Annotated in this window: 49 protein-coding genes (2 of these 49 cut by a window edge); 23 read left to right on the top strand and 26 right to left on the bottom strand. The window is 53.5% G+C overall.

Annotated features, from left to right (window positions below):
• Both malQ and malP read right to left on the bottom strand, forming a co-directional pair.
• A protein-coding gene (gene malQ / locus ACR8BF_RS20045; RefSeq protein WP_434746001.1) for a 4-alpha-glucanotransferase crosses the window boundary here: on the bottom strand, positions 1 to 1,659 show its 5' portion. It extends 417 nt beyond the left edge of the window; 1,659 of the gene's 2,076 nt are visible here — the first part of the coding sequence; its start codon is at positions 1,657 to 1,659; its stop codon lies beyond the left edge, outside the window.
• An 8-nt stretch (positions 1,660 to 1,667) separates the two neighbouring features.
• Positions 1,668 to 4,070 carry a maltodextrin phosphorylase gene (malP, locus tag ACR8BF_RS20040; protein ID WP_179897938.1) on the bottom strand — a complete coding sequence of 801 codons (2,403 nt, stop codon included), beginning with the start codon at positions 4,068 to 4,070 and terminating at the stop codon, positions 1,668 to 1,670.
• A gap of 282 nt (positions 4,071 to 4,352) precedes the next feature.
• On the opposite strand from malP, the gene malT reads away from it, so the two are divergent.
• Positions 4,353 to 7,055, top strand: a complete 2,703-nt coding sequence (gene malT / locus ACR8BF_RS20035) for an HTH-type transcriptional regulator MalT (protein WP_434746000.1) — start codon at positions 4,353 to 4,355, stop codon at positions 7,053 to 7,055.
• A gap of 204 nt (positions 7,056 to 7,259) precedes the next feature.
• On the opposite strand, the gene ACR8BF_RS20030 is transcribed toward malT, so the two are convergent.
• Together ACR8BF_RS20030 and ACR8BF_RS20025 are read right to left on the bottom strand one after the other, a co-directional pair.
• Positions 7,260 to 8,159 (bottom strand): alpha/beta hydrolase, encoded by a 900-nt coding sequence (locus ACR8BF_RS20030; protein ID WP_434745999.1) that lies wholly within the window; start codon positions 8,157 to 8,159, stop codon positions 7,260 to 7,262.
• Positions 8,160 to 8,499: 340 nt separating this feature from the next.
• The gene (locus ACR8BF_RS20025) at positions 8,500 to 9,309 is read right to left on the bottom strand and encodes an AraC family transcriptional regulator (RefSeq protein ID WP_218928191.1); all 810 of its coding nucleotides are present in this window, start codon (positions 9,307 to 9,309) and stop codon (positions 8,500 to 8,502) included.
• Positions 9,310 to 9,453: 144 nt separating this feature from the next.
• On the opposite strand from ACR8BF_RS20025, the gene ACR8BF_RS20020 reads away from it, so the two are divergent.
• Both ACR8BF_RS20020 and ACR8BF_RS20015 read left to right on the top strand, forming a co-directional pair.
• Positions 9,454 to 10,359, top strand: coding sequence for a DMT family transporter (locus tag ACR8BF_RS20020; protein ID WP_313535881.1), 906 nt, complete (start codon positions 9,454 to 9,456; stop codon positions 10,357 to 10,359).
• Positions 10,356 to 11,150 carry an NAD(P)H-dependent oxidoreductase gene (locus ACR8BF_RS20015; protein WP_434745998.1) on the top strand — a complete coding sequence of 265 codons (795 nt, stop codon included), beginning with the start codon at positions 10,356 to 10,358 and terminating at the stop codon, positions 11,148 to 11,150. The genes ACR8BF_RS20020 and ACR8BF_RS20015 overlap by 4 nt, the downstream gene beginning before the upstream one ends.
• A gap of 428 nt (positions 11,151 to 11,578) precedes the next feature.
• Here the strand turns inward: ACR8BF_RS20015 and ACR8BF_RS20010 are convergent, their stop codons facing one another.
• From ACR8BF_RS20010 to ACR8BF_RS20000, 3 genes are all read right to left on the bottom strand, one after another.
• The gene (locus ACR8BF_RS20010; protein WP_008924796.1) at positions 11,579 to 12,142 is read right to left on the bottom strand and encodes a TetR/AcrR family transcriptional regulator; all 564 of its coding nucleotides are present in this window, start codon (positions 12,140 to 12,142) and stop codon (positions 11,579 to 11,581) included.
• Between the two features lie 248 nt (positions 12,143 to 12,390).
• Positions 12,391 to 13,092, bottom strand: coding sequence for a glutathione S-transferase family protein (locus tag ACR8BF_RS20005; protein ID WP_313702011.1), 702 nt, complete (start codon positions 13,090 to 13,092; stop codon positions 12,391 to 12,393).
• Between the two features lie 378 nt (positions 13,093 to 13,470).
• On the bottom strand, positions 13,471 to 13,725 hold the full coding sequence (locus ACR8BF_RS20000) for a hypothetical protein (RefSeq protein WP_434745997.1): 255 nt from the start codon (positions 13,723 to 13,725) through the stop codon (positions 13,471 to 13,473).
• Positions 13,726 to 14,335: 610 nt separating this feature from the next.
• Here ACR8BF_RS20000 and hemH point away from each other — a divergent pair.
• Positions 14,336 to 15,307 (top strand): ferrochelatase, encoded by a 972-nt coding sequence (gene hemH, locus ACR8BF_RS19995; RefSeq protein ID WP_179897927.1) that lies wholly within the window; start codon positions 14,336 to 14,338, stop codon positions 15,305 to 15,307.
• 287 nt (positions 15,308 to 15,594) lie between these two features.
• On the opposite strand, the gene ACR8BF_RS19990 is transcribed toward hemH, so the two are convergent.
• The 3 genes from ACR8BF_RS19990 to uraH form a co-directional block, all read right to left on the bottom strand.
• The gene (locus ACR8BF_RS19990; protein WP_179897921.1) at positions 15,595 to 15,987 is read right to left on the bottom strand and encodes a VOC family protein; all 393 of its coding nucleotides are present in this window, start codon (positions 15,985 to 15,987) and stop codon (positions 15,595 to 15,597) included.
• 255 nt (positions 15,988 to 16,242) lie between these two features.
• Positions 16,243 to 16,734 carry a GlcG/HbpS family heme-binding protein gene (locus ACR8BF_RS19985; protein WP_179897919.1) on the bottom strand — a complete coding sequence of 164 codons (492 nt, stop codon included), beginning with the start codon at positions 16,732 to 16,734 and terminating at the stop codon, positions 16,243 to 16,245.
• A 5-nt stretch (positions 16,735 to 16,739) separates the two neighbouring features.
• Positions 16,740 to 17,150 (bottom strand): hydroxyisourate hydrolase, encoded by a 411-nt coding sequence (gene uraH / locus ACR8BF_RS19980; RefSeq protein ID WP_434745996.1) that lies wholly within the window; start codon positions 17,148 to 17,150, stop codon positions 16,740 to 16,742.
• Positions 17,151 to 17,286: 136 nt separating this feature from the next.
• Here uraH and hprR point away from each other — a divergent pair, with 136 nt between their 5' ends.
• Together hprR and ACR8BF_RS19970 are read left to right on the top strand one after the other, a co-directional pair.
• On the top strand, positions 17,287 to 17,967 hold the full coding sequence (gene hprR / locus ACR8BF_RS19975; RefSeq protein WP_434745995.1) for a response regulator transcription factor HprR: 681 nt from the start codon (positions 17,287 to 17,289) through the stop codon (positions 17,965 to 17,967).
• A complete protein-coding gene (locus ACR8BF_RS19970; protein WP_434745994.1) occupies positions 17,960 to 19,318 on the top strand; it encodes a heavy metal sensor histidine kinase in 1,359 nt (452 codons plus the stop codon). The genes hprR and ACR8BF_RS19970 overlap by 8 nt, the downstream gene beginning before the upstream one ends.
• A 264-nt stretch (positions 19,319 to 19,582) precedes the next feature.
• On the opposite strand, the gene ACR8BF_RS19965 is transcribed toward ACR8BF_RS19970, so the two are convergent.
• Positions 19,583 to 19,876 (bottom strand): DUF1330 domain-containing protein, encoded by a 294-nt coding sequence (locus ACR8BF_RS19965; RefSeq protein WP_434745993.1) that lies wholly within the window; start codon positions 19,874 to 19,876, stop codon positions 19,583 to 19,585.
• Positions 19,877 to 20,032: 156 nt separating this feature from the next.
• Here ACR8BF_RS19965 and ACR8BF_RS19960 point away from each other — a divergent pair, with 156 nt between their 5' ends.
• From ACR8BF_RS19960 to ACR8BF_RS19945, 4 genes are all read left to right on the top strand, one after another.
• Complete coding sequence (locus ACR8BF_RS19960) at positions 20,033 to 20,950, top strand: LysR family transcriptional regulator (RefSeq protein ID WP_313698838.1); 918 nt, start codon at positions 20,033 to 20,035, stop codon at positions 20,948 to 20,950.
• 252 nt (positions 20,951 to 21,202) lie between these two features.
• A complete protein-coding gene (locus ACR8BF_RS19955; RefSeq protein WP_313698836.1) occupies positions 21,203 to 21,757 on the top strand; it encodes a YfiR family protein in 555 nt (184 codons plus the stop codon).
• A gap of 1 nt (position 21,758) precedes the next feature.
• Entirely contained in the window at positions 21,759 to 22,967 is a 1,209-nt protein-coding gene (locus tag ACR8BF_RS19950) for a diguanylate cyclase domain-containing protein (protein WP_313698834.1), read from the top strand.
• A gap of 13 nt (positions 22,968 to 22,980) precedes the next feature.
• Complete coding sequence (locus ACR8BF_RS19945; protein ID WP_292985976.1) at positions 22,981 to 23,454, top strand: OmpA family protein; 474 nt, start codon at positions 22,981 to 22,983, stop codon at positions 23,452 to 23,454.
• 116 nt (positions 23,455 to 23,570) lie between these two features.
• Here the strand turns inward: ACR8BF_RS19945 and ACR8BF_RS19940 are convergent, their stop codons facing one another.
• From ACR8BF_RS19940 to ACR8BF_RS19925, 4 genes are all read right to left on the bottom strand, one after another.
• A complete protein-coding gene (locus ACR8BF_RS19940; protein ID WP_179897897.1) occupies positions 23,571 to 24,581 on the bottom strand; it encodes a Gfo/Idh/MocA family protein in 1,011 nt (336 codons plus the stop codon).
• 10 nt (positions 24,582 to 24,591) lie between these two features.
• On the bottom strand, positions 24,592 to 25,419 hold the full coding sequence (locus ACR8BF_RS19935) for a TIM barrel protein (RefSeq protein ID WP_313698831.1): 828 nt from the start codon (positions 25,417 to 25,419) through the stop codon (positions 24,592 to 24,594).
• Between the two features lie 96 nt (positions 25,420 to 25,515).
• Positions 25,516 to 26,958 (bottom strand): sugar porter family MFS transporter, encoded by a 1,443-nt coding sequence (locus ACR8BF_RS19930; RefSeq protein ID WP_313698829.1) that lies wholly within the window; start codon positions 26,956 to 26,958, stop codon positions 25,516 to 25,518.
• Between the two features lie 320 nt (positions 26,959 to 27,278).
• Positions 27,279 to 28,181: a LysR family transcriptional regulator gene (locus ACR8BF_RS19925; RefSeq protein WP_179897893.1), complete on the bottom strand. Its 903-nt coding sequence runs from the start codon at positions 28,179 to 28,181 to the stop codon at positions 27,279 to 27,281.
• A gap of 100 nt (positions 28,182 to 28,281) precedes the next feature.
• Between ACR8BF_RS19925 and ACR8BF_RS19920 the strand changes: the two genes are divergently transcribed.
• Both ACR8BF_RS19920 and ACR8BF_RS19915 read left to right on the top strand, forming a co-directional pair.
• Positions 28,282 to 29,349, top strand: a complete 1,068-nt coding sequence (locus ACR8BF_RS19920; protein ID WP_292985971.1) for an SDR family oxidoreductase — start codon at positions 28,282 to 28,284, stop codon at positions 29,347 to 29,349.
• 87 nt (positions 29,350 to 29,436) lie between these two features.
• Entirely contained in the window at positions 29,437 to 30,093 is a 657-nt protein-coding gene (locus ACR8BF_RS19915; protein ID WP_179897889.1) for an SDR family oxidoreductase, read from the top strand.
• Between the two features lie 46 nt (positions 30,094 to 30,139).
• On the opposite strand, the gene fumA is transcribed toward ACR8BF_RS19915, so the two are convergent.
• Complete coding sequence (gene fumA / locus ACR8BF_RS19910) at positions 30,140 to 31,786, bottom strand: class I fumarate hydratase FumA (RefSeq protein WP_292985970.1); 1,647 nt, start codon at positions 31,784 to 31,786, stop codon at positions 30,140 to 30,142.
• Positions 31,787 to 31,942: 156 nt separating this feature from the next.
• Entirely contained in the window at positions 31,943 to 33,451 is a 1,509-nt protein-coding gene (locus ACR8BF_RS19905) for a DASS family sodium-coupled anion symporter (protein ID WP_179897885.1), read from the bottom strand.
• A gap of 593 nt (positions 33,452 to 34,044) precedes the next feature.
• Here ACR8BF_RS19905 and ACR8BF_RS19900 point away from each other — a divergent pair.
• Both ACR8BF_RS19900 and ACR8BF_RS19895 read left to right on the top strand, forming a co-directional pair.
• On the top strand, positions 34,045 to 36,825 hold the full coding sequence (locus ACR8BF_RS19900; RefSeq protein ID WP_434745992.1) for a flavocytochrome c: 2,781 nt from the start codon (positions 34,045 to 34,047) through the stop codon (positions 36,823 to 36,825).
• 64 nt (positions 36,826 to 36,889) lie between these two features.
• Positions 36,890 to 37,852, top strand: a complete 963-nt coding sequence (locus ACR8BF_RS19895) for an FAD:protein FMN transferase (protein ID WP_434745991.1) — start codon at positions 36,890 to 36,892, stop codon at positions 37,850 to 37,852.
• Here ACR8BF_RS19895 and dcuR read toward each other — a convergent pair.
• On the bottom strand, positions 37,846 to 38,565 hold the full coding sequence (dcuR, locus tag ACR8BF_RS19890) for a two-component system response regulator DcuR (protein WP_179897879.1): 720 nt from the start codon (positions 38,563 to 38,565) through the stop codon (positions 37,846 to 37,848). The two genes, ACR8BF_RS19895 and dcuR, sit on opposite strands and share 7 nt — an antisense overlap.
• Entirely contained in the window at positions 38,562 to 40,196 is a 1,635-nt protein-coding gene (locus ACR8BF_RS19885; RefSeq protein WP_434745990.1) for a sensor histidine kinase, read from the bottom strand. Before ACR8BF_RS19885 ends, dcuR begins: the two co-directional genes overlap by 4 nt.
• Before the next feature lie 305 nt (positions 40,197 to 40,501).
• Between ACR8BF_RS19885 and mqo the strand changes: the two genes are divergently transcribed.
• Entirely contained in the window at positions 40,502 to 42,151 is a 1,650-nt protein-coding gene (mqo, locus tag ACR8BF_RS19880) for a malate dehydrogenase (quinone) (protein ID WP_179897875.1), read from the top strand.
• 73 nt (positions 42,152 to 42,224) lie between these two features.
• On the opposite strand, the gene ACR8BF_RS19875 is transcribed toward mqo, so the two are convergent.
• Positions 42,225 to 42,533, bottom strand: a complete 309-nt coding sequence (locus ACR8BF_RS19875; RefSeq protein ID WP_434746208.1) for a VF530 family DNA-binding protein — start codon at positions 42,531 to 42,533, stop codon at positions 42,225 to 42,227.
• 207 nt (positions 42,534 to 42,740) lie between these two features.
• Here ACR8BF_RS19875 and ACR8BF_RS19870 point away from each other — a divergent pair, with 207 nt between their 5' ends.
• Positions 42,741 to 44,054 carry an MFS transporter gene (locus ACR8BF_RS19870; RefSeq protein WP_434745989.1) on the top strand — a complete coding sequence of 438 codons (1,314 nt, stop codon included), beginning with the start codon at positions 42,741 to 42,743 and terminating at the stop codon, positions 44,052 to 44,054.
• 170 nt (positions 44,055 to 44,224) lie between these two features.
• On the opposite strand, the gene eco is transcribed toward ACR8BF_RS19870, so the two are convergent.
• From eco to ACR8BF_RS19850, 4 genes are all read right to left on the bottom strand, one after another.
• A complete protein-coding gene (gene eco / locus ACR8BF_RS19865) occupies positions 44,225 to 44,728 on the bottom strand; it encodes a serine protease inhibitor ecotin (RefSeq protein ID WP_434745988.1) in 504 nt (167 codons plus the stop codon).
• Positions 44,729 to 45,000: 272 nt separating this feature from the next.
• Positions 45,001 to 46,467: a pyridoxal phosphate-dependent decarboxylase family protein gene (locus ACR8BF_RS19860; protein WP_434745987.1), complete on the bottom strand. Its 1,467-nt coding sequence runs from the start codon at positions 46,465 to 46,467 to the stop codon at positions 45,001 to 45,003.
• 14 nt (positions 46,468 to 46,481) lie between these two features.
• A complete protein-coding gene (locus ACR8BF_RS19855; protein WP_179897869.1) occupies positions 46,482 to 47,867 on the bottom strand; it encodes a diaminobutyrate--2-oxoglutarate transaminase in 1,386 nt (461 codons plus the stop codon).
• 473 nt (positions 47,868 to 48,340) lie between these two features.
• A complete protein-coding gene (locus ACR8BF_RS19850) occupies positions 48,341 to 48,916 on the bottom strand; it encodes a TetR/AcrR family transcriptional regulator (RefSeq protein WP_434745986.1) in 576 nt (191 codons plus the stop codon).
• Between the two features lie 104 nt (positions 48,917 to 49,020).
• On the opposite strand from ACR8BF_RS19850, the gene ACR8BF_RS19845 reads away from it, so the two are divergent.
• Complete coding sequence (locus ACR8BF_RS19845; RefSeq protein ID WP_434745985.1) at positions 49,021 to 49,914, top strand: ABC transporter six-transmembrane domain-containing protein; 894 nt, start codon at positions 49,021 to 49,023, stop codon at positions 49,912 to 49,914.
• Between the two features lie 123 nt (positions 49,915 to 50,037).
• Here ACR8BF_RS19845 and ACR8BF_RS19840 read toward each other — a convergent pair whose 3' ends face one another.
• On the bottom strand, positions 50,038 to 50,787 hold the full coding sequence (locus ACR8BF_RS19840) for an NAD-dependent epimerase/dehydratase family protein (protein ID WP_434745984.1): 750 nt from the start codon (positions 50,785 to 50,787) through the stop codon (positions 50,038 to 50,040).
• Positions 50,788 to 51,092: 305 nt separating this feature from the next.
• On the opposite strand from ACR8BF_RS19840, the gene ACR8BF_RS19835 reads away from it, so the two are divergent.
• The 3 genes from ACR8BF_RS19835 to cspE (ACR8BF_RS19825) all read left to right on the top strand — a co-directional run bounded on the left by ACR8BF_RS19835 (position 51,093) and on the right by cspE (ACR8BF_RS19825) (position 53,613).
• Entirely contained in the window at positions 51,093 to 52,289 is a 1,197-nt protein-coding gene (locus tag ACR8BF_RS19835; protein ID WP_313552733.1) for an MFS transporter, read from the top strand.
• 419 nt (positions 52,290 to 52,708) lie between these two features.
• Positions 52,709 to 52,921 carry a transcription antiterminator/RNA stability regulator CspE gene (cspE, locus tag ACR8BF_RS19830; protein ID WP_003855207.1) on the top strand — a complete coding sequence of 71 codons (213 nt, stop codon included), beginning with the start codon at positions 52,709 to 52,711 and terminating at the stop codon, positions 52,919 to 52,921.
• Positions 52,922 to 53,400: 479 nt separating this feature from the next.
• Positions 53,401 to 53,613 carry a transcription antiterminator/RNA stability regulator CspE gene (cspE, locus tag ACR8BF_RS19825; protein WP_003855207.1) on the top strand — a complete coding sequence of 71 codons (213 nt, stop codon included), beginning with the start codon at positions 53,401 to 53,403 and terminating at the stop codon, positions 53,611 to 53,613.
• A gap of 181 nt (positions 53,614 to 53,794) precedes the next feature.
• On the opposite strand, the gene ACR8BF_RS19820 is transcribed toward cspE (ACR8BF_RS19825), so the two are convergent.
• Positions 53,795 to 54,811 carry a lipoate--protein ligase A gene (locus ACR8BF_RS19820; RefSeq protein ID WP_313698814.1) on the bottom strand — a complete coding sequence of 339 codons (1,017 nt, stop codon included), beginning with the start codon at positions 54,809 to 54,811 and terminating at the stop codon, positions 53,795 to 53,797.
• 233 nt (positions 54,812 to 55,044) lie between these two features.
• Between ACR8BF_RS19820 and ACR8BF_RS19815 the strand changes: the two genes are divergently transcribed.
• The 3 genes from ACR8BF_RS19815 to ACR8BF_RS19805 all read left to right on the top strand — a co-directional run.
• Entirely contained in the window at positions 55,045 to 55,956 is a 912-nt protein-coding gene (locus tag ACR8BF_RS19815; protein ID WP_434745983.1) for a DMT family transporter, read from the top strand.
• Positions 55,957 to 56,101: 145 nt separating this feature from the next.
• Complete coding sequence (locus ACR8BF_RS19810) at positions 56,102 to 57,355, top strand: MFS transporter (protein ID WP_434745982.1); 1,254 nt, start codon at positions 56,102 to 56,104, stop codon at positions 57,353 to 57,355.
• On the top strand, positions 57,355 to 57,671 hold the start of the coding sequence (locus tag ACR8BF_RS19805) for a sugar phosphate isomerase/epimerase family protein (protein ID WP_434745981.1). It continues 745 nt past the right edge of the window; only the first 317 of its 1,062 coding nucleotides appear in the window; its start codon is at positions 57,355 to 57,357; its stop codon lies off the right edge, out of view. Before ACR8BF_RS19810 ends, ACR8BF_RS19805 begins: the two co-directional genes overlap by 1 nt.

Genomic DNA, 57,671 nt, shown 5'->3' with positions numbered 1-57,671 from the left:
CCAGCCACGCAGTGTCGGGAGGTCATGCGTGGTGGCGACAGCCATTGCCTGCCGTGGCCAGCTGGCGGGCGGGCGAAAACCGGTTTCTGAGGTCTGTTCGAACCAGAGCACCTTGTAGGAGTAAACGCCCCCATCCCTCAGCTTATCGACAATCGCTTCCGGAACGGTGCCCAGGTCTTCACCAATCACCATGCAGCGATGACGCTGGCTTTCCAGTGCCAGAATCGCCAGCATATCGTCGATGGGATAGTGCACATAAGCCCCGTGCATTGCGCTTTCACCGGCCGGGATCCACCACAGCCGCATCAGCGCCATCACATGATCGATACGCAGCGCGCCGCAGTGGCGCATGTTGGCGCGTAGCAGGGCGATCCACGGCTCCCAGGCGCGCTGTCGCATCACCTGCGGATCCATGGGCGGTAATCCCCAGTCCTGTCCGCGTGGGCCGAGAATATCGGGTGGCGCACCGATGCTGGCATTCATACAGTAGAGATCGCGCTCGCTCCAGGTCTCTGCGCCACCCTGTGCGACACCTACCGCCAGATCGCGGTAAAGTCCGATGGGCATCTGCTGCTGCTGACAGACGTCCCAGCAGCTTTCAAACTGCTGCGCGGCCAGCCACTGCAGCCAGAGCCAGAAGCGCACCTGATCCTGATGTTGCGCCAGGAAGGTCTTTACGGCCGGACTGCCAGGACTCTGAAACGCCTCCGGCCACACTGGCCAGCCCCAGCGCCCGCTATCCTGCGCTATCTGGTCGGCATGCAGCGCATCAAACAGCGCCTGATGCTGCAAGCTTTCGCCACCCTCACGGATAAATGCGGTAAATGCCTGCACCTCAGGATCGGCGGCATCGCGCTGGGTAAACTGCGGCCAGGCCAGGCTTAACGCCTGAATTTTGAGTCGGGTTACCGCTGCATAATCGACCCATTCAGTTGCGCGTGCCTGCTCCAGCGTCTGCTGCGTTTCGGGCTGTTGCCACCAGGCCTGCGCAGCCACGCTCAACTGGAAGTCAGTGACCGCACTGACATCGATGTAGAGCACATTAAGCCAGCGCCGTGACGAAGGGCTGTAAGGACTGGCGCTTTCCGGGCTGGAGGGAAACAGCGCATGGACTGGATTAAGGCCGATAAACGCGCCACCACGTGCGGCGACGTCCGGCAGCATCCGGCGCAGATCGCCAAAGTCGCCAACGCCCCAGTTCTGCGCGGAGCGCAGGGTGTAAAGCTGCACGCAGGCGCCCCACAGGGATTCACCTGCCAGCAGGGCTGGTGGTTCATAACAGCGGGCCGGGGCGATAATCACCCGGCACGACCACTGCTGCGCGCCCTGTTGCAGCGTCAGCTGATGATAGCCTTCGGGCAGCGGCGGCAGATGCAGCGGCTGCGCGGGCTGGCAGCGGCCCGAGCTGATCTCACCCGACTCGCGGGTGAGATGCCAGTGGGCATCGTCAATCAGCTGTGGCGACAGGCTCAGCAGATCGCCGCTGCGGAAAATCACCACCGGTGGCAGCGGTGTGCTCAGCGCAGGGGGAGGCTGCATCACCGCCAGCAAACGCTGGCGGGTCAGGGTTGGGATCGCCTGAGGCTTGCCGTGAGCATTGATATACTCAGCGGCGATGCCTGCCAGGGAAAAATCATCCATAACAGGTTCTGTTTTCATGGCATTCCTTAGCGTTTCGCTTGCCAGATGCGTTGCTGATAATCGCGGATTGCGCGATCGGAGCTGAACATGCCACAGCGTGCGGTATTGAGGATGGTGGCACGTGTCCAGGCTTCCTGATCGCTCCACAGCAGCTCAACCTGCGCCTGCGCGTGCAGGTAGGGCTGGAAGTCTGCCAGCACCAGATAAGGATCGCCGCCTTCCGGGCCGAGACTGTGCAGCATTGCGTCAAAAGCGTGAAGATCGCCCTGACTGAAGGTGCCATCTTCCAGTGCCTGTAACACCTGATTGAGCTGCGGATCTTTTTTGCGCCACTGCGCCGGAGCATAGCCACTGGCTTTTAAGGCCACCACCTGTTCCACGGTATGCCCGAAAATAAAGATGTTTTCACTGCCCACCTGCTCAGCGATCTCAACATTCGCCCCATCAAGTGTGCCGATGGTCAGGGCACCGTTAAGCGCCAGTTTCATGTTACCGGTGCCGGAGGCTTCTTTACCGGCAGTTGAGATCTGTTCAGAAAGGTCAGCGGCCGGAATCAGCCGCTCGGCGACGGAGACGTTGTAATCGGGAATAAACACCACCTTCAGGCGGTCGCCGATGCGCGGATCCTGGTTGATCACCTCGGCCACTTTGTTGATGGCGTAGATGATGTTTTTTGCCAGCGCATAACCTGGTGCGGCTTTGGCGCCAAACAGCACCACGCGCGGTACGCGGTTCGCCTGCGGATCGGTGACCAGTGTCTGCCACAGCGCAATGATGTGCAGCAGGCTCAGATGCTGACGTTTGTATTCATGCAGGCGCTTAATCTGCACATCAAACAGCGCGGTGGGGTCGATTTCGATGCCGGTCCGGTTTTTGATCCAGCCGACCAGCGCCTGTTTATTCTGCTGTTTGATGGTGCGATATTCCGCGCGGAACGTGGCGTCATCCGCAAAGGCTTCCAGCCCCTGCAGGGCATCAAGATCGTTCAGCCAGGGCTTTTGCAGCGTTCGGCTAATCAGCGCACTCAGCGCCGGGTTGCACTGATTAATCCAGCGGCGCGGTGTAATGCCATTGGTCACGTTATGGAATTTCTCCGGCCACATCTGGTGATATTCCGGGAAGAGATCCTGTACCACCAGTTTCGAGTGCAGCGCCGCGACACCATTGACCGCGAAGCCACTGGTGACGCAAAGGTTGGCCATGCGGAGCTGGTTATTGTGCACCAGCGCCAGTTTCCCCCATTTTGCGTCATCGTCCGGCCAGCGCGATGTGACAGCCGTTTTCAGCTGCGCATTCAGAGTATTAATGATCATCATATGGCGCGGCAGCAGACTGCGCACCAGGCGCACATCCCAGCACTCCAGCGCCTCCGGCATCAGCGTGTGATTGGTGTAGGCAAAGGTATGCTGGGTGATCTGCCACGCGCGCTCCCAGCTAAGTTGATGCTCATCCAGCAGCAGACGCATCAGCTCCGGAATCGCCAGCGTCGGATGGGTGTCGTTCAGCTGGATGACTTCGTGATCGGCCAGCGTTTCGATGCTGCGTCCGGCCAGATGGTGGCGACGCAGAATGTCTGCCAGCGCACAGGCGCACTGAAAATATTGCTGCATCAGACGCAGTTTTTTACCGTTCTGATGATTGTCATTGGGGTAGAGCACTTTGGTGAGTTTTTCTGCATCAATGCCCTGTTGCTCCGCACGCAGAAAATCGCCGTCGTTAAAGCGGCTGAGGTTGAACGGCTGAGCATGTTTCGCCTGCCACAAACGCAGTGGCTGGCTGATGCCATTCTCAAAACCGACTACCGGCAAATCCCAGGCTTCGCCGAGCAGCTCAAACGCCGGTTGCCACTGCGGCTGACCCGCAACCGTCACCACTTTACCGCCCAGTCCGACACGCACGTTCAGCGCGGCGTTATGGTTAAACCACGGATAGCTATCGCGCTGCCAGTCATCCGGCCCTTCGACCTGCGCGCCCTGTTCAAAACGCTGGCGAAACAGACCATACTGATAGTTCAGACCGTAGCCAGTAGCGGGCTGACCCACATTCGCCATGGAATCCAGAAAACAGGCCGCCAGACGACCCAGGCCGCCGTTCCCCAGCGCCGGATCGGTTTCATTTTCCAGCACGTCGGTCAGTGAAATATTCCACTCAGAGAGCGCGTCGTTAACCGCGTTATACCAGCCCAGATTCAGAAGGTTATTGCCGGTCAGGCGACCCATCAGAAACTCCATCGACAGATAGTTCACATGACGCAGTTCTGTCGGGGCTGGGGGAGCAGGCTGCGCGGCCAGCATGTCGGCCAGTGCACCGCTGAGTGCCTGCCACCACTGTGCATGTGTCATCTCCTGCGCATCGCGCAGGCCAAAACGCTGCCACTGACGGGTCAGGGCAGCATTGAACTGAAGCGGGTTGAATTCGGGCTGTGTCATGGTTGATGTCCTGTAAAAACAGAAAATGGGTCAATGTGACGACAGTCTGCCCGTGAGGAAACTTACGCTCATCCTCCCGAAAAGAATTAGCGCAGGAGGATAGGGAGGGTGGAGAGGATGAGGCAATTCCTAAATCGGTGAAGGAGTGTGATAGCGCACGCTTTTGTAAAGTTTAGTTAATGGGTTTGCTTGCATTCATCAGACGAAATGCTGAACCTGTGTAAGGAATAATTACGAAGCGTAAAATAATGATGCGCTCGACGAATGGAGAAACGCGCGCCCATGCTAATACCCGCCAAACTCAGTCGCCCGGTCCGTCTTCAGGGCACCGTCATCCGTGAAAGATTGCTCCAAAAGCTCACCGCTGCCGGTAACTATCGGCTGGTGCTGGTCACCAGTCCTGCGGGCTACGGTAAAACCACTTTGGTGTCGCAGTGGGCGGCGAGCAAAAGCGATCTGGGCTGGGTTTCTTTAGATGAGGGCGATAATCAGCCAGAGCGCTTTGCCGATTACCTGATTGCGGCACTGCAACAGGCCACTCACGGCGGCTGTCCCCGCAGTGAACTGCTGGCGCAGAAGCGGCAATATGTGAATCTCAATGCGCTGTTTTCTCAGCTCTTTATTGAGCTGGTGGAGTGGCAGCAGCCGCTGTGGCTGATTGTTGATGATTACCATCTGATCACCAATCCGGCGATTCACGACGCGATGCGCTTTTTCCTGCGCCATCAGCCTGAAAATCTGACGCTGATTCTGATGTCACGTAATCTGCCGCAGCTCGGTATCGCTAACCTGCGGGTGCGTGAGCAACTGATAGAGCTGGGCAGCCAGCAGCTCGCTTTTACCCATCAGGAGGCCCAGCAGTTTTTTGACTGCCGGCTGGCGGCACCGCTGGAAAGCGACGAGAGCAGCCGACTCTGTGATGATGTTGCGGGCTGGGCGACAGCACTGCAACTGATCGTGCTGTCGGCGCGACAGGGTGCCAGTTCGGCTCAGCATTCCGCCCGGCGTCTCTCCGGCATTAATGCCAGCCATCTTGCCGACTATCTGGTGGAAGAGGTGCTGGATAATGTCGATCTGCCCACCCGCCACTTCTTACTGAAAACCGCGCTGCTGCGTTCAATGAACGATGAGCTGATTGCCTGCGTGACCCGTGAAGAGAACGGTCAGATGCGGCTGGAAGAGATCGAGCGGCAGGGGCTATTTCTGCAGCGCATGGACGACTCCGGCTGCTGGTTCAGCTACCACCCACTGTTTGGTAACTTCCTGCGCCAACGCTGTCAATGGGAACTGGCGGCGGAGCTGCCTGTGCTGCATCGGGCTGCGGCCGAGAGCTGGATGGCGCAGGGTTTTCCTGGCGAGGCGATTCATCATGCACTCGCCTCCGGTGATGCATCCATGCTGCGGGACGTGCTGCTGAAGCATGCCTGGACGCTGTTTAATCAGAGTGAGCTGCCGCTGCTGGAGAATTCCCTGAAAGCGCTGCCGTGGGAGATGATGCTGGAGAACCCGATGCTGGTGCTGCTGCAGGCGTGGCTGATGCAGACTCAGCATCGTTTCTCTGAAGTGGACAGTCTGCTGGCCCGCTTTGAGCAGGCCAGCCGCTGCGAGATCGATGCGGCCCTTCGCGGTGAATTTAATGCGTTGCGTGCTCAGGTGGCGATCAACGATGGCAATACTGATGAAGCGGAGCGGCTGGCCAAAGTGGCGCTCGACACGCTGCCAGCCAGCCGTCACTACAGCCGCATTGTGGCGACCTCCGTACATGGCGAAGTGATGCACTGCAAAGGCGAGCTGGACGATTCACTCAAGCTGATGCGGCAGACTGAACAGATGGCCCGTCGTGATGAAGTGTGGCACTACGCGCTCTGGAGCATGATTCAGCAGAGCGAGATTCTGTTTGCGCAGGGCTTTTTGCAGGCCGCCTATGAGATCCAGAGCCGCGCCTTTGTACTGGTAGAAGAGCAGCATCTGGCACAGTTCCCGCTGCATGAGTTTCTGCTGCGCATTCGCGCTCAGCTGCTATGGGCCTGGGGCCGACTGGAAGAAGCGGAGCAGGCGGCCCGCGAAGGGATCAACGTGCTGAACGGTTACCAGCCGCAACAGCAGATTCAGTGTCTGGGGCTGCTGGTGCAGTGCTCCCTCGCGCGCGGCAACATTGATAACGCCCGCAGCTATCTGAACCGGCTGGAAAATCTGCTGAATAATGGCAACTGGCACAGCGACTGGATCGCTAATGCCGATAAAGTCCGGGTGATCTACTGGCAGATGACCGGCGACAGTCAGAACGCCCGCGACTGGATGCGACAGACACCCAAGCCCGCCTTCGCCAACAACCATTTTTTGCAGGGGCAGTGGCGGAACATCGCCCGCGCGCAGATCCTGCTGGGTGACGTCAGCCAGGCGGAAGTGGTGCTGGAGGAGCTGAATGAAAATGCCCGCGCCCTGCGTCTGATGAGCGACTTAAACCGTAACCTGCTGCTGCTGAATCAGATCTACTGGCAGACCAACCGCAAAGCGGAGGCGCAGCGCGTGCTGATTGACGCGCTGAAACTGGCGCGCAGCACCGGCTTTATCAGCCATTTTGTGATTGAAGGCGAGATGATGGCGCAGCAACTACGTCAGCTGATTCAGTTAAATACCCTGAATGAGCTGGACAGCCATCGCGCCCGCCGCATCCTGCTGGAGATCAACAAATATCACCGTCACAAATTCGCCCATTTCGATGAAGGTTTTGTCAGCCGGTTACTCAACCATCCTGACGTGCCGGAACTGATTCGAACCAGCCCGCTGACGCAGCGTGAATGGCAGGTGCTGGGGCTGATCTATTCCGGCTACAGCAACGATCAAATCGCCGGTGAGCTGGCAGTCGCGTCGACTACCATCAAAACCCACATCCGCAATCTCTATCAGAAGCTGGGTGTCACCCATCGCAGCGAAGCGATGAATCAGGTGCAGTCGCTGTTAAAAATGATGGGCTATGTCTGATGGCCGGCATCTCATAGGGCGGTTTTAGCCGCTCACCGTCGAAACAGGTGGTCTGTATAAATAGAACGCGGGGCAGTTACTCTACTGCGAATCACGCGCTCTGATTTGCCTGATGCTGGAACTTTATCGCAGTGAGTCATGATGGTTGCGTCACCCGACAGACAACCCAACCCCGACCGCGAGCGAAACACTCCTTTTCAGGCATCACATTTCTGAAGCCAGGTCAGTGAAGTGTTCCCTTATACTATCCGTTATCTCAAAAATACAATCGAGATGCGTACTATTTTCCACAACCTGACAGCTTATATTTGGATTGGTGCAGCTCCTGAAAAACTCATCCATTCGGCTTACATCAAACAGTTCATCATGCTCAGCAAGCATGATTTTTACTGGAATAGAGATCTCTCTAAGTTGCTTTTCAGGATTGCGGGGGGTGAGGGCATTAGCCATATTAACGCTATATGTCTGAACAAAGTCAGGCCTCGAATTGATTATCTCACAGGGGAAATGAAGCTTTACTCCCGTAAGACGTCCACAAAGAAACCCCGCACTTACTGCATTGATTATGAAGGGCCAGTGGTTAACTGATGCAAAGGGAATGGAAAAATCGCGGTTCAGATTTGATGGTGAAAAAGGGCCTAATGCAGGGGCAAGCAGGATCAGGCCTTCAACAACCCGCGATAGAGAGTGTTTAGTGAAGTAATTTATCAGCATGCCGCCGCCACTGGAGTGCCCAGGCACGTGAATCCTGGCATCAATGAAACAGGCTCGTACATAATCAATGACGGCATCAACATCCCACCAGATTTGATCAGGGCTTGAAGCATCTCCCCGGATCCCAGCCGAACGACCGTGCCCACGGATATCTACAAGACAAACACAGACGGGCAGAGTGTAACTTAACTGTTGAGCAAATATTTCGTACCCCGCGTCAGAGTTAACCCCACCACCGTGGTACACGATAAGAACCTCATCTACAGTCGTTTTTGGTTTATATGCCTTGATATACAACTCATTAAGTTGCTTTTCGACGATATTTTCAGGAGGCCGTAGCAGGGAGTTGAGCTGTTCATAGCGCTCGACAAGGCGAGTAAAGTCAATCACGTGTAAATTCCTTGTTTATAAGTTTCACTGCCTGTGAAGTTTTGACATGAAGCATGCACTGATTCTGTATGTGAGGTACAGCTTTTAACAAAAATCTACTTAGCCGCAACATCGCAGCCGCCCTTTGCGCGTTTCTGCGGTGCTATGTCCATTTGGAGCTGACCTGCTCCCCGTTGATAAATACACCATGATATTAGTAACGTCCGCTTCTGGCACAAAGCGGACCGAGACCGGTAGCAGGTCTGCTTAGAGCGAAAATCGGACGTTCTGCCGCAACGGAAATGGCAGCGAAATATCGGAATCAGGATTGGCTGACTTCGCGTAGACGATAATGACGCATTCAAAAGAGAGGCTGCGCGCTGCTCGCCTGACCAGGTGTTATTCCGGTCTGCCGCTGAAACATGGCAATAAACGATGACGCGCTGCTATAACCCACTTCGAAGGCCACGTTCTCCACTTTTCCGCCCTTTTCCAGTAAGTGTATGGCCTTAACCACGCGCATTCGCTGACGCCACTCGTTCAGCGGCATACCGAGCGCTTCCTGACATTTTCGGTTCAGCGTCCTTATTGTCGTGCCCGATAAGGAGGCCAGCTTTGCCAGAGGTATATTATCCGCAGGATTTTTTTCGAGTCTTTCCAGAATAACCGTAAGCAGCGGGTCATCAGAATAGGGTAGAAAATTTTTGTAACGCGTTGCGGTTCTCAGCTGGTCCCGGAGCACATCAAGGAGACGGTGATTTTGCTGTGAAAGGGGCAAGGCGAGAGGATGCATACGAAGGTGCTCAAGTATGGCAATGGTCAGTGAATTCACCTCCAGAGCACAGGGCGCTTCGGGCATGCCCTGGCAAAGTTCAGGCATCAGATAAAGTGAACAGTGGGTAGCCGAATAGCGGTTCAGCCCTTCATGTACAACCCCCGGAGGCAGCCATATCCCATAGTGGGCCGGCGCAGTAAGGTGATCGGTTTCCAGCCTGACCTCCATGACTCCGCTGAAGGAATAGACAAACTCCCCCCACGGATGTGAATGCACCGGATAAGTAGCCCCGGCGGGCATGTCAGCGACCCGGAACCACGCCGGGCCCGGCAACTCCCGCGTGAAGGGTGGCGCAATAAGCTTTTTGTTACGCATTACAGATGCCGTGAGACTCATATATTCCCCTGCTGTTTTACGCTATAAAATGTCCTTTTCAAACTATATGCCTTATCCGCGTCACTGCCATACTGAAATTTTCAGGAGAGTGACGTGACTTTAAAGCGAAAAAATGCGGACCTGCGTGCAGGCGGAATAATGACAATGCTGTGCATCATATGGGGTGTACAGCAGGTTGCCATTAAAGGCGTGGCGGATGAGATATCACCTGTACTGCAGGTTGCCCTCCGTTCAGGGATTGCCGCTCTGCTTGTGCTGGTCGTAATGACCTGCAGAAAAGAATCACTGCGTCAGTCCCGCCCATATCTGATGGCCGGATGTGTGGTGGGGCTACTGTTTGCTCTGGAATTTCTGTTTGTTGCTGAAGGGTTACGTTTTACCTCCGCATCTCATATGGCCGTGTTTCTCTACACTGCCCCCGCCTTTGCCGCTGTCGGTCTGCAGCTGTTTCATCCGGATGAGCGGCTCGTACCGGCGCAGTGGGCAGGTATTTTTGTCGCGTTTTCCGGCATTGCGGTGGCGTTTCTGTCAGGCAACAGCGGCAGCGGTGACGTGGTTAAGATGCTTACCGGTGACGCGATGGGCCTGCTGGCTGGCCTGGCCTGGGGAGCCACTACTGTCGTGGTGCGCTGTACTGCACTGAGTCAGGCTCCGGCATCACATACCCTCTTTTATCAGCTGACCGGCGCCGGGATTTTACTACTGCTTTACGCACTGTTCAGCGGTCAGCTTCATTTCAGACCGGGCGTTAACGGGAGTCTGAACCTGCTTTTCCAGATTTTTATCGTGGGGTTTGCCAGCTATCTGACCTGGTTCAGCCTGATGAAAACTTATCTGGCCTCACAGCTCGGCGTACTGTCGTTTATGACGCCCGTTTTCGGCGTCCTGGCGGGTATGCTGTTTCTCAACGAGCAGCCTCAGCCGGGCTTCATCTGGGGCACATTACTGATTCTGAGCGGCATAGTCATTGTCAGCGGCTGGCCGTGGTTTATCACGAAATTCGGACGGCCTGCTGAGGCCCATCGTCAGTCAACAGGGAGAAATCCATGAAAGTTCTTATCGTTTTTGCCCACCCGGAACCGCAATCGTTTAACGGCGCGCTTAAAGACGCCGCCGTAAACACCCTGAACGCGGCCGGACACGATGTTCAGGTCAGCGACCTGTACCGTATGGGCTGGAAAAGCCAGCTTGATGCAGATGACATTCCCGGTGAACGCGTCGATCCCGGCTTCTTTAACGCCCCGAAAGAGCAAGAGCTGATGGAAGCCACAACCGGCGCCACGCCCGACGTGCGCGCTGAGCAGGAAAAAATGCAGTGGTGCGATCTGATGATTTTCCAGTTCCCGGTGTGGTGGTTTGGCATGCCCGCCATCATGAAGGGGTGGGTTGACCGCACGTTTACCCGTGGCTTCGCCTATAAGAGCGGACGAAAATATGATTCAGGCATCTTCAGGGGCAAACGCGCCATGATTTGCGCCACAACGGGCACCGCTTCTTCGCTTTACGAACCTGATGGCGTGGACGGCGATATCAACCATATCTTCTGGCCGGTCCATAACGGCATTTTTCATTACGCCGGTTTCGACGTTCTGCTGCCTTTTATGGCATGGATGGCGGATAATACATCGCAGGAAAACAGAGAAGCATATCTGGAGCAGTGGGCCACCCGGCTGCGTCAAATTGAGCAGGAAACGCCGTTGTTTTTTCACTCCCGGGAAGATTACACCGATGAGCAGCGGCTGCGTCCGGGAATCGAGGCGAAGACCGGCTTTCAGTGGAATTCTTCTGCAGGCCAGACACATGATGCTGCTGCCCGTACATATACGCGCAACCTGAAATAATAGCGAAAACCGGTTTAAAGTTATCAGGTAATGATCGGATATCAACGTCCGCTTCTGCCACAAAGCGGACATGCGCGCTAGCACTCTGTCTGCTGTGAGACTGGAACTTAATGGGTCACAAACGCTATTCTTAAAGAAGTTTGGATGTCGCTATGAAACGAAGAACGCAAATTGACTCCCTGTGCCAGGTGGATCGTTTTCCGGTTTAGCTTAACAGGCGCGGGGTCAGATAATACGTAAGCGTTCTTCTGAAGAGCCCACATTGCGTATCAGCATAGATGGCATAGATAGTGGGCTCATCGTTACGAACCGTTGGCAAAAGTGATGCATTCCTGAGTGTAAAAGCACATGCACGATCGGGCGCCGCTTCGCATTGAGGGCGCATGCGGCAAAGCTGCCCGTTCATGGAACCGCATTGCTGGCAGTTGCTAAGCCGGCAGAGGTCCGAACGCGCGGTATGAGTCGACCAGTGCATCGAAAAGCGAGATATCTGAGCGACTTCTGGCAAAAAGCTGGGCACCAACAATAGCTGCGAAAATTGCGCGTGCTCTGGATTCACTCTCACTTGATTCGCACACCTCCGCAGCCAGCAGAAGCTTGTTTAGCCACGCAATATTGACATCAGCAAAGGTCTGGATTTCTTTGGTCAATTCAACAGGTAAATTATCTTTTTCAGCGCCCATGAAACTGCCCAGACAGAGACGATTGTCGGCCTCAAGCGATCTTCGGAAGATTTCAGGAAAGCGATGCAGAGCGTCAAGCGGAGAGGGACTTTCTGATTCGATCATCTCAAGTGCAAGCGCGCCATCCTCCCAATATCGTCTGGCAACGGCAACACCCAGCTCGGCTTTGCTTGGGAAATGGTAGTAAATACTCGCCGCTTTGATACCAACCTCTTGCGCGAGGTCGCGGAAATTCAAACCATTGTAGCCCTGAGATTGGGCAATTTTCCTGGCCGCCAACAAAATGGCTTCCTTTGAGTTCGTGCTCATCCTGGTGCCTCCCGACCTGGTAGGATCTTTTAAACTGGTAAGCTTATTTTATAGCAAACCCCTAACGGTTGACAGGTAGATTATCAGTTAGCGCAATGAGTTCACTCCTTCCAGAGGGTTCATGCAGATGTCGTTCCATCATAATCGGGCAAGCGGCATCGACAAATGACGCTATCAGGCACAAGGCGGTGACCGGGAAAGTCAGGGAATGGCGATCCCGGCGTACCGGAGTGTTGATTGAGAAGCGCTTACTGGGCTGGCGAATCCAGCTCAGGAATGCCGCTGTTGCGATCAGAGTAGGCCGCCTGGAAAGCGGGACGTTTTGTCCAGCGCTGCCAGTACGCATCTAAGAACTCAAAACGCTCGTCCAGTGGAGTGGCATTGACCGGGAATTTCGAGAAGGCGATCGCGGTTGCCAGCGTTATGTCCGAAAAGGTCGGTTCATTGCCGCCAAGCAGCCATTCGCGGCCGTCTGAAAGGTGGCGATTGACCAGTGCGGCGTGAGCCAAAGCTTCCTTACGGCAGTGTTCGCCCCACGCCTCATTTTTGGTCAGTTCCAGCTTAAAGCCGAGACCGGTGTGCAACACGTGAAACGCAGTAACGATGCGATACAGAATATGCACCCACACCCGGTTATCCCACATGTTATCCAGACCCTGTTCCAGTGCTGTCTCCCCCATGATCCTGCGACCAGGATAAACCTGGTCCAGATAACGGACGATGGCAGCCGTTTCGGAAATGTAACTACCATCTGCCAGTTGAAGGGTGGGCGTTTCGCCCCACGGGTTCATATTCAGGTGACGCCAGCCACGCTGTTCTCCTACAGGAGACATGTCATAGATGGTCTCATTAAATTGGTCAGCGATGCCCTTTTCGTGCAGGAACAGGCGTAGACGCTGAGGGTTCGGAAAAGCTGAAGGCGAGGTGAAAAGGTGAAGTTTAGCAGTCATGGTCAATCCTTTAAGTGAGTGGCTGGGAAACCTAACTAACGTTAGGTAAACAAATCTTAGCGGGCAACCTGACGTACGTCAATACCTATCTAACATTTGTTAGGTAAATCGTTTTGTGTGTCTTTCCGGTTGATACGATATCTCACCGCGTGCATCGCTGAAGGCAGGGAATAGGATGAGTCCAGAGGGTAGGGCGAATACCAAGACTGGTAAGGTCTGATACATACAGGTGTAAGGGTGCAATGCAATTTCGCGATTGCTGTCGGCAGTTCAGGGTCCGCTAAGAGCGAAAAGCGGACACTCGCAGTTGCTGTGCAACAGAAGAAGGCCTGTTAACATAGTCGCATAGTAATTAATGGACATCAGGCCAATTTAGCGTCAATGAGTTTTAGGGAAATCACCCGGTATACCTAATCCTTCCAGCACAGAACCGTAATAAAAAGCATATTCAAGAGCGGTTTCATCTTTTCGAATATCCAAGAAGCGTTTCAAAGCCTTTTCTTGGTTAGGTGACTGGATTTCTTCAAATTGCTTTTCAAATCCTTTCTCAATTAAGGACGATGCGCCTTCGTTATCATTTTTTTCAAGCACATGCATATGATAATTCCTTTTGAAAAAGACAAAAACAGGCATGCTGATCTCCTTTTTTAAAGGCTGTGCCAACTCTCATCAGAGCACAAAAAATTATATTTTTCACTTTTCCTGAGAATTGAAACTCATTTTTGAAGGGTTTGAGCTTATTGAGGTTGTGTAAACGTCCGCTTCTGGCACAAAGCGGACGGTAACAGCGCATATTTTGTCCGCAATGAGTGAGAGGCGAACATTGCTAACAGCGTTCTGTAAGCATTAACAGGGAGCAGGCCAGTCGCCTTCATCACTTATACGCATAAAAAGATAAACCCTAAGGCATGCTTCTGCGCAGGCATCCAGATGCGGTTTTTCTCACCTCCTCCAGCCAACCAGCCCCACACGCCGACGTCAATAATGACGTCGTGTAACCCCGCACCGGTTAAATCTGACGATAGAGAAAGTAATGTTTTTACTGATGAAATGTCCTAAAATCATGACCATTGAGTCAAAGCGATGGCTGCAATCAGATTCATAGCATCATAAGCCGTGAAACAGTAAATCTGCATTTCAATGACTTCTGTAAAATGAGGTCAAATTGAGGCCTTTAAGATAAGCTGCTACGGAGTGACTGACATGAGTGAATTAGTGACAATGGCTTTGAGGGCCCCACCTAATGACGAATAAACAGGGTGTTTTGATTGTTAACCTTGGAACACCAAAAGAACCAACGCCTGTTGCGGTAAAGAAATTTTTATCTAAATTTCTGCATGACTACAGAGTGGTCGACTTACCGAGAATCATTTGGTGCCCCATTCTACATGGCGTGATTATCCCATTACGTGCAAAACGAGTGGCGAAATTATATTCTTCGATTTGGATGGAGGAAGGTTCTCCTCTCATGGTTTACAGCGTCAGGCAAGCCCGTGCGCTTGAAGAAGTGACAGGTATGCCCGTTGAGCTGGGGATGAGTTATGGCGAGCCGAGTATAGGTGGTGCAATTGACAGGCTACTGGAAAAAGGCGTCGATAAAATTATCGTCATTCCTTTGTATCCGCAGTTTTCATCTTCGACCGTTTCTTCCGTTTGGGATAGTGTGAGTCGTCACCTGCAGGTAATGAAGAACCGGTATACACCCTCTATAAATTTCATCAATGACTATGCCGATCACCCTGCCTACATTGAAGCGTTAAGAGCATCCGTTCAGGCATCTTTCGAAGCTAACGGCATTCCAGATGCATTGTTGATTTCATATCATGGTATACCGGTCAGGTTTGTCAAAGAGGGGGACCAATACCCTCAAAGATGTGAGTTAACGACAAAATTACTCATTGAAGCAATCAATATGCCGTCATTGAAAATAGTGATGACGTTCCAGTCAAGATTCGGCAGAGAGCCATGGTTAACGCCTTATACTGATGAGACGATTAAAAATCTACCGAATGAAGGAATAAAAAGCCTGCATGTCATCAGCCCTGGGTTCGCATCAGACTGTTTAGAAACCCTTGAGGAGCTTGATGAGCAGAACAGGGAGATTTTTATGCATGCGGGGGGTACATCCTTTACGTACATACCGGCGCTTAATGATAAGCCGATTCATATCGAGATGCTGCGACAACTTGTGGACCTTAATCGGTTTCAGGCATGATTTTCACTCTCTTGTGGGCAGGATGTTGCAGGTGTCAACATTCATAGTGAAACCAGAAGTGGGCCCTCCCGGACATGTATTTGATACGTGCCGGGACGGCGTTATAGGGGCCGCTGGAAAACCAGCGATTCCCGCTGCAAGCACCTGTCTTGTGCGTGGGTATGAGTCATTATTCAGGGGCAAGTCAGCTATGAGCGAAAAACGGACGCCAAAATCACAGGGTAGGGATGTTATGCAAATTATACATAACAACCCTATTGCGCTCCGACTTCAGTTAATGGAGAAAGCTATACAATGCTCTCCAATAGCTGCTTTGCCAGAAGATATTCATAACTGGTCAGCTCAATCTTATTATCGCTAAGATCGTTAAAGTACACGGACATAGATACATCGTGATCGCATACGGTAAACGGGATGCCTTTAGCGTTGAGAGCAGGCACAAAACTGAGAAACGCAGCCGCTTCTACGGCGAAAGCCACCGTATGCCCGGGATGCTGATTTTTCCTGAGAAACAGGGAAAGTGATGCGCCGTTATTTCTGATAACTAGCGGCCCTCCCTGCTCAAACCAGAAGTACAGCGAGTCGTCGCGGGAAAAGCCAGGAACCTCCTGGTACCAGCGTTCTGCCAGTTCAATGTTCCCGACGTAGACGTGTATGTGGTCAATCTTCGTTATCTTCATAGTCGCCTTCCTGATTGTTATTACCAAAGAGACTCTCTTAGTCATTTTTGATAAACAACCCACCAGGCACATGACAACACTCGATTTACCATAAGATCTCATCGATGTCGGCTTCCGATATTCAACATAGAAGTCGTTTATAGCGTCCGTTTCTGGAACCTAGCAGACGTTCTGGCGGCGACGTATTTGAACAGCATGGGGAACTGTTTCTTCCCCATGTCTGGCAGTAATATACCCGCCACGCGTTCATCATGATTACGGTTGCTTGCTGTTACCCAGCACTTTGTTAATCGCTTCGGTCCCACAGTGATCGTCTGACTCCGCGCCACCGGTGCCTGCCATGCCAATAGCGCCGATCCACTGGCCTCGATACTGCACGGGAACACCACCACCAAGCAGCAAGAGTTCATTAACCGTATTCAGGTTGACGCTTTCCGGTGATGATTGCGCTTTTATGGTCAGTTGTCTGGTCGGCGTTTTGGTGGAGAGCGCAGTAAACGCTTTTCGCCAGGCTGCCTGGGTGTTGTGAGGACCCACGTTATCGTCCCGCATCAGCGTGACCAGGTTTCCACCCCGATCCACCACGGCGACTACGCCCTGACGATGCATATTATGGCAGGCGGACAAGGCCTCCGTTGCCAGTTGGTTACTCAGCGCCTGCGTCATGTCATAGACGGAGGCTGGTTCAGCAGCGAGCGCCACGGCAGGTCCGGTTGTCAGCATCAATGCCAGCAGTAAACGTTTCATTTATTTCAGCTCCCGCGATAGGTGGAGTAACCGTACTGACTGAGCAGCAACGGAATGTGATAGGTGGTAGTGGTATTGGTGATATGGAACTCCACCGGGATTTCGGGGAAAAAGCTCTTCTGATGATGTACCACAAAATAGTGACCGGTTTTAAAAATCACCCGATAATCACCCGCTTCAAAAGGCTTTGCTGGCCAAAGGGCATCAATCCGACCCTGCTCGTTGGTATTGGCGGTATTCAGTACTTTCCAGCTTTCTCCCTGTTTCTGTTCAAGCATCACCTCAACCTCTGAGGCCGGAAGGCCGGTTTGCTGGTTCAGCACGTGAACGCTCAGCGGATTTTTACTGGCAGCGAAGCTGACCGCGGGAACGGCAAGCAACGCAGCGAAGGCCAGGGCAGTGAGATTCTTTTTCATTATTTAATACTCCGGTGTTAATCACCCCGCTGTTATACCGGTACGGTTGTTCGTTCTGCCTGACAGAAAGATGACCATATTGTCATCTGGCGCTGAAACGCTGGGGCGGTCATAAATTTCATGGCAAACTGCGCCGATGAAACTATTACTGATCGAAGATAACCAGAAGGCGAGCGCCTGGGTGCGTAAGGGGCTGGAAGAAGCGGGCTACATCGTGGATTACGCCGCAGATGGACGGGATGGCCTGCATCTCGGGCTGTCACATCCCTACAGTCTGGTGATACTGGATATTATGCTGCCGGGAATGGATGGGTGGCAGGTGCTGAAAACCTTGCGTACCGCCAGTCAGACTCCGGTGATTTGTCTGACAGCAAGAGACTCGGTGGATGATCGGGTGAAAGGGCTGGAACTGGGAGCCAATGATTACCTGGTTAAGCCGTTTTCTTTTGCGGAGCTTCTGGCTCGTGTGAGAAACCAACTTCGGCAGCAGCAGCCGCACAGTAGCGTACTGCAGGTGGGCGGTCTTGTGATGGACTCAGCGCGCTTTCAGTTTATACGTGACAGCGTCACTCTGACGCTGACGCGTAAAGAGTTCATGCTGTTGTGGCTGCTCGCCAGCCGCCACGGTGAGATTCTGCCCCGGACGCTGCTGGCCAGCGAGATATGGGGGGTTAATTTCGACAGTGAAACCAACATCGTCGATGTTGCTATCCGCCGTTTGCGCCGTAAAGTCGATGATCCCTTTCCTCAAAAGCTCATCACAACGGTAAGGGGCATGGGATACTGCCTGTCCAAAAAGGGGATTGAGGGTGACTAGCCCGTCTCTGACGCTGCGGCTGACAGTGATTTTTACGCTAATCATGGCGATGGCCTGTGGCGGCATTAGCCTGATTCTGTATAAAGCTTTACGCAGCGAACTGGTATGGCGGGACGATCAAACGCTGATCAACCGGGCGGCGCAGTTAAGACAACTGCTTGAAGATGGTGCCCATCCCAGCTCGCTGCCGCTCTACTTCAATCGGATGGTCGATATCCATCAGGACATTCTCAGCATCCGCTCGCAACATGAGCAAAACGTCAGTATTAATCATACCGGGATAACGTTACCCGCGATCTCGCCCACGCCAGCCAGCACTCCACCCAGTGAAAAACAGCTGTACCGCTGGATTAATGCAGATAAGACTGAGGCGTCGGCGTTAAGCTTGCAGGCAAACTCATCACTCGGGCCGGTAACCATTACGCTCGCCAGGGTCGCGCGGGAGCGAGCACTAATGCTGGAACGTTATCGCCAGCAAAGCATTCTGGTATCACTGGCGGCCATTTTGCTGTGCGCCGCTGTCAGTCCGCTGCTGATTCGCAGAGGGCTAAGGGCGATCGGCAGGTTAAGTAAGATCGTGGCAGAAACGGCCAGTGATCGGTTAAATCAGCCCGTGCCGCTTCAGGCTATTCCGCAAGAGCTGCTACCGATTGGCAACGCGCTTAACGCTATGCGTCAGCGCTTATCTACGGACTTTATCCGGCTGACCCAATTTGCCGACGATCTGGCGCACGAAATCCGCACGCCCATTAATGTGTTACTGGGCCAGAATCAGGTTGCGCTGGGTCATGAACGTTCTACCGTTGAATATCAGACGCTGATTGAAGGCAACATTGAAGAGCTGGAGAGTCTGTCGCGTCTGACTGAAAACATTCTCTTCCTGGCGCGCGCGACGCACCACAATATCAGACTTAATAAACAGGACTTCCTGCTACAGGATGCGCTGGAAGCACTGATCGACTTTCTTGAACCGGTTGCGGAAGAGCAGGAAAAGGTCATTGAGCTGAGCACCGAAGGCAGCCTCACCGCGGACAAAATGCTGTTCCAGCGTGCGATAAGCAATTTGTTGATCAACGCCATTCGTTACTCTCCAGAAAAAGGCACGATTCAGGTCATCACGTATCATCACGCTGACTCTGTTGAGGTTGAGGTGTCAAACGCGGGCGAAGAGCTGAAGGAGCCTGAAAAATTATTTGAACGCTTCTGGCGTGGCGATAACGTCCGTCATACGGCCGGAAGTGGGCTGGGACTGTCGCTGGTGCGCGCAATCGCCGCTCTGCATGGTGGAAAGGCTTACTATCGGCACGAGAACGGGCAGAATATCTTTGGTCTGCACCTGCCCCGAAAGTGAGCGTCTGTGCGAAAATTTTATCTGTGTGGCTTTAATGAAAGTAGCAGAGGAGGATTGAAGCGCTCTGCGGAAGTCACAAAGCCAGACACTGCCATCCTCTTGCCTGTTGCACGCTACCTTACCGACAGTGTGGTCAGGCAGCGTCAATTAACTGAACAAAAAAAGCGGTGTTCACCGGTTAAGTCAGACAACACTCAGCATTCTGGCGACATCCTGTGGGCCAGGGTTCACTGGCGTCTGCATCGGCACACGACGATGAAGTGTTTAAAGACTCGCTCCTTCGACCAGCACAAACGTCCCGTGTGCAGCCCCTGCGCGCAACAGCCTGGCAGCCTGATACGCAGGACTTTCATAAAATCGTCTGGCTTCGTCAAAAGAGCTGAACTCAAAAACGACATGCCGTTCATGAGCCTCTCCCTCCAGATTTGCATACTGCCCTGACCAGGCAACGATCTTTGGATTAAATGCCTGCATGGCCTCGCCAGCTGCTCTGGCATATTCAGCATAGGCATCAGGATCTGATACGGTCACGTGAGCGATTAAATAACCTTTGTTCATTTCTCTCTCCTTCCTGAAGGGGAAACCTTTTCTCTGTGAGCAGGTTTGCCTTGTTGTCGCGTTGTATGAATTCTGCGGTGTGAAAGCACTCTATTTGCTATTAATAAGGTGATAAATTACGGAAAAAATTACGCACTGTTACTCTGAAGGGAAACAATGAAAAACCTCGAGGCACTGACGATTTTTGCGCGTGTGGCTGAAATGAAGAGTTTCACTCAGGCAGCTGACAGCCTGGGGATCCAGAAAGGCCGTGCATCACTGGTGGTCCGGGAACTTGAAAAGGTGACCGGCGCGACGCTCCTGCACCGCACCACGCGGACCGTACAATTAACGGAGGATGGACGGGCTTTTTATGCACGCGCACGGGATCTGCTGTCGGAAGTCGAGGAGTTACAGACCATGTTCGCTCACGACGGGATAGCATTGCGGGGCAGGATACGCGTTGATATGCCAGCCGTGCTGGCCCAGAGCGTAGTGATCCCCGCCTTGCCACAGCTGCTGGAAGCCCACCCTGAACTGGAGATTGAGCTTTCAGGCAGTGACCGCCGGGTTGATTTAGTTCATGAAGGATTCGACTGTGTCATCCGCCTGGGACCGATCATGGATGAGACGCTGATTGCCCGGCCGCTGGGAAAGCTTCGCATGATCAATGCCGCCAGCCCTGGCTATCTTGCACGCGTTGGGGTGCCGCAGACCATTGATGATCTGCGCAATCAGGGCCACAAAATGGTTCATTACCAGCGGAGCTTTGGCTCAAAGCCTGAGGGATGGGAGTATCCAGCCGATGACGGCTACAAAATGCTGCTGTTACCCGGTGCGATGCGGGTCAACAGCGTACCAGCCTATCATGAGGCGGGACTGGCCGGGCTGGGCCTGATTCAGGGCGGCTACGCCACACTCGCGCCCTTTATAGAACGCGGCGCGCTGGTGGAAGTCCTCCCGGACCTGCGTCCCGAGCCGCTCAGTGCCTCATTTGTTGTCGCCCACCGACGTAATCTGTCGCGACGTGTCAGGGCCTTTATGCAATGGACGGAAGACATTCTCAAACCCTATTTCGACCAATCTGATTCGTGACGCTTACGCCAGATAAGATCACGCCGGACAGATAATAACGCATCATGATACCGCGCATAAGCTGGGCAGATGGCTTAACTGCACCTCAACCAGACGGGTAATGATGGCCCAGATTAATATCAGGAATAAACGATAAAAATACAGTCATGGCTGGTACTGATTAAAATCCGTGTGCAATTGTAACTGCCGCTGTGCTAATATTTTCGCGCTTATTCAGGTCTCCCGCCGTGCGTAGTATTACTGGAACGCAGTATGATAGATAAATATCAAATTCATCATGAAATCGATGTGCTGCTTCTGCTGCGTCACATCTGGAAAATCGTTTTTACGTCCCTTATTCTGTTGCTACTCCCTCATTTTGCCTGGGCCGAAATTAAAGACGACAAAGCCAATCGTATTGTCAGCGGTATTATTAGCTTCACCCAATGGCCGGGTTTAAAAAACCCTGAATTATGTGCTTTATCTTCAGCGCGGCATCTCTCTTTGCCGCAACATTCCGCATCTCCTGCGGCGACCTTTACCGTGGTCTATCTGGCTAACGTAAACGACATCGCGTCGCATCGCTGCGACGCCGTCTATTTCGGCGATCAGACGCCGCAGCAGCAGGTGGAGGCTATTCAGCAGTTTCACGGAAGAGCCGTTCTTACGCTTGCAGAGAACAATGCGGAGTGTACTGTGGGCGCCGCTTTTTGCCTGATTTTTCAACCTGACCATACGCATTTTTCCGTTAACCTTGATTCGCTGACCCGAAGCGGTGTCAGGGTGAGTCCGGATGTGCTTTTGCTCTCCCGCGAGGGAAGCGAATAAGATGAAATTCGATAAATTAAGACATGACAAATCCTCAATCCGCAATAAACTGCGGAAAATAAGCACCATCAATTCTGCGGTGATATTACTGTTGTGCTGGCTGTTGCTCTCCTCAACGTCCTTGCTGTTTATTAAAAATTATGAGAAACGGAACCTCGAATTAATTGGCTCGACTCTGAGTACCACATTAACGGCAGCTACCGTATTTGCCGACAGTTACGACGCACGTAATAAAATAGAACGGCTTGGTAATGAAGGTATGTACGCCTCGGCAAAACTGGTTACCCGGGATCAGATTGTTCTGGTCCAGTGGAATGCGCAACAGGAAAATACGGGCTGGTATTCGCGTATGCTGCGTGAGTGGATTTACCTCAAGCCCCTCAACGTCCATATCATTCACGCTGACGCCGCCGTCGGTACGTTGACGCTGGAAGGTACCGTGTCCGGTGCAGTCAGTTTTATCCGCTACTCATTCATGATTCTGACCAGCGGGATGCTCTGCGTACTGCTTATCTCGCTTCTGTTAAGTGAATTTCTGCATCGGGGAATGATTGCGACGCTGCGCACCATCACCAGTTCGATTCACTATGTAATTCATTCTGGCGATTTTTCACTGCGTATTCCGGGCGGCCCGATCCGGGAGTTTCAGCTTTTTTCAGATGATCTGAATTCGCTGCTAATGGAGATGCAATCGCTCAAGGCGTCGCTGATGCGTGACAATCTTTCGCTGGCCGCCAAAGCGCTGGAAGACCCGCTGACCGGCCTGGCTAACCGCAGCGCCTTTTCTGCCCGACTGACTCAGCTCCTTGAGCAGCAAAATGCCCATGAGCGTTTTGCGCTACTGTTTCTGGATGGCGATCGCTTCAAGAGCATCAATGATAACTGGGGGCATGCTGCCGGGGATGACGTGTTAAAAGCCATAGGATCGCGCCTCTTATCACTGGCGTCTGATCAGGATTTAGTCGCCCGCTTAGGCGGGGATGAATTTGCCGTGCTGGTCAGCAGCCGCGCCAGTGAGGAGCAGTTACAGCAACTCATGCAGAGCATTCATAACGTCATGCTGGAAAAAATTGTTGTTGCAGACGGCATGCCGATTACGACCTCAGTGACTATCGGCTATGCGTGGTCACAGCGCGGTGATACGGTTGAGTCCATTCTCGAACGTGCCGATATGGATATGTACAGGAATAAGCGAACAAATAAGGCGTAAATAAGGCGTGAATATGAAGAAGAACATTTCCCTGATGCTGCTTACTCTGGCTCTGTTGGGTTGTCAGTCGAAAGAGCGTTTTAGTGAGGCACAAATCGCAGCGATGAAAAGTGCCGGATTCACGCAGAACATGGAAGGCTGGGGATTAGGTTTATCCGATAAGATTCTGTTTGGGGTAAACGAATCAGAACTGACACCTGCCAGCAAGAGTACTCTTCAGGTGATGGCAAAAAATCTGGCGTCGACCGGCATTCAGCATGTGCGCATCGACGGACATACCGACAATTACGGCAAACCCGATTATAACCAGCAGCTGTCGTTTAAAAGAGCGAATGCGGTAGCGGCGCAGTGGGCGGAAGGTGCGGCGATTCCGCGAGAAAACATTGTCACGCGTGGATTGGGCATGAGTGCACCGGTTACCAGCAACAACAGCGCGCAAGGGCGTGCGCAAAACCGGCGTGTAGCCATTGTAATCACGGCACCGTGATAGGCCAGCAGCCCTTTTCTGTGCGTATCGGCGGGTGTCCCGGAGCGTGACGCGCTGCTGATAAACGGGGAAATGGAGAAGGGAATGCACGGCGGGCCCGCCGTGCACTGTTTCTGTCAGCGATAAAACGCCGGTTTATCTGCCATCTTAACCGGCACAATCTCTCCGGACGTTTGTGCCGCGACGCAGGCATCCGCCGCTACCGCAGCGGCGTAGCCATCCCACGCAGAAGGACCTGTCATCTCACGGCTGATGACGTTGTTGATAAACGCCTGCAGCTCCACGTCATAGGCATCAATAAAGCGCTTTTTCCAGTCAGTGAGAAGGGTGGTAGAGAGTTTTGCCGCGCTGCGCGTCTGCACAGAAACGGGTTCCGGCAGGCGAGCAACGCCGCTTTCACCCACGACTTCACACTGAATGTCGTAACCATATTCACAGTTCACGAAGATTTCGACATCGATACGTGCGCCTTTGGTGGTCTCCAGCAACACGATTTGCGGATCGCGCAGGTGTGACGATGCCTTGCGGGTTTTACGCGGGAAGATTACCTGCACGCTGGCATAGTCATCATTCAGCAGCCAGCGCAGCACATCCAGTTCATGGATTAACGTGTCGGTGATCGCCATGTCGGTGGTGTAGCTGTCGCCCACTTCCGGGTTGCGGTGCGCGCAATGCAGCATTAAAGGCTCGCCAATCTCACCGCTATCGATCACCGCTTTCAGTGCACGGTAGCCGCTGTCATAGGGGCGCATAAAGCCGACCTGCACCAGCTGACGTCCGGCTTTAATTTCTGCTTCCACAATGTTCATACAGCCCTGAGCGGTGACCGCCAGTGGTTTCTCACAGAACACCGCCTTGCCCGCCTCGATACAGGCCAGCACAAAGGCCTCATGCGTCGGACCCCAGGAGGTGACCAGCACCGCGTTAACCTGCGGATCGTTGATCAGATCGATCGCATTGTCATAAATACGTGCTTCCGGCGTCAGCGCATTCACAATCTGCTGGCAGTTGTCGCGGTTAATGTCGTTGAGTGCCACCACGCGCGCATTCTGTAAAACGGTACTGCAACGACGGATATGTTCACGGCCGATTGCGCCGGTGCCGATTACACCAATGTTAATTGTCATGATGGTTCCCTTAAGCTGAGTGGTTTAACAGCTGGATGCTGTCGCGAATTTCGCGGGTGATGTCCGCTTCCTGCCAGCTGTTCATCACTGAGGAGAACGGCTCAAAGGCGTAAAGGCCGGTGTAACCCATCTTCTCCAGTCGTTCGACCTGCTGTTTGCTGCGCAATCTGTCATCTGCGCTGAGCATGATGCGCTCTTCGTCGGTGAGCTGACTGACCGCGCGTGGGTCGGTGACGCCGGAAAGATGAACCAGACCGATTTGCTGAATGTCGATCTCCTGCTCGAAAGTCTGCTCCGCATCCTCAAACAGATGATGATGGAAGGTATCGATCAGCAATCTGAACGGCACGCCTGCTTCACGGATGAGCGTCTGCGCCTGGGTTGCTGAGCGCAGTGAGCTTTGCGGAAAGCCCAGCGGCTCGACCAGCCCCTGAATACCCGCGTCGGCGAACAGTGGGCCAAGGGTTTTTAGCGCGTGAATCGTGTCGGCGGCGCTGATGGGCGTGCCGTCATTGAGCGGACAAAGTACCAGCGCTTCAGCGCCAACCGCCTGCGCATCGCTTAACAGCTGGCGGGCGCGCTGCAGCACCTCTTCATTCAGCTGGTTGAACGGGTAGAGCGCATTAATGGTGGCAATCCGGATGCCTGACTCACGCGCCAGCGCTTTGACCTCATCACCGGTGAGGTCGTCGGTCACGCGTCCGCTGGGCATATCGTTTCGCAGCTCGACATTGTTAATACCGAGCTGGCTGACCAGTTTAAAAAACTGCGGAAGGGTGAGGCTGGGCGCGATTTTACGGTTGATGCAGAAACGCGCGTTGGGAATATTCAGGCTCATAACAATTTCCTTGAACGTAGGGTGTCGGTGTTAATAGCAATCGGGTCGTCAGCGTAATGACGCGGGTCGTATTTTTTCAGTGCGCAGCGTCAGGCATTATTTTTTGCCGTTATAGAGCGCATAGAAATAGTGTTCGACCTGCTCCAGACTTCTTCCCCGGGTTTCGGGAATAAACTTCACAACAAAAACAGAACCGCCAATGCCGATTGCCGCGAATATAAAGAAGGCACCAGCCAGACCAAATGCGGCTAATAACAGCGGGAAGGCCATAGAGATGGCAAAATTAGCAATCCACAGTGAGAAGACTGCGCCGCCCATACAAATGCCGCGCATCCTGGCCGGGAAGATCTCCGACAGCAGCAGCCAGGTGACCGGTGACAGCGCGCCCTGCTGGAAACAGAGAAACATCAGCATGCCCGCCAGCACCAGATATGCCCGCAGCAGGTTGACCGTGCCACTGATGTATTCCGGCATTAGCCAGCAGACCAGACCGATAAAGAACAGGCAGCAGGTGCAGCCCATCTGTCCGATCAACACCAGCGGGCGACGGCCGACCTTGCCGATTAACCCGATTCCGACCAGCGTCATGATGACGGATATCACCCCATTGGCGATGGTGGCGAACAGCGCGGCGTCGTTGCTCAGTCCGGCGGCGGTCAGCATGGTGGGCGCGTAATACATGATGGTATTGACGCCGGTCAGCTGCTGAATGGCGGCGATGCCAACACCCAGCAGGAAAATTTTCATCAGCCACGGCGTCGCAAGATCGCGCAGACGGCCTTTGCCACGCTGACGGTTCTCTTCGATGGTTTCCTCAATCTCTTCCAGTTCCCACTCAACATCTTCAGCGGCGCGGGTCTTTTCCAGCACCTGACGAGCAGCCTGACTGCGGCCTTTCATCACGTGCCAGCGTGGGGTTTCTGGCATAAATATCATGCCGATCCAGAGCAGAACAGCGGGCACAATTGACAGCGCCAGCATCCAGCGCCAGGTATTTTCGCCGCCCCAGATGTCGTTAAAGGTGGCGTTTGATATGTATGCCAGAAGCTGACCACTGACGATCATCAATTCCTGCAAGGTAACCAGCTGGCCGCGTTTGTTAGCGGGTGCGATTTCCGCGATGTACACCGGCACAGTGGCGGCTGCGCCACCCACGGCAAAGCCCAGGAACAGGCGCGAGGCGATCATCCATGTGACGTCTGGTGCCAGGGCTGACCCGACGGCGCCCAGGGCGAAGATCAGTGCCAGCGCAATGATAATGCGTCGTCTGCCCAGCCCATCTGCCAGATGACCGGCGGCTAGCGCGCCGAAGGCTGCGCCAAAGAGCAGGGAACTGGTGACCAGCCCGGTGGTAAACGGCGTGAGATGCAGATCGCCGCGCATGAAAAGCAGCGCACCCGAGACGACACCCGTGTCGTAACCGAATAACAATCCACCCAGGGTGGCGACCAGCGCAATAATCTTCACAAAAGGCTCGGTGCGAGTGGCGCTATTTGGACCGGAGGCCGGGTTCGACGAGATATAGAGTTCTTTTTCCATGAATACTCCTGGTAATAACGGCAAAGACAAAACGTCAGAACATGAAGAAGACATCACCCTACTGATATTTTTATTTCGGGTTAAATTATATTTGAAACTTAGTTTTCATTATGTGAGCTCAAGCCTTTCGCCCTTTTTATTTTGATGGGATCCCATCAACGCAAAAATAAAAGTATTATATTTAAGCAGGTTATTCAGTGAATTGATGAGCTGGCCGCATTTCAGGCAGGGCAGAAGAGGCAGAAAATAGTGTCGGGGTCAGGGAGTGGAATACGGTCAGGATGAAATATCCCAACCGTGATAGAGAGAATTAAGCAAGGTCAGCGAATAGAGAGGGCACTCAGCGTCGACAACAGCGCATCAACTTTGGGCAGGAATTGTTTCCGACGGGGCCATACCACGCTCAGCGTCAGCCCATCGGGCTGCAACTGCGGCAAAATAATCTCCAGTTCACCGGCTGCTACGGCGCGCTGAATGAGCCAGGAGGGCATCTGCGCCACGCCTAATCCGGCAATCACCGCCTGAAGCTGGGCATCGACGTCACCCAGTGCCAGCCGGAACGGCACCTCGCGCCAGTGTGGCTGACCATCGTCGGTGGTGAACAGCCAGGGTTTGGGGGTACCATCCACGCGTTCGTAAAGGATGGCGCGGTGGTTAAGCAACGCCGCCTCATTCTCCGGGCGTCCTTCGCGGGCCAGATAGGCGGGGGAGGCACAGAACTGCATCTGCTCGCGGCCCATGTTACGGCAGCCCAGCGAAGCGGGCAGGTCAGGTGCACCACCGATGCGCACCGCGACATCCACACCTTCTTCAAACAGGTCTACAAAACGATCGGACAAACTCAGGCTCAGCGCCAGTTCCGGGTGCTGCTGGCAAAAGGGCATCAGCAGCGGCATGACGTTGAGGCGGCCATAGGTGGTGGGCACGGCCAGGCGCAGGCGTCCGGACGGAATAGTGCGCTGAGCCGCCAGCACCGCCTCGGCTTCGGCCAAATCCTCCAGAATGCGCAGGCAGGTCTGATAATAAGCGGTGCCCGCGTCGGTGAGGTGCAGGCTTCGGGTAGTGCGTTCCAGCAGTCGCGAGCCTAAGCGTGTTTCCAGGCGGCTGACGCTTTTACTGACCGCCGAGCCGGTCACGTGCAGACGCTCTGCCGCGGCGGTAAAGCTGCCGCACTCGACGCTGGCAACAAACGGCAGAATATCTTTGAGGCGGTGATCGTGCATTGATTAATGAACTCAGGTTGAGAATGCTATGAATAAATGCCAGAGATAAGAACTGAATTCTCTATTAGGCTTAGCATTACGCAAAACGAGGAGAAATCAAATGAAAAAGCACGCTTTAATTGTGGGCATCAGCGGCGTTATTGGTCGCGCACTGGCAGAGAAATTACAAAACGAAGGCTGGCAGGTGACCGGTTTGTCACGCGGACGCGGTGCCGTTCCTGAAGGCGCGACGAGCCTGACAGCCGACCTGACCGACGCAGATGCCGTCCGTGACGCGCTGAAAACAGTAAAACCGGACGCGCTGTTCTTCAGCGTCTGGGCGCGTCAGGAAAATGAGAAAGAGAATATCCGTGTTAACGGCGGCATGGTACGTAATGTGATTGAAGCACTCGGCGATCGCCTGAAGGGTTCGCATGTGGCGCTGGTCACCGGGCTGAAGCACTACCTGGGTCCGTTTGAAGCATATGGCAAAGGGGCCGTGCCGGTCACGCCGTTCCGCGAAGAGCAGGGCCGTCAGCCGGTCGATAACTTTTACTACGCGCAGGAAGATGAAGTCTTTGCGGGCGCTGAGAAGTATGACTACCGCTGGAGCGTGCACCGTCCGCATACCATCATCGGTCATGCCGTGGGTAACGCGATGAATATGGGGCAGACGCTGGCGGTTTACGCGACGCTGTGTAAAGAGAAGGGCTGGCCATTTATCTTCCCGGGATCGCCTGAGCAGTGGAACGGTATTGTTGATATGACCGATGCGGGCCTGCTGGCTGAGCAGCTGCACTGGGCTGCCACGTCACCGAATGGCGCGAATCAGGATTTCAATGCCGTAAACGGCGACGTTTTCCGCTGGAACTGGATGTGGCCAAAACTGGCTGACTATTTTGGTATTGAAGCCGCGGACTATCCGGCGCAGATGATGCCGCTGGAAAATCGCATGCAGGATGCCGCCAGTGCATGGAAGATGATTGCAGAGCAGCATCAACTGCGGGAGGCTGATGTGACTAAGCTGGCTTCATGGTGGCATACCGATGCGGACCTGGGTCGTCCGATGGAAGCCTTTACCGATATGAGTAAAAGCCGCAAAGCGGGCTTCATCGGCTACCGCAGCACGCTTGACTCCTTTACGCAGCTGTTTGATAAGCTGAAAGCGGAAAAAGTCATTCCGGAATAAAACCAGCAGGCGCCGCATCAGGCGCCTGTTATGTTTCTGGCAGAGGTTATACTCTGGCACCTAATCAGTGAAGAAGGATCGCATCCTATGACGACATGTTTCATTATCGGCGCGGCAGGCAAGGTTGGCCAACAGCTGACCCGTCAGCTGAGTAGCAAAGGCCATACAGTGACGGCGTTGCACCGCAAACCGGAACAGGCTGAGACGCTTCAGGCCGCAGGCGCAAAGCCTGTTGCTGGGGATATTCAGCAGCTGAGCGTGACGGCACTGGCAGATCTTATGACTGGTCATGACGTGGCTGTCTTTACGGCGGGTGCGGGCGGTGCCGGGATCGAGCTGACCAATGCCATTGATGGTGACGGGCTAAAGCTGGCGGTAGCCGCAGCAGAGCAGGCAGGGGTCTCGCGCTTCCTGCTGGTCTCAGCATTCCCGGATGCAGGCCGTGGTAAAACGCCGTCAGAAGGATTTGAAAATTACATGCGTGTGAAGCGTCTGGCGGATGCTGAGCTGGTGGCGAGTAAGCTGGAGTGGGTGATCCTGCGGCCGGGAACGCTAACCGATGAAGCCGGTACAGGTCGGGTACATGCCGATCTGGCTATTCCGTATGGGGAAATCCCGCGCGAAGATGTTGCAGCGACACTGGTCGGGTTAATCGAAAATCCGGCGATTAAGTATCAGATCATCGAACTCACCCAGGGTGAGGTGCAGATTGATGTAGCGTTGAAGCGGTTGCAGCGTGGTTAAAAAAAAAGCCCCGTAATCGGGGCTTTTTTCTTTCTTAACGCATAGGTTACTTAACGCATTTTGCGCAGTGCGCGCGTTCAATGTGCTGGAAGAAATCGTTACCTTTGTCATCGACCAGGATGAAGGCAGGGAAGTTCTCCACCTCGATTTTCCAGATCGCTTCCATTCCCAGCTCAGGATATTCCACGCATTCCAGACTTTTGATGCTCTGCTGTGCAAGCACGGCAGCCGGGCCGCCAATACTGCCCAGATAGAAGCCGCCATGTTTATGACAGGCATCGGTCACCTGCTGACTGCGGTTGCCTTTCGCCAGCATGATCTTACTGCCGCCGTGGGCCTGCAGCAGATCCACGTAGGAGTCCATGCGGCCTGCAGTGGTCGGGCCGAGTGAACCGGAAGCATAGCCTTCAGGCGTTTTGGCCGGACCAGCGTAATAGACAGGGTGATCTTTAATGTACTGCGGTAATCCTTCACCGTTATCAATGCGCTCTTTGAGTTTGGCATGCGCAATATCACGCGCCACGATAATGGTGCCAGTGAGTGAGAGGCGGGTAGAGACCGGATACGCGGAGAGCTGGGCCAGAATCTCTTCCATCGGACGGTTAAGATTCACCTGCAACACTTCACCTTCGCCCTGCTGACGAAGCGCTTCCGGAATCAGGCGACCTGGGTTGGCTTCCAGTTTCTCAATCCAGATACCTTCACGGTTAATCTTCGCTTTGATGTTACGGTCTGCTGAGCAGGAGACGCCCATGCCGATCGGGCATGATGCACCGTGACGCGGCAGACGTACCACGCGGATGTCGTGGGCGAAATACTTGCCGCCAAACTGTGCGCCGAGGCCTAGCTGCTGCGCGGCTTCCAGCAGTTCCTGCTCCAGCTGAACGTCGCGGAACGCCTGACCGTGCTCATTACCTTCAGTCGGTAAGCCATCGTAATAGTGCGTCGAGGCGAGCTTAACGGTTTTCAGGGTGCTTTCAGCCGAGGTGCCGCCGATAACAAACGCAATATGGTAAGGCGGACAGGCTGCGGTGCCGAGAGTACGCATCTTATCCACCAGGTAATTTTTCAGCTTGCCCGGACTCAGCAGCGCTTTGGTTTCCTGATAGAGATACGTTTTGTTGGCGGAGCCGCCGCCTTTGGCGATGCAGAGGAATTTGTACTCATCGCCATCCACGCTGTAGAGGTCGATCTGCGCGGGAAGGTTAGTGCCGGTATTCACCTCTTTGTACATATCCAGCGCGGCATTCTGTGAATAGCGCAGGTTATCTTCAATGTAGGTGTTGTAGATACCCTGTGACAGCGCAGCCTCATCGCCACCGCCGGTCCAGACGCGCTGGCCCTTTTTGCCCATGATGATCGCGGTACCGGTATCCTGACAGGTTGGCAGCACGCCTTTAGCGGCAATCTCAGAGTTTCTTAAAAACTGCAGAGCGACATATTTGTCATTGTCGCTGGCTTCAGGGTCATCAAGGATGGAGGCAACCTGCTGCTGGTGGGCCGGCCGCAGCATGAAAGAGGCGTCATGAAAAGCCTGCTGACTCAGCAGCGTCAGTGCCTGAGGTTCAACTTTAAGGATCTCCTGACCCTCAAACTCGGCAACGGAGACATGCTCGCGACTCAGCAAATAGTATTCAGTATCTTCGTGGGACAGCGGAAAAGGGTTCTGATAGACAAAAGGTTTGTTCGACATTTTTTCTCACTTAATGACCGGCTGAACCTCCGCGTGCAGGCTGCGGGGCGCAACATCATAGGCGAATTAATCGTTTATTATGCTTCCCCACCGCGGGTGCGGTGGGGAAGTGCAGGAATGGTATCTTATAACGCGTTGATCTGCATGTTGTATCCGTCAGAACATCCACACCATCCACGGATAGGCAATCAGCATCATAGAACCTAAGAAGATGGCACCGAAAATCGTACCCAGGCGCCAGTAATCTTTGGTAGGCAGATAACCGCTGCCGTAGTAAATCGGGCTTGGGCCGGTGCCGTAGGGTGTGATGATGCCCATTACACCCAGAGAGGTACAGAGCATCAGGCAGAAGACCGGCATATTGATGCCTGGAATTGAGGCTGCGATGGTTAGCATGGCCGGTAACAGCGCGGTAGTATGGGCGGTAGTACTGGCAAACAGATAGTGCAGCAGGAAGAAGGCAATCAACAGGACTACCGCTGAAACCTGCGGGTCATAACCCTGCAGCAACATGCCTCCCTCTTTACCTAACCAGGTGATGAAGCCGACGCGGGCCAGGCCATCGGCCAGTGCTACCAGGGTCGCGAACCAGGCAAAGGTGTTCCAGGCCGGTTTGTTACTGGTAATGTCGTTCCAGTTCAGGACGCCAGTCCACAGCATCAGTACCACCACCAGCAGCGCCGCCATCGCCGGCTCGATCCAGGATGTCGCGAAAATCCACATCAGCAGGGCACAGACCACAAACACCAGCAGCAGGATTTCGTTACGGGTCAGTCGGCCCAGTTTTTCCAGTTCCGCGATGGCCCATTTCGGCACTTCATCGTTGATTTTGACTTCAGGCGGGTAGAACCAGTAAGCCAGCAGCGGCATGGTCAGAATCAGCAGTAAGCCCAGTGGCAGGAAGGCCAGGAACCACATGCCCCATGAGATATCAAAACCGACGATGCTTTTCACCAGCGCCAGCGCCAGCAGGTTAGGCGCCAGTGCTGAGAGGAACATAGAACTCGTGATACAGGCTGCGGTAATCGCGACCCACATCAGGTATGAACCGATTTTACGGGCGCTCGGGTCGTTCGGTTTAGAACCATACAACGGCGGCAGGTTGGCGATAATCGGGTAGATAGTACCACCACTGCGCGCGGTGTTTGATGGGGTAAACGGCGCGAGAAGCAGGTCAGCAAAGGTAATGGCATACCCCAGCGTCAGACTGCGGCGACCCAGATACTTCACCAGAATCAGGGCCAGGCGACGACCAAACTGCGTTTTGTCATAACCTGCGGCAAACATAAAGGCACCGAAGATGAGCCAGACCGTGGAGTTGCCGAAACCGCTGACTGCCCACTTAAAGGACTCACTGGCGACTTTGAATTTCGGATTAGCCAGCTCGGCTGGGCTGAAAAGCAGGAACTGGCTGAACAGCGCAATGACTACCACGCCGGTCAGGCCGATCACCGCGCCAGGCAGCGGTTCAAAGATTAATCCGACAATGACACCGACGAAGATGGCGAAGAAGTGCCAGGCGTAGGGTTCGAGACCGGCGGGTGTCGGTACCAGTAACAGTAATATGGCAACGATTACCGGCAGAGCCAGCATAATAGCTTTCTTTTTACCGGGCGCCGCAGGAGCGGCTTTTGGGGGTTCAGTAACAGCTGAGAGTGTTTTCATAGTGTTTTATCTGCAAGTTAAGAAGAATGCGATTTGCGCCCCGGACCTTCACTGATGACTTTCTTTCTTATTCTTAATAGTGTGAATAAACCGCGATGCACTGATTTTGTATAATCAGCTGCGTAACCATTGAGCAGCTTTTTTAAATCCATGTAAATATGATGCGATTTCTGCAAATATAGATTTTGATTCAGATCAAAGAAAATAAATCATTATTCCCGATTTTTTAACATTTATTTTTGATTTATATTTACTGCATCGGTATTTTGACGATTTTGTGAAGCTGGTCGATAAGTCATCAGTTCATGGAAATCGAATTTTCTTGTTTAAATAAATGATTATAAAAGATTTATTTTTAATGTAAATGATTGGTTGATTTTTGGTAACGCTTAGTTAACAATCAATATAACTTCACTTTATCCTTACGGCAAATAAAAAACTCCAGATGGTTTAAAAGTTAAAAAAACTAAATTTATCGCTTATGAAGGTAAAGAAAGGCGTATATTAACGGCATGACATCGGACCACTTAATTAAGCGATAATTTGCGTCCGCTAAAAAATTTCCAGACTTTTAAATCTTGGAGTTTATCGCCATGAAATCTCTCACTCCCATCCTTAATCCACTGACCCTGCCTAATGGCGCTGTTTTAAAAAACCGACTGGTGATGGCACCCATGACCACCTGTACCGGCTTTTATGACGGCACTGTCACCAGCGAGCTGGTCGAGTACTATCGCGCACGTGCTGGCAGCATCGGAACCGTCATCGTTGAGTGCTGCTTTATTGATAACCGTGGCCCAGCATTTCCGGGTGCCATTGCTATCGACAGCGACAACAAAATTCCCGGTCTGAAACGTATCGCGGACGCAATCAAATCTGAAGGCTCTACTGCTATCCTGCAGATCTATCACGGTGGCCGCATGGTCGAGCCGGAACTGATTGGCGGGAAAACGCCGGTTGCGCCAAGCGCTATCGCGGCACCGCGTGAAGGGGCAACCAAACCTCTGGCGCTGAGTGCCGAAGAAGTCGATACCATGATCACCAAATTTGGTGATGCAGTGAACCGCGCCATTAAGGCTGGTTTCGATGGTGTTGAAATTCATGGTGCCAACACCTACCTGATTCAGCAGTTCTATTCACCCAACTCTAACCAGCGTGATGACAAGTGGGGCGGCAGTCGTGATAACCGCGCGCGCTTCCCGCTGGAAGTGCTGGAAATCACCCACAAGATGGCCGAACGCTTCGCTCATAATTCCTTCATCGTCGGCTATCGCTTCTCACCGGAAGAGATTGAAGTCCCCGGCATCCGCTTTGATGACACGCTCTATCTGCTGGAAAAACTGGCCGCGCGTGGACTCGATTACGTTCACTTCTCTGTGGGTCAGTTGCTGCGCCCGTCGATTGTTGATACTCAGGACCCGACGCCGCTGATTGAGAAATTTGTCGCGATGCGTTCACCTGAGCTGGCAAAAGTGCCGGTGATTGGTGTTGGCGGCGTGGTAAATAAAGCCGATGCGGAACTGGCGCTGGAGAAAGGCTACGATCTGGTGGCGATTGGTAAAGCCTGTATTGCCTATCCGAACTGGACTGATCGCATCATCAACAATGAGCACCTTGAACTCTACATCGACAGCAACAAACGCGAAGAGCTTCAGATTCCTGAACCGCTGTGGCGCTTCTCACTGGTCGATGCGATGATCCGCGACACCAGCGAATCTGGACGTAAATACAAAGCGGGCGTCTATCAGGAAAAAGTCGAAGCCGAAGCGCTGAAACTGAAAATCAACGTCACGCTGGATACCGACCGTATCACCGACATCTCGCTGGTGCCGGATGACACGCTGGATGTGGACTTCACCACCACCTTTGAAAGCCTGCGCAGCCGCATCCTGGTGGCGAACAGCCCACACGTCGATGCAATTACCGGCGCAACCACCCAGAGTGAGGCGCTGAAAAAAGCGGTTTCCCGCGCGATGACCACCTCCAGCAAAGAGCATGTGATCGAGGAGGGCGGTAACCCTAACGCACCACAGAATTACGATGTGGTGATTGTGGGTAGCGGCGGTGCCGGTCTGGCAGCGGCAATTCAGGCGCACGATGAAGGCGCGCGCGTGGTTATTATCGAGAAGATGCCGACCATTGGCGGCAACACGATTAAAGCGTCTGTAGGCATGAACGCCGCTGAAACCCGCTTCCAGAAACTCAAAGGTATTGAAGACAGCAAAGAGTTGTTCTATGAAGAGACCCTGAAAGGAGGCCAGTTCAAAAACAATCCGGTGCTGCTGCGTGAGTTTGTTGACCTGGCACCTGAGGCAATTGAGTGGCTGGCAGATAAAGGCATTGAGCTTAACGACATCACTATTACCGGCGGGATGAGCGTCGACCGTACTCACCGTCCGGCTGACCGCTCAGCGGTGGGTGGGTTCCTGATTAGCGGCCTGGTAAAAAATATCAACAGCCGCAACATCGAAGTCCTGCTGGAAACCTCCGTCGCCGAGATCCTCTATGAGAATGGGGCTGTAGCGGGCGTGAAAGTGGTTGATGAGTACAACGACAGCCGTATTCTGAACGCCAAAAGCGTCATTGTGGCGACCGGTGGATTCAGTGCGAACCGTGAGCTGGTGGTGAAATACCGTCCTGAACTTGATGGCTTCGTGACGACCAACCATAAAGGCGCCACCGGCAGCGGTATTGCGATGCTGGAAAAAATTGGTGCCGGCACCGTGGATATGGGCGAAATCCAGATTCACCCAACGGTTGAGCAGACCACCTCTTATCTGGTCTCCGAATCCATTCGTGGCGGCGGTGCTATCCTGGTCAGCCAGGCGGGCGAGCGTTTCTACAACGAAATGGAAACCCGCGACAAAGTTTCCGCTCAGATTATCGCGCTGCCAGAGAAGAGTGCCTGGATTGTATTTGACGAGCAGGTGCGCATGAACAACAAAGCGGCTGATGAATACATCGCCAAAGGCTTTGTCATCAGCGCGCCAACCGTGGCGGAACTGGCGGTGAAACTCAACATGAGTGAGCATCACACCCTGGAAGCAACGCTGGCACGTTACAACAACTTCGTCATTATGCAGAAGGATGAAGACTTTGGTCGTCAGACCGCGCTGCGTCATCCGCTGAGTGAAGCGCCGTTCTACGCGATTCGTGTTGCTCCGGGTGTTCACCACACTATGGGTGGCGTCACTATCGACACCACAACAGCCGTGCTGGACATCCAGAAACAGGTAATCAACGGTGCCTGGGCGTGTGGTGAAGTGGTTGGCGGCATCCACGGTGCGAACCGTATCGGCGGTAACGCTGTCGCGGATATCATCATCTTTGGTATTCTGGCCGGTGGTAACGCCGCCGCTTACGCCCGACGTTAACGGCAGTCTCCGGCATCCGCATTCTGCGGGTGCCGGTATTTTCCTTTTAAAAGCAGAGTCGCCTATGTTAACTGATGCGCGTGTCTATGCTTACTCCGCTGTCTTAATGGGGTCGCCCATTCTGCTTAAACTTTTCGATGACAACCAGACGCTGGCCGGACAGGTTTTCCGCCTGATTAAACAGCAGGAAAATCTCCTGACGGTTAACCGCGCGGCGTCTGAAGTGATGGAAATTAACCACGCGGCAGGGCAGCATCCGGTCATCGTCAGCCAGCCAGTTTTTGATTTGATTGCCTGCGCGCATGCGGTGAGCTTACTCCCGGACAGCCTGTTCAACCTGGCTATCGGCCCGCTGGTGAAGTGCTGGAAGATTGGCTTTCAGGGCCACAGCGTTCCCTCGGAAACCGAGCTTCAGGCGCGCATGGCGCTGACGAATCCGCATGAAGTGATACTGGATGCCGCAAACCGCACTGTCATGCTGGCAAGGCCCGGGATGGAAATTGACCTGGGTGCCATCGCCAAAGGGTATATCGCCGATCTTGTTCAGGCGTTTTTACGCCAGCAGCAGGTCAGTAGTGCGTTGATTAATCTGGGTGGAAACGTGCAGACGGTGGGCGCGCCACCCGATGAAGCGGGCTGGGCAATCGGCCTGAAAAAACCTTTTGGTGAGGCTGATGAGCTGATTGGGGTGATTGGCGTGAATAATCGCTCGGTGGTGACATCGGGTATCTATGAACGCTATTTCGAGCTTGAGGGCGTCTGTTATCATCACATCCTCAATCCCCATAGCGGTTATCCGCTGAATAATGATCTGCTGAGCGTCACCGTGATCTCTGATCGATCACTGGATGGCGACATCTACACAACGCTGCTCTATGGCCTGGGCGTCGAAAAGGGGATTGCCTGCCTGGCTGATAAACGTGGCATTGAAGCGATTTTTGTGACCCGTGACAGGCAGGTGATCTGCTCGTCACAACGTCACTTTTCATTTCAGTTACTGGACGCCGATTACCAGCTGGTTCACTGACAGTATTGTTTGAGCAGAGTGTGATACTCCGGCTGCAGCCGATAGCGGTAAACCGGACGGCCCGTGACGCCATAGTGAATGCTGGTGAACAGAATATTAATCTGCGCCAGCCAGATCAGATATTTGCGGCAGGAGACGCGGGAGATATTTACTTCCGTTGCCAGTTCATCGGTAGAAAACTCGCTGCCCGGATGCGCATCGATCCACAGGCACAGTGTGCGAAGCGTCTGTGGCGTTAATCCTTTCGGCAGACGTTTCTGCTCGTTGGCGCCTGGCGGATTACCATGTAACAGCTGATCAACGTCTGACTGCTGGTAGAACTGATGATTATCCATTAGCGATTTCTTCTGTCGCCAGCCGGTCAGCGCCTCTTCGAAGCGGGCAAACTGGAAAGGCTTGATCAGATAATCTACTACGCCATAGTTGAGTGAGGTTTTGATGGTGGCGGCATCGGCGGCTGACGAGATAATAATCACGTCGACCGGACGACCTGCGCTGCGCAGTTCCGGTAGCAGGTCGAGCCCGTTTTCCTGCTGCATATAAATATCCAGCAGGATCAAATCAACCTGTGGCTCATCCAGCGCCAGCCGCTCCTTAGCCTGCTGTAAGGTTGAGGCGGTGCCGCAGCAGGTAAAGCCTGGGATCTGCCCGATATAGCAGCGGTTCAGCTCGGCTACCATAGCGTCATCATCGACAACTAACACATTGATCATTGGGTAATCATTCCTCTCTCCCACGGAAGTTGCACTAAGAATTGGGTGAATACACCCGGTTCTGACTCAACACTGACGCTGCCGCCCAGGCTTTCTGTTTGTTGCTTAACCAGAAACAATCCGACACCGCGATCATCGCCTTTCGACGAGACGCCACGCTCAAAAATGGCGCTGAGCTGTGTGCTGTCGATACCTGGCCCGTCATCACTCACTTCGCAGGCTAACCAGCCATTCTGATAATGCAGCATGAGGTGAATTTCCCCTTCGGTTTCCGGGTCCAGCGCCTCAAGCGCATTTTCAATTAAATTGCCCAGCACGGTGATCAGGACGGCATTCTGCGCCTCGCTGCCGCAATCAGGCAGAAAACTCGCTTCATCAATAATCAGCTGATGGCCTTCATCGGTCACCCGATTGATTTTGCTGAGCAGAAAGCCGGCAATGACCGGCGATTTGATCTTCTGCATCAGCGAACCAATCTCCGTCTGATAAGCGTTGGCCGTTTTCAGAATGTACTCTTCCATTTGTGCATAATTTTTCATATGCAGCAGGCCCAGAATCACATGCAGCTTGTTCATGAATTCATGGGACCGCTCACGTAACGCGTCTACATAGTTTACCATGCCGTCCAGACGCTGCATCAGCTGGCTGATCTCGGTCTTGTCTCTGAAAGTGGTCACCGCGCCAATAATGCGGTCACGGCTGCGAACCGGCACGGTGTTACTGATCAAAATGCGGTTACCCAGCGTCAGCTCCTGATCGTGCCAGGCTTTACCCGCATGCAGGGCATCCTGCTGATGCCGGTGCATCACGCTCTCTTCGGCAATCAGATCGCCGCTTAATGGCATTTTGCGCGTGGTCTCATGCAGCAACTGTTGCGCCGCGTGGTTGATCAGGCTGACACGCGATTGATCATCGACCGCAATCACACCCTCTTTAATCGAATTAAGAATCGCCTGTCGCTGCTCGAACAAGCTGGAAATTTCGTGCGGCTCCAGCCCAAGTAAGATGGTTTTGAGTCGCCTGACCAGAATAAAAATACCCAGCATGCCCACAAGACCACCAAATAAGACGGTCCAGACGATATTCCAGCGACTTTTAGCAATCTGCGCCGCCACATCATTCAGCGCGATGCCGATCGCCACCACACCGATCTGCTGATGCTGTGCGTCATAGACCGGTGTAAACACCCGCAGTGCCTCCACCAGAACGCCATGATTGACCGCCACATTTTCCCGACCACCGAGAGCCGGATAGATATCGTTGCCGACAAAATGTTTGCCGATCACCGCCGGGTTCGGGTGGGAGAATCGAATACCCTTCATATCTGTGACCACCACAAACAGCAGGCCATTGCGCTTGCGCGCCGCTTCAGCCAGTGGCTGAATCTGACTGCTGCCATCCTGCAACAGTAAACCACGCTGTACTTCTGGTGTGTCTGCCAGCGTTCGTGCGACCGCCATCGCCTTGTCTTTGAGATGCGACTGCGCAAAGTTATCAATCTGCACGAAGTAGAGCAGATGGACAGCGACCAGAACGGTGATGATAACCGCAGTCATCATCAGCGAGGTCAGGGTACTGAGTTTCATGGGTCGTTTAGTCACGGCATGTCGTTTCTGTGGTTGGCTTTTCATGGATGTTCAGCGCGGGTGGGAGATCGCCGGAAAACATACGCTAACTCACCGCATCAGTACAGTTTTAGCGGGCTGCGCGTGGGCGATCGCCCGTTAACAATATTTGTGTTAGGGGATTGTATAATTCAAAGGACACCCTTAATGTGTGGTTAAAATATGAAATTAATTCGGTAAGCCTTTTGTAATTAAAATAAGGCTAAATTGCTATTTTTAATTTTATAACTATTTTCACATTAACTCATAAATAACATTATTTTAAACTTTGAGGACTTTTTTTAACCAGTACCGTCTGAGCTGTAGATTAAATGATGAATTCAAAGAAAGTTATTCCCACCCTTTCCCTCGCGGCCCTGTTAGTTTCTTCAGCCCTCCATGCTGAAACCTCACCAGAAAAAACTGACGTCCTGTTAATTGGCGGCGGCATTATGAGCGCCTCAATGGGCACCATGCTGGAAGAGCTGCAGCCTGGCTGGAAACAGATCATGGTTGAGAAGCTGGATGGCGTGGCACTGGAATCCTCTAACGGCTGGAATAATGCCGGTACCGGTCACTCTGCCAACATGGAGCTGAACTATACGCCTGAGCGTAAAGACGGTTCTATCGACGTTTCTAAAGCGCTGGAAATCAACGAAGCGTTCATGATTTCACGCCAGTTCTGGAGTTCACAGATTAAAGAGGGCGTGATGCACGATCCGCGCTCTTTCATCAACTCAACGCCACATATGAGCTTTGTCTGGGGCGACAACGTCGACTTCCTGACCAAACGCTATGCTGCGCTGCAGAAAACCGCGCTGTTCCAGGGCATGAAGTTCTCTACCGATCACAAGCAGATCGCGCAGTGGGCACCGCTGGTCATGGAAGGTCGTGATCCCCAGCAGAAAGTGGCTGCGACCTGGACGCCAGTGGGTACTGACGTTAACTACGGTGAAATCACCCGTCAGTTGATCGGCAGCCTGAAAAAGAATGATAACTTCCGTCTGGAAACCTCGTCTGAGGTCACTGACTTCAAACGTAACGGCGACAACTCCTGGCATGTCACTATTAAAGACGCCAAAAACGGCAACGAACGTGCTGTTGATGCGAAATATGTCTTTATCGGTGCTGGCGGCGGCGCGCTGAAATTACTGCAGAAAACCGGCATTCCGGAAGCAGATAACTATGCAGGCTTCCCGGTGGGCGGTTCATTCCTGGTTACCGAGAACAAAGCGATTGCCGATCGTCACCTGGCGAAAGTTTATGGTCAGGCATCAACGGGTGCACCGCCAATGTCCGTTCCGCATCTGGATACCCGTTATCTGGATGGCAAACGCGTCGTGCTGTTCGGACCGTTCGCGACTTTCTCAACTAAGTTCCTGAAAAATGGTTCACTGTTTGATCTGCTGAGCACCACCACCACCCATAACATCGTGCCGATGACCGATGTGGGTATGGATAACTTCGACCTGGTGAAATACCTGGTGGGTCAGGTGATGCTGACGGAAGAAGACCGTTTCGAAGCGTTGAAAGAGTACTATCCGGACGCGAAGAAAGAGGACTGGAAACTGATTCAGGCTGGTCAGCGTGTTCAGATCATCAAGAAAGATGCTGACAAAGGTGGCGTGCTGAAACTGGGTACAGAAATTGTGACCGATCAGCAGAAAACTGTCGCTGCGCTGCTGGGTGCTTCTCCTGGTGCATCAACCGCCGCGCCGATCTCTCTGAGCGTGATGCAGAAACTGTTCCCGGAAGAGTTTAAGTCACCTGAATGGCAGGCAAAAATCCACAAGATGATTCCGGGCTACGGTCAGAAACTGAATGACAATGTGCCATTGCTGCAGCAGGTCTGGAATGAGACCGCTGCAACTCTGCAGCTGACAACGCCACCAGTGATCAACATGGAAGGCAAAACCGCAGACGCGCCGGCTGCACAGCCTGAGAAAGCTGCGCCTTCAGCGAAACACGATATGGCGCTGTAACAGCGACCTGATGTAAAAAAAAAGCCCGCACAGGTTAACCTGCGCGGGCTTTTTTATTGCCGCTTTATCGGTGTCACTCCGGCGTTTTATCGCGCCAGTTGCCCCAGGGATCGTCAGCAGGAGACTGATCGGTGTCTGCCGGTTCTTCACGCGTTGCGGCTTGCGCGCTTAACGAGTCGAGATAAAGCGCTTCAACTTCAGCCCGCGCCCAGGGCGTACGACGTAAAAACTTCAGGCTCGATTTAACACTGGGATCGCTTTTAAAGCAGTTAATATTGATCCGTTTTCCCAGCTCCGCCCAGCCATACTGCGCGACTAAACTGTTAATCTGCATCTCCAGCGTTACGCCATGCAGAGGATCTTTTGAGGTGTGTGCGTTCATCATCTATCCGCCTGATTCAGTCAATGCCGCACATCCTGACAACCGTAAAGCGGTTGTGCAAGGACTGAAGGTGAAAAAGCTCACCAGCGACGCATCAGCGCGACTTTTATGTGTCGGGGTTAACGCGACGGGCAGAATAGCGCGCAGGCATGCAGCGAGTGTGGTAATCATAAGCAACTGATGATGCGACAAAAAGGATCGCCTGCTATGACGGTACCCGCCGATAATCTGCTCAGCTCCGCCAGCCGTAAACGTGCTCTGCTTGCCGGTTCAGTAGGGAATTTCATTGAATGGTATGAGTTCGCGGTTTATGGCTTTCTGGCTACCGTTATTGCGCAGAACTTCTTCCGGCTGGAAGGGGAATCGGCGCTGACCGGGCTGCTGCTGACCTATGCCTCATTTGCTATCGCCTTTTTCTTCCGTCCACTTGGTGCGATCATCTTTGGCCGGATGGGCGATCGCATCGGGCGCAAACCCACGCTGATCTTTGTATTGATCATGATGACGCTGGCGACGGCAGCAATCGGTTTGGTTCCCACTTACGCGCAGTCGGGCATCCTGGCGCCGCTGATCGTGACCGGTCTGCGTATCCTGCAGGGGCTTTTCGCCGGGGGCGAGTATGGCGGGGCGGTTTCACTCATGACGGAATTTGCGCCGCGCGGCAAGCGGGGTCTGTATGGCGCGTGGCAATCCTTTACCGTCGCGCTGGGTTTGCTGGCCGGTGCGGGCATTGTCGCGCTGCTCTCTGTGCTGCTGACGCCGGAGCAGATGCTGAGCTGGGGCTGGCGCATCCCGTTCTTTGTCGCGCTGCCGCTGGGCGTTCTGGCGCTCTGGCTACGGATGCAGATGGAGGAGACGCCGGCATTTATTCAGCAACAGGCGCAACCTGTAGCAAAAGTTGATGCCAGCCTGGGCGACACGCTAAAAACGATTCTGCTGGGCATCTGCCGACTGATGGTGTGGTCGGCAGCGGGTTACACGTGGCTGGTGATCATGCCGACTTACCTGCAGGCGTCGCTGCACACTGGCTTTAATCAGGCGCTGCTGATTGCGGTGATATCCAACCTCGGCTTCGCCGCCACCATTATCCCGGCTGGAATGCTGAGCGACAGGATTGGCCGCCGTACGGTGATGGTCTCCGCAGCGGTACTGTTGCTGGTGCTCTCTTTGCCGCTGCTCAATGTGCTGCAGTCAGAAAGTTCCGGCCTGCTGTTAAAAGCGCTGGTGGTGTTTGTCGCGGGCGGAGTGGTCGGCTTGCTGGCAGGACCGGGTCCCGCGATGCTGGCCGAGATGTTCCCGACGCGCGTACGCTACACCGGGCTGGGACTGGCCTATTCACTCTCCAATGCGGTATTTTCCGGCTGCGCCGGATTAATCATCACCGGGCTGATAAAAGAGACGGGTAATCCCGATATTCCCGCCTGGTATGTGATGGCGACAGCGCTGGTGAGTATTATGGCACTGATGACGCTGCACAAAGATGACCATTTGCGGCTACTGGACGAGCCTCCAGCGCACTGATAAGCGCGATATTACATGACATATGGCAGGTGTTAATGTGCCGTCAGGCGGTGAACAGAGGAATGAAGTATGAGCAAGCTGGAGAGAACAGAGGGCGGTCTGCTGATTTAAGGCAGGTCAATGAGCACCTGCCTTGAGGGCGAGAGACATTAATCAATAGCAGCCCGCGGTTATTTCTGCTGAGCGCTCCCCGTTTCACCTGCTTTCCAGGTGCGATACTTAACCTCTACATTCGCCGGGGTATAGACCACGATCGGCAGCTTACTGTTGTAATTCAGCATGCCAGCGGTGCCCAGGTTAGCCGTCACAAACTTCTTCCTTTTGTTACCGTCGGGGCAGGCCATCATTGTCGACATTGTCATGGCAGCGTCTGCTTTTTCTGGGGTCTTAAAGACAAAGTAATCGTAGCCCCAGCCCTGTACGGTTCCGACCTGCAACTGTCCAGCGAGGACGTGCTGGTTACAGTCCACTTCAAGTGTCCGGCCTATTAACAGCTCAATCTTATAAGACGATTCATTCTGACGTGTCGGCAACTCAATGACCTGTCGAATACTGCCTTTCTCTGCCTGAGGATAGGGCGCAAGCGTCGCTAAAGGCTGTGCGGCGGTTGCAAGGCCGGTTGAAAGAGAGGTGGCAGCCAGTAATCCTATTGTAAGTGTTGTCATCCTGCGCATTTATCAGATCCTTAATTGGGGTTTGCGCCACATAAACGTCCATTATTTTGTGGTTTATTCCGTGGCAATGACTGCTATTTTATTCAAAATCATTATTTTATGTCACTCTTGCAAGCTAAAGCGCTGAATTTTTTCTGTATGCTTTTATTTACATTCATTTGTCGATGGCAGCAGTACATTGAGTTCCGCGTGTCAGACCTCCAGGCGAAAACCAAAAAAAAAGGCTCCACAAGGGAGCCTTTCATTCAGTACAACCCATCAGCCTGGCGCGTTTACACCAGCTGTTGTGCCGTGGTCTCGACCAGCGTCAGCAACACTTTGATATCTTCCAGTGTCACCGTCGGGTTCAGCAGGGTCATCTTCAGGCAGGTTACGCCATCATGCTCGGTCACACCGACGTTAGCACGTCCTGATTCCAGCAGGGCATCACCAATACGCTGGTTCAGCAGAGCGATATCTGCATTGCTGAAGTGCCCCAGATGTGCCGGACGATAGCGGAACAGCACGCTGGCCAGTTGTGGCTTCATGACCAGCTCCAGTGCAGGCTGCTCATCAACATATTGTGCAACCTGTTGTGCCAGTGTCACACCATGATCGATGATTTCGGCATACTGCTTCTGACCCAGCGCTTCCAGCCCCATCCACAGTTTCAGTGCATCAAAACGGCGGGTGGTCTGCAGCGATTTAGACACCAGATTCGGCACGCCCTGGGCTTCATCGAACTCAGAGTTCAGGTAAGCCGCCTGATAGCGCATCAGTTCATAGTGACGCGCTTCCTTCAGCAGGAAAGCGCCACAGCTGATGGTCTGGAAGAACTGCTTGTGGAAGTCGAGGGTGATGGAATCCACCAGCTCAATGCCATCCAGATAGTCGCGATACTTTTCTGAGAGCAGCAGTGCGCCGCCCCAGGCCGCATCGACGTGCACCCAGATGTTCTCTTCCGCCGCCAGCGCCGCGATTTCACGCAGTGGATCGATCGCACCGGCATCGGTGGTACCGGCTGTGGCAACGATCGCCAGAATGTTTTCGCCGTTGGCTTTAGATGCGGCCAGCTTGTGGCGCAGGTCATCCATATCCATGCGGGCATAACGGTCACATTTCACCTGCGTGACAGACTGATAACCCAGACCCAACAGCGCCATGTTCTTCTGAACGGAGAAGTGTGCGTTCTCTGAGCAGAAGACTTTAATCTTCTTCAGATCGCCGGTTAAACCATCCTGCTGAACAGAGTGTCCCTGACGGGCAAACCAGGCGTCACGCGCCAGCATCAGACCCATCAGATTGCTCTGGGTACCGCCGCTGGTGAAGACGCCCGCGTCGCCAGGCTGATACCCTACCTGGGTACGCAGCCATTCAATCAGCTTCATTTCAATCAGGGTGGCAGACGGTGCCTGATCCCATGAATCCATGCTCTGGTTGGTGGCGTTGATCAGCACTTCCGCCGCCTGGCTGATGACCAGGCTCGGACAGTGCAGGTGTGCCACACACTGTGGGTGATGCACCGACAGGCTGTCTTTAAGGAAGTACTCAATGGCGCGTTCAATCGCAGCCTGGTTACCCAGGCCCTGAGGATTAAAGTCCAGCGTGATGCGCTCGCGCAGCTCTGCGACGGTTTTTCCCTGATACATCTCAGGTTGTTCCAGCCACTTGACGACAGCCGCACTACTCTGGGCAATCGCCTGCTGGTAGGCCTCGGTACTCTGTGCTGAGGCCGCCAGAATCGGGTTTAACCGGGACATTGCATTCACTCCACTCAAACTGGTTTCACGCCAGCTGACAGCAGGGCGTTTTCAAATTTATCCATAAACACATCAAGTTCTGCATCCGTGATCAGCAGTGAAGGCAGCAAACGTAATACGCTGCCGTGACGCCCGCCACGCTCCAGAATCAGGCCGTTCTCGAAACATTTCTTCTGAACCAGCGCAGACAGTTCGCCGTCTGCCGGGAAACTGCCCATGTGGTCAGCGGCTTCATCGGGTTTAACCAGCTCGATACCGATCATCAGACCCAGACCGCGCACATTGCCGATAACCGGATAGCGCTGTTGCAGCTCACCCAGTTTGCCTTTCAGCCATTCGCCCTGTGCTGCAACTTTGTCAGCGATATTGTTATCTTTCAGCAGTTTCAGCGTGGTCAGGCCGGTGGCCATTGCCAGCTGGTTACCCCGGAAGGTGCCGGTGTGGTGACCCGGAGACCAAGCGTCGAACTCTTTCTTAATGCCCAGCACTGCCAGTGGCAGACCGCCGCCGACCGCTTTGGACATCACAATGATGTCTGGTTCGATACCCGCGTGCTCAAAGGCGAAGAATTTACCGGTGCGGGCGATACCCGCCTGGACTTCGTCGATAATCAGCAGAATGCCATGCTCTTTGGTCACTTTACGGATGCGCTGCAGCCACTCAGCCGGAGCCGGGTTAACACCGCCTTCGCCCTGAACTGCTTCCAGAATCACGGCTGCTGGTTTACGAACGCCGCTTTCAACGTCGTTGATCAGGTTTTCGAAGTAGTAAGTCAGAGCTTTCACGCCCGCTTCACCGCCAATGCCCAGCGGGCAGCGATAGAGGTGCGGATAAGGCATGAACTGCACTTCCGGCATCATGCCATCAACGGCTTCTTTCGGAGAGAGATTGCCGGTGACCGACAGGGCACCGTGGGTCATACCGTGATATGCACCAGAGAAGCTGATGATGCCGGAACGGCCGGTGTGCTTTTTCGCCAGTTTCAGCGCCGCTTCTACGGCATCTGCTCCAGATGGGCCGGTAAATTGCAGGCAGTACTCTTTGCCCTGGCCCGGTAATAAGGAGAGCAGGTACTCAGAGAACTCATCTTTTAAAGGCGTAGTTAAATCAAGAGTATGTAACGGCAAGCCGCTGGTAATGACATGTTGAATACTCTGCAGAACGTCTGGATGGTTATGTCCCAGTGCCAGCGTTCCTGCACCCGCAAGACAGTCGAGATACTGATTATTCTCGACGTCAGTGATCCAGACGCCCTGAGCTTTCGCAATTGCGAACGGCAATTTGCGAGGATAACTGCGAACGTTTGATTCAAATTCAGCCTGACGGGCTAAATAGGTTTCGTTGGTTGCGTTTACGTTCTGTGCATTCAAACTATCAATACGGACTTTATCCGTCATCATATCTCTCCTACAACCGTAACGGGCGTAGCGTCACAGTTGAATAAATAAATTAAAAGGGGTGGCTATGTGTAAAGCGCGGCCAATATAGGGGTTTTTAAGGTCCGACTCAATGATTAATTTTATCGGCAGATAGCGGATTCTTTGCTTTAGTAATCAATCAGTTGATGGGTTTGTGACCGTGTACATTCTTGCCGCTTCGCTCATGGTTTTCTAATTAATGGCGTAAAAACACCAACTTACCCGATTAACCTTGCGCTAAATCAATGATAATAATCTGTGTAAACAGCTGTTTCCCGCAAAAAACGCTATCAAAAAGGGGACTTTTCAGACGGAAAAAGCATAAGTCAGTTTAACTGCCGAAGCTGCATTTATTGCGGGCAAAAAGCGCACAATAATTAAAATAATAAACCTTTCATTAACATTTAATTAATATCTGGCCGGTCTCGTGACGTTAATAAACCGGGTAATCGGTTTTATGACAGGACAATATCAATAAATTGATTTAAGTCTGCCAGTGCCTCACATGCTTTCTTTTCGGAAGGATTGATGGTCAGCAGGTCGGCATAGCCGTTGAGCATGGCGCTGATCTGCCTGGCAGTGCGAGGCACATCAGCACAGTTAAACGTATTATCCGTGACGCCGTCACGAATAATGCCTTCCACCAGACCCTGCCACACCGTTGTCATCTCATCGGCCAGCGTAGCATAGGCTTTATTGTGGGCAGCGGTCTGCCAGAACGAGGCATAGAGTTGCCAGGTCGCATCGGGTGCGCTCGGCAGATGGCTTTCAAACAGCGTGAGTAAACGCTGGCGGGGCGTGAGCAGCGTCAGGGAGTCAGCAAACGCTTCGAAATCCACTCGCATAAAACGCTCCAGTGCCGCCAGGCAGAGCGTCTGCCAGTTACTGAAATAGTGGTAGATACGACTGCGCGAAATCCCCACGGACTCGGTGAGTTCCCGGGTGGTGACTTTTTCGATCCCTTTTTCGATAAACAGCACTATCGCTGCATCCAGTATTTTGATTCTCAGTGCTTCAGCTGACTCTTTCATTATTCTCCCAATAACGGTCACGTTGACTTTGAGCGGTTGCTCAAATAGACTGCTTTTTATACTTGAGCAACCGCTCAAGAATGATGATATCAGAAACAGAAACTATGCATTCCTCAAAAACGATCCTTACTGTTGCGGCTCCCCGCAGCGCTATTCTGACATTAAAAATGCTCGGCCGTCGCCATAGCCGCAAGCTGTTCCTTACACTGCTGCTGGTGGTGGCGGAAAATGTCATGTATCTCCTCTATCCGCTGCTGGCGGGGTTTGCGATCAATGCGATCATCTCCGGCAGGACATGGCACGCGGTACTCTATGCGGCGATGGTCTTTACCATGTGGGCCATCGGCGCAGCACGACGCAGCGTGGATACCCGCACCTTTGCCCGCATCTACGCTGAGCTGGCCGTGCCGGTAATTGTGGCGCAGCGTAGCGAAAACCACAGCGCATCTACCATTGCCGCACGAGTGGCGTTGTCACGGGAGTTTGTCGACTTTTTCGAGAAGCATCTGCCGGTGCTGATCACGTCGCTGGCGTCGATGACCGGTGCCGCCGTGATGCTGATGGCTATCGAGTTCTGGACCGGCGCAGGCTGCCTGGCGATCCTGTTGTTCTTCGCCTGTTTCCTGCCGGGTTTTACCCGCAAAAATGACGCGCTCTTTGGTCGTCTGAATAACCGGCTGGAGAAAGAGGTGAGTTTTGTCAGCAACGCAAACGCCGCGTCTCTGGGCCGTCACTATGGCGTGCTGGCCAGCCTGCGGATCCGCCTCTCCGATCGGGAAGCGTGTGGTTATCTGGCGATCGGTAGCGTCGCGGCGCTGCTGTTTGCTGTCACTATCGCGGTGATGTCAGGCCGTGGCGGCACCGATGCGGGTCACATCTATTCGGTCATGACCTATATGTGGATGTTTGCTATGAGCCTGGATGATGGTCCACAGCTGCTGGAGAAATATTCACAGCTGAAAGACATTGGCCGCCGGGTAAATACAGGCTCGCAATGAGTGGCCTGCTTGCGGCCATAGTAAGTCTGGATTCAGTCTCTGGCAGTCACAATGAAACTCCCGCCGGACTCGCCGGCGGGTATGGATTGTCAGCGCGACAACCCGGCTACAGTTCGGCACGGTTTAATAATCCAGTTCACCCGGCCTGAATGTCCGGAATGCGTTATCAGACGGTGTATAGCCCAATACCTCACGCGTCTGTGTCAGATCAAAGCGTTTGAAACGGTTATCGGAAATGCCGTAGCCAATAAAGAAGGCTATGTTCTCTGCCTCGACAGCACCGCTCAGCAATCTGACAGCATCATCGGGACTGAGCCAGGCGCTGTAATCCCGTGCAGTATGCTGGCGGTTATCCAGTGCCGGTTCAAACGCCCCGATTCTTAGTGCCACGCTACTCAGACCATGCTGGGTGGCATAGAAAGCGCAGAGCGCTTCACCATAACATTTGGTAACACCATAGAGATTCGCAGGTGAAACGGCCATGCCGGGATGGATCTGCACATCTTTCGGATAGCCTTCAATAGTCTGTGCACTGCTGGCAAAGACCAGACGACGACAGCGATGTTCGGCTGCTGCCTTGAGTAACCAGGTGGTGGAGAGGATATTCGCCGGCAACAAATCGTCGAAACTGGCCTGTGCATCAGGGATACCGGCAAGGTGGATGACCGTATCGACAGGCTCTTCGGCCAGTAACGTCGCCGCTGTATCAGGTTGTGACAGATCCGCCACGACAAAACGGTGGGGGACAGGGATTGCGTAGTCCGGCTCCCGCCGATCGGTCAGGATAAAACGGTAGCGATTCTGGCTGGCTGCAAAGAACGTCCGGCCGATTCGCCCGCTGGCACCGGTAAGAAGAATAACTCTGGTCGTCATCTGCTGAGTCCTGTTAAGTGTCCGGTTACGTCAGTTAACGCTAGCCGACGAGTTAAGCAGACATTCCTGACACACACCCTGATGACCTCTCAGGATTGTGAACTGACACCGCGCAATTTGCGCCAGAGCTGCACGGATTAAAGCTTTCGCTGTTGCAGTCTCAAGTGTGCGCCTGATCACAAAATGGGTTGCTAAGCGTGTTCTTCCTTTTTATAGTCTGACCGCTTCATCCGGACGGGAACACGTTCTGCTTTCTCCCTCCGGCTCACTTCCGTTCTTTCAGCTCAGGCCATTGGGAATCAATTGTGTTAAGAAAAAATCATAAAACCGACGATGCCGGTTTTGTACGCTGGGCATTGCTGGCCCTTGCGCTGGGCGGCTTTGGCATTGGTACCGGTGAGTTCATCATGATGGGCCTGCTGCCGGATGTATCACGTTCTCTGGCGATTACCGAACCGCAGGCAGGCAACGCCATCGCCAGTTACGCGCTGGGCGTTGTGGTAGGTGCACCGTTTATTGCGGTACTGGCGGCGCGCATGGCGCGTAAGTCACTGCTGCTGATCCTGATGGCGCTGTTCAGCATCGGCAATGTCGCCAGCGCGATGGCTGATAGCTATCACGGCCTGCTGGTAGCGCGCTTTCTCACCGGCCTGCCGCATGGCGCTTATTTTGGCGTCGCGTCGCTGGTGGCGGCTTCACTGGTGCCGATTGAACGGCGTGGTCGTGCGCTGGCATCGCTGATGCTGGGACTGACCGTCGCGACGCTGATTGGCGTGCCGCTGGGCTCCTGGATAGGCCAGCTTTTCAGCTGGCACGTGGTGTTCACCTTTGTCGGCGCGATTGGTCTGCTCACCTGTCTGCTGATTGGCCGCTATGTGCCTTACACGGCTGGCGATGCAGATGCGCATCCGCTGCGTGAACTGGGCGCGCTGAAAAATTCACAGGTGCTGCTGACCCTGCTGGTGGGTGCAGTGGGTTTTGGCGGCATGTTTGCTATCTTCAGTTATATCGCGCCGACGCTGATTAACATTGCGGGCATCGCTCCCTCGCTGATCCCCTGGGCGATGGTGGCGTTTGGGCTGGGGATGATCATCGGTAATCTGGTCGGCGGCCGTCTGGCTGATGGTTCGGCGCTGAACATTATTGGCTGGACGCTGTTATGGAACGTGCTGGTAATGCTGGCTTTCCCGGTGCTGGTTCAGCATGTGGCAACCGGACTGCTGGCGACCTTCCTGATCGGCACCTGCTCGGTGTTGCTGCCGTCCCTGCAGATTCGCCTGATGGATGTTGCCAATGATTCGCAAACCCTGGCAGCCGCGATGAACCACTCGGCGCTGAACATTGCCAATGCAATGGGTGCATATCTCGGTGGCCTGACGGTGTCGCTGGGCTACGGGTGGATTTCTACTGCCTGGGTGGGCGTTGCGCTGGGTGTTGCCGGTCTTATGGTTTTTGTGATGACGGCGCGACATGCCGCCCGTCAGCAGGCTCAACTTGCCTGACAGTGAAAAAGCAGGGCGCAGCGATACTGTTTATCGCTGCGCGTTATGGGAAATGCGCCGTATAGTTTTTCAACAACGATTGAGCGCCGTGATTTTATTCTCTGACCGTTCAGTGATGATTATCCTTTTCCGACGCCGGAATATAAAAAGCACAGGCAAATCAATAAGGGGGGTCCGGACGTCCGGATGTTTGAATTAAATTAAATAATGTTTGCCAAAGTCGATCGGGCATGGCTTAATAGCGCCATCGGTTTGGAACACAGACCTTATCAAAGCAGTTTTAGTAAAGCAGCCCTCAGTGCAAGCGATATCTCTAGATACCCTTTCTTTGTGAGTCTCCTCCTAAAAGCCTGGTAAGTTACCTTCTGAAAGACAGGCCATCTTCGCCACGTAGTGGCTCATAAATTAAGGAAATATCGATGTCTAATAAAATGACTGGTTTAGTAAAATGGTTTGATGCTGGTAAAGGTTTCGGTTTTATTTCTCCTCAGGACGGCAGCAAAGATGTATTCGTACATTTCTCTGCAATCCAGAGCAACGATTATAAAACTCTGGACGAAGGTCAACAGGTCGAATTCACGATTGAAAACGGCGCTAAAGGTCCTTCAGCAGCAAACGTAGTCCCTATGTAAGTCTTAATTATCAATAACGCTTACGAAAATGATAACGGCAATAGCCTGATCAGGTAAGCGTGAAATTGATAATTAATGAAAACCCGCCTTGTGCGGGTTTTTTGCGTTTCAGGTAGGGTTAATCCATGGTCGGTTATTTTTCATTTTGCTTCATTCGTTACGTGTTAAATAATCAGGGAATAAAGGGATCAATAAAGGACAGAATGAATGAAAAAAAAATCAATCAGAGCGCTCCGGACGTCCGGATGTTAAAATTAAATTAAAATAATGTTTGCTAAAATAGGTAAGGCGTGGCTTAATAGCGTCATCGGTTTGGAACACAGACCTTATCAAAGCAGTTTTAGTAAAGCAGTCCTCAGTGCAAGCGATATCTCTAGATACCCTTTCTTTGTGAGTCTCCTCCTAAAAGCCTGGTAAGTTACCTTCTGAAAGACAGGCCATCTTCGCCACGTAGTGGCTCATAAATTAAGGAAATATCGATGTCTAATAAAATGACTGGTTTAGTAAAATGGTTTGACGCTGGTAAAGGTTTCGGTTTTATTTCTCCTCAGGACGGCAGCAAAGATGTATTCGTACATTTCTCTGCAATCCAGAGCAACGATTATAAAACTCTGGACGAAGGCCAGCAGGTCGAATTCACGATTGAAAACGGCGCTAAAGGCCCTTCAGCGGCAAACGTAGTGCCTATGTAAGCCTTAGTTATCAATAGCGCTTACGATCGCGATGACGGCAACAGCCTGAGCAGTTAAGCCTGAAATTGATAATTAATAAAACCCGCCTTGTGCGGGTTTTTTGCGTTGGTGATTTACGGGATGCTGGGATGGAGAGGGTTGCCCGCCACAGTTTTCCGCGCGGGAAAGTGACAAAAACTGTTCAGCGTACGCTGGCGACCAGCCAGTGCTGCAATTCTGTCAGCTCTGCCTGTTGCAACGGAAAATCCGCAACCAGCTGACTTAGTACCGGCTCAAGCGCGTCTGGCCGGTAAGTGACGTTCTGCATCCGCTGCGCCAGCGCTTCGAGCGGCGCAGGATTGAGGCTGTCGCTGAAAATCTGACAGCGGGTGATCACGCCGCGTTCAACATCGAAGTGGATCTCCACGCCGCCCCAGACAAAACGCTGGTCCAGCTGGTGAGAGAAGTCAGGTGCCTGACCGAAATTCCACGCCCAGCTACTCTGCCGCGCAAACTGCTCTGTGAAACCCGGCAGGTCGGGCAAGGCTTCAGGCGAAATCCTCTCCGGTTCACAACGCTCTCCATAATGGTCGAAAAAGGCATCAGTCACTGCGGAGCAGATCGTCTGATAGCTGATACCCGGTGTTAATTCCGCCAGATTGGTTACCCTGGCGCGGACAGACGTAATCCCTTTGGCCTGCAGTTTTTTCACATCAGGATTAAGGTAGTCCGCCAGCCGGGAAAGATCGGCATCCATCAGAATGGTGCCGTGATGAAAACCGCGGTCCGGTGTTTCGCGGTAGGCGGAACCGGAGATTTTACGCAGTCCCTCAGCGGTGTTGACTACTAAATCGTTACGTCCGGACGCTTCCGCAGGGACATCCAGCGCATTAAGTGCACGCAGGATAATGGCGGTCGAGACGCTTTTATCGTACTCGGGCTTGCCAGCCATAAAGGTAAAACAGCAGTTGCCGAGATCGTGAAATACTGCGCCACCGCCGCTGCTGCGACGTGCCAGCCGGATGCCATCTTCCGCCATGCGTCGGGTGTTGCATTCTTTCCAAGGATTCTGCGCACGTCCGATCACCACCGTTTCCGCATTACGCCACAAAAATAGCACCCGCTGGGTGGCGGGCATCTGCCGGAAAATGCACTCTTCAACCGCCAGATTAAACCAGGGATCGTTAGATTCAGATAGCAGTAAACGCAGCGTGGACATCGGAGACTCCTGTTCCGTTTGAGAAGCGGCCCATAGAGCAGGGCAGAAGGCAGAGTGTACCAGCCGGGGGGCTGAGCCACATGCCTGTTCATGCCGTGACGCTGCGCCAAAAAAAGATAAAATGCCGTCTGCGACGTAATCCCGGCAGATTGCTTTATCGCTTTGTGCCAGTATGAATGTTAAGTGTGCTGATTCCCCTGCTTATTTTTCCCCACTGAGAGATCAAAAACCTGATGAACGCTTCCGCTGGCATAGCGATGAAGATCACAGCTGCGTTGAGTTCCACCCTGATGCTGGCTTGTGTAAAAGGACTGGATGGTGCAATCCCAGTTGGCGAGGTGATATTTTTCCGCTCTGTGCTGGCACTGGTTCCGCTGCTCATCTGGCTGCGCTGTCAGGGCAGCGTGCTGGATGGCATCCGCACCCGCAACATTCGCGGACATTTTGTGCGCGGGCTGGCCGGAACCGGCGGTCTCTATTTCAGCTATCTGTCGCTACTCTACATTTCTCTGACCGACGCCACCGCGATTAATTATGCTGCGCCGCTGTTTACCGTGCTACTGGCGGCGCTGCTTCTGCGTGAAAAAGTCCGGCACCATCGCTGGGTTGCTGTCTTTACCGGTTTTAGCGGCATTCTGGTGATGTTCTCCGGGCACCTCTCGCTGACAAGCCAGGCAACATTCTCGCTCTCTGCATCGGCGGGCATTCTGCTGGCGCTGATGGCAGCCTTATGTACCGCCTGCGCGCTGGTGCAGATCCGTTTTCTAAATGGCAAAGAGAAGCCGGGCGCTATCGCATTCTGGTTTGCTGTCACCACGGCGTTAACCTCGCTGGTCACCCTGCCTGGAGGGTGGAAAGTGCCGCACGGTAATCAGCTGGCATTACTGGTGGGATGTGGACTGCTCGGCGGTATCACTCAGATTCTGATGACCCTGAGTCTGCGCTATGCCGAAGCCTCACTGCTGGCGCCGTTCGACTACACCACCTTAATCTGGTCAGTAGCGGTGGGGTATCTGCTGCTCGGCAACCTGCCGACGTCCACCACAGTGATCGGTGCAATTCTGGTGGTCATCGGCGGCCTCTATTCGGTGCTGTATGAGCGCTACCGCTTCCGTAAAGCGCGGGTGGCCAACGCCACCAGCTAATCACCGGACTCACTTTACGGGCTCTGTCGCCACCAGAATGATAACGCAGGGTTAGTAATTTGTGATCAGGGTAAGAGAACCTGCTGCGGTAATGGTTTACTTTCAAACCATCAAAAGTAATCGATTACTTATTCCCGAGGTTCTTATGAGTGCAACGGTGCAGGAGAGTGCAGGCCAGCGGATGCAGTATAAGTTGCTGGTGCCGCGTCTCTCTCTGATGATGTTCATGCAGTTCTTTATCTGGGGGAGCTGGTCGGTAACGCTGGGGCTGGTGATGACCCGACACAACATGCCGTTGCTGATTGGGGATGCGTTTTCAGCCGGGCCTATAGCCTCAATTCTCTCGCCATTTGTGCTCGGCATGCTGGTAGACCGCTTCTTTCCCTCGCAAAAAATGATGGCGGTGATGAACCTGGCAGGCGCAGTCATCCTCTGGTTTGTGCCCCAGGCACTGATTGCGGAGAACGGCATGCTGCTGATCGCCCTGTTATTTGGCTATACGCTCTGCTTTATGCCGACGCTGGCACTCTCAAATAACATCGCCTTTCACAGTCTCGCCAGCAGGCTGAGTTTTCCCATCGTCAGGGTCTTTGGCACCGTCGGCTGGATCGTGGCGGGGATCTTTATCGGTGTGACGGGCATTGCTGACAGTGTAGCGGTGTTCCAGCTGGCTGCGCTCTGTTCGGTACTGCTGGCGATTTACAGCCTGACGCTGCCGCATACGCCGGCACCCGCCAAAGGTTTACCCTTAAAAGTCCGCGATCTCTTCTGCGCCGATGCCTTTGCACTGCTGAGAGAGCGTCATTTCATGGTTTTCGCGCTGTGTGCGACCCTCATTTCAATTCCGCTTGGTACCTACTACGCCTTTACCGCTTCCTGGCTGGCCGATGCCGGTATCCGGGAAGTCAGTACGCTCATGTCGCTGGGGCAGGTATCTGAAATTGCCTTCATGCTGATCATCCCGCTGCTGTTTCGTCGCCTGGGCGTTAAAACCATGCTGCTGATGGGTATGACGGCGTGGTTCATTCGCTATGCCTTTTTTGCGCTGGGCATGAGCGATGAGACACGCATGCTGATTTACACGGGTATCCTGCTGCATGGCATCTGTTACGACTTCTTCTTCGTGGTGGGATTTATCTACACCGATCGTATAGCCGGGGAAAAGGTGAAAGGCCAGGCACAGAGCATGGTGGTGATGTTCACTTATGGCATCGGCATGCTGCTGGGATCGCAAATCTCCGGCGCGCTCTACAATCACGTGGTTGCAGGGCATGCCAGCGCACAGAGCTGGGCAATCTTCTGGTGGATCCCTGCATTTGCCGCCGCGCTGATCGCGATGATCTTCTTCTTCTCGTTCAAATACCGTGATGAGGCGGTAGCGGAACACAGAGGTGACTGATGAAAACAGTTAAGGGACCGAGCATCTTCCTGTCACAGTTCATCACTACGCAGCCGCCATTTAACTCGCTGGCGGGTCTGGCAGAATGGGCCGCCGGGCTGGGATACCGGGCCCTTCAAATTCCCTGTCATCAACCCACTATTTTCGACCTTGAAAAGGCGGCGGTGAGTCAGACTTACTGCGACGAGGTGCGGGGATTGCTGGCCGGTTTTGATCTGGAGATCAGCGAGCTTTCAACCCATCTTGAAGGGCAACTGGTGGCAGTTAATCCGGCATACGACCTCGCGTTTGATAATTTTGCGCCCGCTGCGCTAAG

The organism is Candidatus Pantoea rara (genome assembly GCF_051136265.1).
In the GTDB taxonomy this organism is placed as follows: Bacteria; Pseudomonadota; Gammaproteobacteria; order Enterobacterales; family Enterobacteriaceae; genus Pantoea; species Pantoea rara.
This window is presented reverse-complemented; position numbering and strand designations above follow the sequence as displayed.

Bases quoted from the DNA above. Each gene is read 5' to 3' on its own strand.
- malP (WP_179897938.1), bottom strand. From the start codon at position 4,070: ATGACACAGCCCGAATTCAACCCGCTTCAGTTCAATGCTGCCCTGACC.
- malT (WP_434746000.1), top strand. From the start codon at position 4,353: ATGCTAATACCCGCCAAACTCAGTCGCCCGGTCCGTCTTCAGGGCACC.
- ACR8BF_RS20025 (WP_218928191.1), bottom strand. From the start codon at position 9,309: ATGAGTCTCACGGCATCTGTAATGCGTAACAAAAAGCTTATTGCGCCA.
- ACR8BF_RS20020 (WP_313535881.1), top strand. From the start codon at position 9,454: ATGCTGTGCATCATATGGGGTGTACAGCAGGTTGCCATTAAAGGCGTG.
- ACR8BF_RS20015 (WP_434745998.1), top strand. From the start codon at position 10,356: ATGAAAGTTCTTATCGTTTTTGCCCACCCGGAACCGCAATCGTTTAAC.
- ACR8BF_RS20010 (WP_008924796.1), bottom strand. From the start codon at position 12,142: ATGAGCACGAACTCAAAGGAAGCCATTTTGTTGGCGGCCAGGAAAATT.
- ACR8BF_RS20005 (WP_313702011.1), bottom strand. From the start codon at position 13,092: ATGACTGCTAAACTTCACCTTTTCACCTCGCCTTCAGCTTTTCCGAAC.
- ACR8BF_RS20000 (WP_434745997.1), bottom strand. From the start codon at position 13,725: ATGCCTGTTTTTGTCTTTTTCAAAAGGAATTATCATATGCATGTGCTT.
- hemH (WP_179897927.1), top strand. From the start codon at position 14,336: ATGACGAATAAACAGGGTGTTTTGATTGTTAACCTTGGAACACCAAAA.
- ACR8BF_RS19990 (WP_179897921.1), bottom strand. From the start codon at position 15,987: ATGAAGATAACGAAGATTGACCACATACACGTCTACGTCGGGAACATT.
- ACR8BF_RS19985 (WP_179897919.1), bottom strand. From the start codon at position 16,734: ATGAAACGTTTACTGCTGGCATTGATGCTGACAACCGGACCTGCCGTG.
- uraH (WP_434745996.1), bottom strand. From the start codon at position 17,150: ATGAAAAAGAATCTCACTGCCCTGGCCTTCGCTGCGTTGCTTGCCGTT.
- hprR (WP_434745995.1), top strand. From the start codon at position 17,287: ATGAAACTATTACTGATCGAAGATAACCAGAAGGCGAGCGCCTGGGTG.
- ACR8BF_RS19965 (WP_434745993.1), bottom strand. From the start codon at position 19,876: ATGAACAAAGGTTATTTAATCGCTCACGTGACCGTATCAGATCCTGAT.
- ACR8BF_RS19960 (WP_313698838.1), top strand. From the start codon at position 20,033: ATGAAAAACCTCGAGGCACTGACGATTTTTGCGCGTGTGGCTGAAATG.
- ACR8BF_RS19955 (WP_313698836.1), top strand. From the start codon at position 21,203: ATGATAGATAAATATCAAATTCATCATGAAATCGATGTGCTGCTTCTG.
- ACR8BF_RS19950 (WP_313698834.1), top strand. From the start codon at position 21,759: ATGAAATTCGATAAATTAAGACATGACAAATCCTCAATCCGCAATAAA.
- ACR8BF_RS19945 (WP_292985976.1), top strand. From the start codon at position 22,981: ATGAAGAAGAACATTTCCCTGATGCTGCTTACTCTGGCTCTGTTGGGT.
- ACR8BF_RS19940 (WP_179897897.1), bottom strand. From the start codon at position 24,581: ATGACAATTAACATTGGTGTAATCGGCACCGGCGCAATCGGCCGTGAA.
- ACR8BF_RS19935 (WP_313698831.1), bottom strand. From the start codon at position 25,419: ATGAGCCTGAATATTCCCAACGCGCGTTTCTGCATCAACCGTAAAATC.
- ACR8BF_RS19930 (WP_313698829.1), bottom strand. From the start codon at position 26,958: ATGGAAAAAGAACTCTATATCTCGTCGAACCCGGCCTCCGGTCCAAAT.
- ACR8BF_RS19925 (WP_179897893.1), bottom strand. From the start codon at position 28,181: ATGCACGATCACCGCCTCAAAGATATTCTGCCGTTTGTTGCCAGCGTC.
- ACR8BF_RS19920 (WP_292985971.1), top strand. From the start codon at position 28,282: ATGAAAAAGCACGCTTTAATTGTGGGCATCAGCGGCGTTATTGGTCGC.
- ACR8BF_RS19915 (WP_179897889.1), top strand. From the start codon at position 29,437: ATGACGACATGTTTCATTATCGGCGCGGCAGGCAAGGTTGGCCAACAG.
- fumA (WP_292985970.1), bottom strand. From the start codon at position 31,786: ATGTCGAACAAACCTTTTGTCTATCAGAACCCTTTTCCGCTGTCCCAC.
- ACR8BF_RS19905 (WP_179897885.1), bottom strand. From the start codon at position 33,451: ATGAAAACACTCTCAGCTGTTACTGAACCCCCAAAAGCCGCTCCTGCG.
- ACR8BF_RS19900 (WP_434745992.1), top strand. From the start codon at position 34,045: ATGAAATCTCTCACTCCCATCCTTAATCCACTGACCCTGCCTAATGGC.
- ACR8BF_RS19895 (WP_434745991.1), top strand. From the start codon at position 36,890: ATGTTAACTGATGCGCGTGTCTATGCTTACTCCGCTGTCTTAATGGGG.
- dcuR (WP_179897879.1), bottom strand. From the start codon at position 38,565: ATGATCAATGTGTTAGTTGTCGATGATGACGCTATGGTAGCCGAGCTG.
- ACR8BF_RS19885 (WP_434745990.1), bottom strand. From the start codon at position 40,196: ATGAAAAGCCAACCACAGAAACGACATGCCGTGACTAAACGACCCATG.
- mqo (WP_179897875.1), top strand. From the start codon at position 40,502: ATGATGAATTCAAAGAAAGTTATTCCCACCCTTTCCCTCGCGGCCCTG.
- ACR8BF_RS19875 (WP_434746208.1), bottom strand. From the start codon at position 42,533: ATGAACGCACACACCTCAAAAGATCCTCTGCATGGCGTAACGCTGGAG.
- ACR8BF_RS19870 (WP_434745989.1), top strand. From the start codon at position 42,741: ATGACGGTACCCGCCGATAATCTGCTCAGCTCCGCCAGCCGTAAACGT.
- eco (WP_434745988.1), bottom strand. From the start codon at position 44,728: ATGCGCAGGATGACAACACTTACAATAGGATTACTGGCTGCCACCTCT.
- ACR8BF_RS19860 (WP_434745987.1), bottom strand. From the start codon at position 46,467: ATGTCCCGGTTAAACCCGATTCTGGCGGCCTCAGCACAGAGTACCGAG.
- ACR8BF_RS19855 (WP_179897869.1), bottom strand. From the start codon at position 47,867: ATGATGACGGATAAAGTCCGTATTGATAGTTTGAATGCACAGAACGTA.
- ACR8BF_RS19850 (WP_434745986.1), bottom strand. From the start codon at position 48,916: ATGAAAGAGTCAGCTGAAGCACTGAGAATCAAAATACTGGATGCAGCG.
- ACR8BF_RS19845 (WP_434745985.1), top strand. From the start codon at position 49,021: ATGCATTCCTCAAAAACGATCCTTACTGTTGCGGCTCCCCGCAGCGCT.
- ACR8BF_RS19840 (WP_434745984.1), bottom strand. From the start codon at position 50,787: ATGACGACCAGAGTTATTCTTCTTACCGGTGCCAGCGGGCGAATCGGC.
- cspE (WP_003855207.1), top strand. From the start codon at position 52,709: ATGTCTAATAAAATGACTGGTTTAGTAAAATGGTTTGATGCTGGTAAA.
- cspE (WP_003855207.1), top strand. From the start codon at position 53,401: ATGTCTAATAAAATGACTGGTTTAGTAAAATGGTTTGACGCTGGTAAA.
- ACR8BF_RS19820 (WP_313698814.1), bottom strand. From the start codon at position 54,811: ATGTCCACGCTGCGTTTACTGCTATCTGAATCTAACGATCCCTGGTTT.
- ACR8BF_RS19815 (WP_434745983.1), top strand. From the start codon at position 55,045: ATGAACGCTTCCGCTGGCATAGCGATGAAGATCACAGCTGCGTTGAGT.
- ACR8BF_RS19810 (WP_434745982.1), top strand. From the start codon at position 56,102: ATGAGTGCAACGGTGCAGGAGAGTGCAGGCCAGCGGATGCAGTATAAG.